At 64.3% G+C, this 57546-nt stretch carries 51 protein-coding genes, 3 tRNA genes and 1 pseudogene (1 of these 55 only partly in view); 17 read left to right on the top strand and 38 right to left on the bottom strand.

Features of this window, described 5'->3' with window-relative positions; translation table 11 throughout:
• The 8 genes from rplU to FZI91_RS11545 form a co-directional block, all read right to left on the bottom strand.
• Window positions 1-227, bottom strand: the 5' portion of a protein-coding gene (rplU, locus tag FZI91_RS11580) for a 50S ribosomal protein L21 (RefSeq protein WP_155939178.1). It extends 85 nt beyond the left edge of the window; 227 of the gene's 312 nt are visible here — the first part of the coding sequence; it begins with the start codon at window positions 225-227; its stop codon lies off the left edge, out of view.
• A 176-nt stretch (window positions 228-403) separates the two neighbouring features.
• Window positions 404-3040 (bottom strand): Rne/Rng family ribonuclease, encoded by a 2637-nt coding sequence (locus FZI91_RS11575; RefSeq protein ID WP_309224063.1) that lies wholly within the window; start codon window positions 3038-3040, stop codon window positions 404-406.
• A 569-nt stretch (window positions 3041-3609) separates the two neighbouring features.
• Complete coding sequence (ndk, locus tag FZI91_RS11570) at window positions 3610-4020, bottom strand: nucleoside-diphosphate kinase (protein WP_162525623.1); 411 nt, start codon at window positions 4018-4020, stop codon at window positions 3610-3612.
• Window positions 4021-4030: 10 nt separating this feature from the next.
• Window positions 4031-4405, bottom strand: coding sequence for a DUF4233 domain-containing protein (locus FZI91_RS11565; protein ID WP_155939497.1), 375 nt, complete (start codon window positions 4403-4405; stop codon window positions 4031-4033).
• A 56-nt stretch (window positions 4406-4461) separates the two neighbouring features.
• Entirely contained in the window at window positions 4462-5901 is a 1440-nt protein-coding gene (locus FZI91_RS11560) for a folylpolyglutamate synthase/dihydrofolate synthase family protein (protein ID WP_155939176.1), read from the bottom strand.
• Entirely contained in the window at window positions 5898-8537 is a 2640-nt protein-coding gene (locus tag FZI91_RS11555; protein ID WP_162525624.1) for a valine--tRNA ligase, read from the bottom strand. The genes FZI91_RS11560 and FZI91_RS11555 overlap by 4 nt, the downstream gene beginning before the upstream one ends.
• A 23-nt stretch (window positions 8538-8560) precedes the next feature.
• A complete protein-coding gene (locus tag FZI91_RS11550) occupies window positions 8561-8827 on the bottom strand; it encodes a hypothetical protein (RefSeq protein ID WP_155939175.1) in 267 nt (88 codons plus the stop codon).
• Between the two features lie 231 nt (window positions 8828-9058).
• Entirely contained in the window at window positions 9059-9631 is a 573-nt protein-coding gene (locus tag FZI91_RS11545) for a DUF937 domain-containing protein (protein ID WP_155939174.1), read from the bottom strand.
• A 128-nt stretch (window positions 9632-9759) separates the two neighbouring features.
• On the opposite strand from FZI91_RS11545, the gene FZI91_RS11540 reads away from it, so the two are divergent.
• Together FZI91_RS11540 and FZI91_RS11535 are read left to right on the top strand one after the other, a co-directional pair.
• Window positions 9760-10944: an FAD-dependent oxidoreductase gene (locus FZI91_RS11540; protein ID WP_155939173.1), complete on the top strand. Its 1185-nt coding sequence runs from the start codon at window positions 9760-9762 to the stop codon at window positions 10942-10944.
• A 9-nt stretch (window positions 10945-10953) separates the two neighbouring features.
• Window positions 10954-11622 carry a VOC family protein gene (locus tag FZI91_RS11535; protein WP_155939172.1) on the top strand — a complete coding sequence of 223 codons (669 nt, stop codon included), beginning with the start codon at window positions 10954-10956 and terminating at the stop codon, window positions 11620-11622.
• Here FZI91_RS11535 and FZI91_RS11530 read toward each other — a convergent pair.
• The 5 genes from FZI91_RS11530 to FZI91_RS11510 all read right to left on the bottom strand — a co-directional run bounded on the left by FZI91_RS11530 (window position 11619) and on the right by FZI91_RS11510 (window position 17680).
• Complete coding sequence (locus tag FZI91_RS11530) at window positions 11619-12854, bottom strand: YibE/F family protein (RefSeq protein ID WP_309224056.1); 1236 nt, start codon at window positions 12852-12854, stop codon at window positions 11619-11621. The two genes, FZI91_RS11535 and FZI91_RS11530, sit on opposite strands and share 4 nt — an antisense overlap.
• A gap of 5 nt (window positions 12855-12859) precedes the next feature.
• The gene (gene mobA, locus FZI91_RS11525; protein WP_155939171.1) at window positions 12860-13426 is read right to left on the bottom strand and encodes a molybdenum cofactor guanylyltransferase; all 567 of its coding nucleotides are present in this window, start codon (window positions 13424-13426) and stop codon (window positions 12860-12862) included.
• Between the two features lie 78 nt (window positions 13427-13504).
• Window positions 13505-13825, bottom strand: coding sequence for a transglycosylase family protein (locus tag FZI91_RS11520; RefSeq protein WP_155939170.1), 321 nt, complete (start codon window positions 13823-13825; stop codon window positions 13505-13507).
• A 799-nt stretch (window positions 13826-14624) separates the two neighbouring features.
• Entirely contained in the window at window positions 14625-15722 is a 1098-nt protein-coding gene (locus tag FZI91_RS11515; protein WP_155939169.1) for a 2-oxoacid:ferredoxin oxidoreductase subunit beta, read from the bottom strand.
• A complete protein-coding gene (locus tag FZI91_RS11510; RefSeq protein WP_155939168.1) occupies window positions 15719-17680 on the bottom strand; it encodes a 2-oxoacid:acceptor oxidoreductase subunit alpha in 1962 nt (653 codons plus the stop codon). The genes FZI91_RS11515 and FZI91_RS11510 overlap by 4 nt, the downstream gene beginning before the upstream one ends.
• Window positions 17681-17954: 274 nt before the next feature.
• On the opposite strand from FZI91_RS11510, the gene FZI91_RS11505 reads away from it, so the two are divergent.
• On the top strand, window positions 17955-20294 hold the full coding sequence (locus FZI91_RS11505) for an FdhF/YdeP family oxidoreductase (RefSeq protein WP_375234344.1): 2340 nt from the start codon (window positions 17955-17957) through the stop codon (window positions 20292-20294).
• Window positions 20287-21111, top strand: a complete 825-nt coding sequence (fdhD, locus tag FZI91_RS11500; RefSeq protein ID WP_162525626.1) for a formate dehydrogenase accessory sulfurtransferase FdhD — start codon at window positions 20287-20289, stop codon at window positions 21109-21111. The genes FZI91_RS11505 and fdhD overlap by 8 nt, the downstream gene beginning before the upstream one ends.
• 51 nt (window positions 21112-21162) lie before the next feature.
• Here the strand turns inward: fdhD and FZI91_RS11495 are convergent, their stop codons facing one another.
• Complete coding sequence (locus tag FZI91_RS11495) at window positions 21163-21858, bottom strand: guanylate cyclase (RefSeq protein WP_155939165.1); 696 nt, start codon at window positions 21856-21858, stop codon at window positions 21163-21165.
• Window positions 21859-21880: 22 nt separating this feature from the next.
• Between FZI91_RS11495 and FZI91_RS11490 the strand changes: the two genes are divergently transcribed.
• Complete coding sequence (locus tag FZI91_RS11490) at window positions 21881-22042, top strand: hypothetical protein (protein ID WP_155939164.1); 162 nt, start codon at window positions 21881-21883, stop codon at window positions 22040-22042.
• Between the two features lie 12 nt (window positions 22043-22054).
• Here FZI91_RS11490 and FZI91_RS11485 read toward each other — a convergent pair whose 3' ends face one another.
• A complete protein-coding gene (locus tag FZI91_RS11485) occupies window positions 22055-22717 on the bottom strand; it encodes a TetR family transcriptional regulator (RefSeq protein WP_155939163.1) in 663 nt (220 codons plus the stop codon).
• Window positions 22718-22829: 112 nt separating this feature from the next.
• Here FZI91_RS11485 and FZI91_RS11480 point away from each other — a divergent pair.
• Together FZI91_RS11480 and FZI91_RS11475 are read left to right on the top strand one after the other, a co-directional pair.
• Window positions 22830-23636 (top strand): annotated as a pseudogene (locus tag FZI91_RS11480) (ferredoxin reductase); the annotation flags it as partial.
• 58 nt (window positions 23637-23694) lie between these two features.
• On the top strand, window positions 23695-23925 hold the full coding sequence (locus FZI91_RS11475) for a hypothetical protein (RefSeq protein WP_162525627.1): 231 nt from the start codon (window positions 23695-23697) through the stop codon (window positions 23923-23925).
• Window positions 23926-23949: 24 nt separating this feature from the next.
• On the opposite strand, the gene FZI91_RS11470 is transcribed toward FZI91_RS11475, so the two are convergent.
• The gene (locus tag FZI91_RS11470) at window positions 23950-24492 is read right to left on the bottom strand and encodes a GNAT family N-acetyltransferase (protein ID WP_155939162.1); all 543 of its coding nucleotides are present in this window, start codon (window positions 24490-24492) and stop codon (window positions 23950-23952) included.
• Between the two features lie 19 nt (window positions 24493-24511).
• The gene (locus tag FZI91_RS11465; RefSeq protein WP_155939494.1) at window positions 24512-25123 is read right to left on the bottom strand and encodes a maleylpyruvate isomerase family mycothiol-dependent enzyme; all 612 of its coding nucleotides are present in this window, start codon (window positions 25121-25123) and stop codon (window positions 24512-24514) included.
• Window positions 25124-25171: 48 nt separating this feature from the next.
• Here FZI91_RS11465 and FZI91_RS11460 point away from each other — a divergent pair, with 48 nt between their 5' ends.
• On the top strand, window positions 25172-25837 hold the full coding sequence (locus FZI91_RS11460) for a hypothetical protein (protein ID WP_155939161.1): 666 nt from the start codon (window positions 25172-25174) through the stop codon (window positions 25835-25837).
• A gap of 20 nt (window positions 25838-25857) precedes the next feature.
• On the opposite strand, the gene clpX is transcribed toward FZI91_RS11460, so the two are convergent.
• The 5 genes from clpX to FZI91_RS11435 all read right to left on the bottom strand — a co-directional run bounded on the left by clpX (window position 25858) and on the right by FZI91_RS11435 (window position 30267).
• Window positions 25858-27138 carry an ATP-dependent Clp protease ATP-binding subunit ClpX gene (gene clpX, locus FZI91_RS11455; protein WP_155939160.1) on the bottom strand — a complete coding sequence of 427 codons (1281 nt, stop codon included), beginning with the start codon at window positions 27136-27138 and terminating at the stop codon, window positions 25858-25860.
• 242 nt (window positions 27139-27380) lie between these two features.
• Window positions 27381-28034, bottom strand: coding sequence for an ATP-dependent Clp protease proteolytic subunit (locus tag FZI91_RS11450; RefSeq protein ID WP_162525628.1), 654 nt, complete (start codon window positions 28032-28034; stop codon window positions 27381-27383).
• Window positions 28031-28624 carry an ATP-dependent Clp protease proteolytic subunit gene (locus tag FZI91_RS11445; RefSeq protein WP_155939159.1) on the bottom strand — a complete coding sequence of 198 codons (594 nt, stop codon included), beginning with the start codon at window positions 28622-28624 and terminating at the stop codon, window positions 28031-28033. The genes FZI91_RS11450 and FZI91_RS11445 overlap by 4 nt, the downstream gene beginning before the upstream one ends.
• A 130-nt stretch (window positions 28625-28754) precedes the next feature.
• Window positions 28755-30128 carry a trigger factor gene (gene tig, locus FZI91_RS11440; RefSeq protein ID WP_162525629.1) on the bottom strand — a complete coding sequence of 458 codons (1374 nt, stop codon included), beginning with the start codon at window positions 30126-30128 and terminating at the stop codon, window positions 28755-28757.
• Window positions 30129-30193: 65 nt separating this feature from the next.
• Window positions 30194-30267 (bottom strand) — tRNA-Pro (locus FZI91_RS11435).
• Between the two features lie 142 nt (window positions 30268-30409).
• Here FZI91_RS11435 and FZI91_RS11430 point away from each other — a divergent pair.
• Together FZI91_RS11430 and FZI91_RS11425 are read left to right on the top strand one after the other, a co-directional pair.
• Window positions 30410-30483 (top strand) — tRNA-Gly (locus FZI91_RS11430).
• A 144-nt stretch (window positions 30484-30627) separates the two neighbouring features.
• Window positions 30628-31698, top strand: coding sequence for a hypothetical protein (locus tag FZI91_RS11425; RefSeq protein WP_155939157.1), 1071 nt, complete (start codon window positions 30628-30630; stop codon window positions 31696-31698).
• Between the two features lie 147 nt (window positions 31699-31845).
• Here the strand turns inward: FZI91_RS11425 and FZI91_RS11420 are convergent, their stop codons facing one another.
• Together FZI91_RS11420 and FZI91_RS11415 are read right to left on the bottom strand one after the other, a co-directional pair.
• Window positions 31846-32418, bottom strand: coding sequence for a hypothetical protein (locus FZI91_RS11420; protein ID WP_155939156.1), 573 nt, complete (start codon window positions 32416-32418; stop codon window positions 31846-31848).
• Window positions 32408-33262 carry a hypothetical protein gene (locus FZI91_RS11415; protein WP_155939155.1) on the bottom strand — a complete coding sequence of 285 codons (855 nt, stop codon included), beginning with the start codon at window positions 33260-33262 and terminating at the stop codon, window positions 32408-32410. The genes FZI91_RS11420 and FZI91_RS11415 overlap by 11 nt, the downstream gene beginning before the upstream one ends.
• A 144-nt stretch (window positions 33263-33406) precedes the next feature.
• On the opposite strand from FZI91_RS11415, the gene FZI91_RS11410 reads away from it, so the two are divergent.
• Window positions 33407-34246 carry a DUF1542 domain-containing protein gene (locus tag FZI91_RS11410; protein ID WP_155939154.1) on the top strand — a complete coding sequence of 280 codons (840 nt, stop codon included), beginning with the start codon at window positions 33407-33409 and terminating at the stop codon, window positions 34244-34246.
• On the opposite strand, the gene FZI91_RS11405 is transcribed toward FZI91_RS11410, so the two are convergent.
• From FZI91_RS11405 to FZI91_RS11395, 3 genes are all read right to left on the bottom strand, one after another.
• Complete coding sequence (locus tag FZI91_RS11405) at window positions 34243-34914, bottom strand: TetR/AcrR family transcriptional regulator (RefSeq protein ID WP_155939153.1); 672 nt, start codon at window positions 34912-34914, stop codon at window positions 34243-34245. The two genes, FZI91_RS11410 and FZI91_RS11405, sit on opposite strands and share 4 nt — an antisense overlap.
• Before the next feature lie 78 nt (window positions 34915-34992).
• Window positions 34993-35790 (bottom strand): Fpg/Nei family DNA glycosylase, encoded by a 798-nt coding sequence (locus tag FZI91_RS11400; RefSeq protein ID WP_162525630.1) that lies wholly within the window; start codon window positions 35788-35790, stop codon window positions 34993-34995.
• 5 nt (window positions 35791-35795) lie between these two features.
• Window positions 35796-36275, bottom strand: a complete 480-nt coding sequence (locus FZI91_RS11395) for a ribose-5-phosphate isomerase (RefSeq protein WP_155939151.1) — start codon at window positions 36273-36275, stop codon at window positions 35796-35798.
• A gap of 47 nt (window positions 36276-36322) precedes the next feature.
• Here FZI91_RS11395 and FZI91_RS11390 point away from each other — a divergent pair, with 47 nt between their 5' ends.
• The gene (locus tag FZI91_RS11390; protein ID WP_155939150.1) at window positions 36323-37279 is read left to right on the top strand and encodes a M48 family metallopeptidase; all 957 of its coding nucleotides are present in this window, start codon (window positions 36323-36325) and stop codon (window positions 37277-37279) included.
• On the opposite strand, the gene FZI91_RS11385 is transcribed toward FZI91_RS11390, so the two are convergent.
• Window positions 37276-37893 carry a DsbA family protein gene (locus FZI91_RS11385; RefSeq protein WP_155939149.1) on the bottom strand — a complete coding sequence of 206 codons (618 nt, stop codon included), beginning with the start codon at window positions 37891-37893 and terminating at the stop codon, window positions 37276-37278. The genes FZI91_RS11390 and FZI91_RS11385 overlap by 4 nt on opposite strands.
• A gap of 93 nt (window positions 37894-37986) precedes the next feature.
• On the opposite strand from FZI91_RS11385, the gene pepN reads away from it, so the two are divergent.
• Window positions 37987-40551 (top strand): aminopeptidase N, encoded by a 2565-nt coding sequence (pepN, locus tag FZI91_RS11380; protein WP_162525631.1) that lies wholly within the window; start codon window positions 37987-37989, stop codon window positions 40549-40551.
• A 56-nt stretch (window positions 40552-40607) separates the two neighbouring features.
• On the opposite strand, the gene FZI91_RS11375 is transcribed toward pepN, so the two are convergent.
• The 4 genes from FZI91_RS11375 to FZI91_RS11360 all read right to left on the bottom strand — a co-directional run bounded on the left by FZI91_RS11375 (window position 40608) and on the right by FZI91_RS11360 (window position 42890).
• The gene (locus FZI91_RS11375) at window positions 40608-41447 is read right to left on the bottom strand and encodes an endonuclease domain-containing protein (protein WP_155939148.1); all 840 of its coding nucleotides are present in this window, start codon (window positions 41445-41447) and stop codon (window positions 40608-40610) included.
• Between the two features lie 100 nt (window positions 41448-41547).
• A complete protein-coding gene (locus FZI91_RS11370) occupies window positions 41548-42015 on the bottom strand; it encodes a DUF5130 domain-containing protein (protein ID WP_162525632.1) in 468 nt (155 codons plus the stop codon).
• Complete coding sequence (locus FZI91_RS11365) at window positions 42002-42274, bottom strand: hypothetical protein (protein WP_162525633.1); 273 nt, start codon at window positions 42272-42274, stop codon at window positions 42002-42004. The genes FZI91_RS11370 and FZI91_RS11365 overlap by 14 nt, the downstream gene beginning before the upstream one ends.
• Window positions 42275-42338: 64 nt before the next feature.
• Window positions 42339-42890 carry an HNH endonuclease gene (locus FZI91_RS11360; protein ID WP_155939147.1) on the bottom strand — a complete coding sequence of 184 codons (552 nt, stop codon included), beginning with the start codon at window positions 42888-42890 and terminating at the stop codon, window positions 42339-42341.
• Between the two features lie 246 nt (window positions 42891-43136).
• On the opposite strand from FZI91_RS11360, the gene FZI91_RS11355 reads away from it, so the two are divergent.
• Together FZI91_RS11355 and FZI91_RS11350 are read left to right on the top strand one after the other, a co-directional pair.
• Window positions 43137-43544 carry a globin gene (locus tag FZI91_RS11355; RefSeq protein ID WP_155939146.1) on the top strand — a complete coding sequence of 136 codons (408 nt, stop codon included), beginning with the start codon at window positions 43137-43139 and terminating at the stop codon, window positions 43542-43544.
• 51 nt (window positions 43545-43595) lie between these two features.
• Complete coding sequence (locus tag FZI91_RS11350; RefSeq protein ID WP_162525634.1) at window positions 43596-45185, top strand: glycoside hydrolase family 13 protein; 1590 nt, start codon at window positions 43596-43598, stop codon at window positions 45183-45185.
• Here the strand turns inward: FZI91_RS11350 and FZI91_RS11345 are convergent.
• From FZI91_RS11345 to ssb, 5 genes are all read right to left on the bottom strand, one after another.
• Window positions 45182-45829 carry a hypothetical protein gene (locus FZI91_RS11345; protein ID WP_155939145.1) on the bottom strand — a complete coding sequence of 216 codons (648 nt, stop codon included), beginning with the start codon at window positions 45827-45829 and terminating at the stop codon, window positions 45182-45184. The genes FZI91_RS11350 and FZI91_RS11345 overlap by 4 nt on opposite strands.
• Window positions 45826-46251, bottom strand: a complete 426-nt coding sequence (locus tag FZI91_RS11340; RefSeq protein WP_155939144.1) for a thioesterase family protein — start codon at window positions 46249-46251, stop codon at window positions 45826-45828. The genes FZI91_RS11345 and FZI91_RS11340 overlap by 4 nt, the downstream gene beginning before the upstream one ends.
• A 7-nt stretch (window positions 46252-46258) precedes the next feature.
• Window positions 46259-50932 carry an NAD-glutamate dehydrogenase gene (locus FZI91_RS11335; RefSeq protein ID WP_162525683.1) on the bottom strand — a complete coding sequence of 1558 codons (4674 nt, stop codon included), beginning with the start codon at window positions 50930-50932 and terminating at the stop codon, window positions 46259-46261.
• Window positions 50933-51160: 228 nt separating this feature from the next.
• Window positions 51161-52834, bottom strand: coding sequence for an energy-dependent translational throttle protein EttA (gene ettA / locus FZI91_RS11330; RefSeq protein ID WP_155939143.1), 1674 nt, complete (start codon window positions 52832-52834; stop codon window positions 51161-51163).
• Window positions 52835-52952: 118 nt separating this feature from the next.
• Window positions 52953-53435, bottom strand: a complete 483-nt coding sequence (gene ssb / locus FZI91_RS11325) for a single-stranded DNA-binding protein (RefSeq protein ID WP_155939142.1) — start codon at window positions 53433-53435, stop codon at window positions 52953-52955.
• A 177-nt stretch (window positions 53436-53612) separates the two neighbouring features.
• Here ssb and atzF point away from each other — a divergent pair, with 177 nt between their 5' ends.
• Window positions 53613-55223, top strand: coding sequence for an allophanate hydrolase (atzF, locus tag FZI91_RS11320; RefSeq protein ID WP_155939141.1), 1611 nt, complete (start codon window positions 53613-53615; stop codon window positions 55221-55223).
• A gap of 29 nt (window positions 55224-55252) precedes the next feature.
• Here atzF and FZI91_RS11315 read toward each other — a convergent pair whose 3' ends face one another.
• Window positions 55253-57262 carry a cytochrome c oxidase assembly protein gene (locus FZI91_RS11315; RefSeq protein ID WP_162525635.1) on the bottom strand — a complete coding sequence of 670 codons (2010 nt, stop codon included), beginning with the start codon at window positions 57260-57262 and terminating at the stop codon, window positions 55253-55255.
• 73 nt (window positions 57263-57335) lie between these two features.
• On the opposite strand from FZI91_RS11315, the gene FZI91_RS11310 reads away from it, so the two are divergent.
• A tRNA-Arg gene (locus tag FZI91_RS11310) sits at window positions 57336-57409 on the top strand.
• Window positions 57410-57546 lie beyond the last annotated feature (137 nt).

Genomic DNA, 57546 nt, shown 5'->3' with positions numbered 1-57546 from the left:
TGGATGCGGATCTTCGGACCCTTGGTGTGCTCGAGGATCTCACCGGTCACCGCGATCTTGGCCAGCTTGTCTGCCTCGGCGGTGACGGTTGCGCCATCCACGACCAGGGCGACGGGCAGCTTGACCGAGGAGCCAGGCTCCGATTCGATCTTCTCGACCTTCACCACGTCACCGACGGCAACCTTGTACTGCTTGCCACCGGTCTTGACGATTGCGTACGTCGCCATCGTTGCGTCTACCTCTGCTCTGCTGTTCGGACGCGCGCAACCAGGTCGGCTGACGCATCTGGATCGTGGGTGGGCCCGCTCAGTTATTCCACTGGGCCGCATGCCGCTGGCCGGAAGCCTCGCGACAACTGCTCAAGGCTACGTGACCAGCGGGCTAAGGGTCAAACCGGCTCGCCTCAGTTCTCGACCGGAGGTCCCGCGGCGCGCGCTGCCGAACGCCTCCGCCGGGGTCGCTTGGGCGCCTCAGCGGCGGGTTCAGGTGCAGCACCTGCCACCTCGGGTTCGTCAGCAGTAACCTCGGGCACACTTTCTGCCTCGGTTTCCGGCGTGGCATCGCTGTCGGCGACCGCCGGCTCTGAGGTCTCGGCGACCTCGTCGCTAGCCTGCGACACGTCCTTGGCGACGACGTCCGCCGAAACGACCTCATCCGCCTCGTCGACGTCGAATTCGTCCTCGGGACCGTTGGCCGCCGCCATCGCCTTGAACATCGGATGCTCACCCTGCGGGTGGGGCGGTGTACGGGCGACCACCACTTCCGGTTCTTCTGCCTTGCCCTTGCGCGAGCGCTTGGCGCGCCGCGCAGTTTCGGGCTTCTTGGAACCCGCAGGCGCGGCGCCGGCGTTATCGACCGGATCGGCGTGCAGCATGATGCCGCGCCCCGCACAGTGGGCGCAGGTTGACGAGAATGCCTCGATCAGGCCGGTGCCCAGCTTCTTCCGGGTCAGCTGTATCAGGCCCAGCGAGGTCACCTCGGACACCTGGTGCCGGGTGCGATCGCGTCCCAGCGCCTCGGTGAGACGTCGCAGCACCAGGTCGCGATTGGATTCGAGCACCATGTCGATGAAGTCGATGACGATGATTCCGCCAACATCGCGCAGCCGCAGCTGCCGCACGGTTTCTTCGGCCGCTTCCAGGTTGTTGCGGGTGACGGTCTCTTCCAGGTTTCCGCCGGCACCGGTGAACTTTCCGGTGTTGACGTCGACAACCGTCATGGCCTCGGTGCGGTCAATCACGAGCGTGCCGCCCGAGGGCAGCCACACCTTACGGTCAAGGGCCTTGGCCAGCTGCTCGTCGATGCGGTGCACCGCGAACACGTCGGGGCCAGTGGCACCCTCATACCGTTCGATACGGGGAAGCAGGTCGGGAGCAACGGCCTTCACATAATCGTCAATGGTGCTCCAGGCGTCTTCACCCTCGATGATGAGCTTGCCGAAGTCCTCGTTGAACAGGTCACGGACCACCTTGACCAGCACGTCGGGCTCTTCGTAAAGCGCCATGGCGGCACCGGAGGCCTTTGCCGAAAGGTCCGCCTTGCTGAGTTCGATGCCCTGCCACTGCTCCTGCAGCCGCTGCACATCGGCCCGAATTTCCTCTTCCCGCACACCTTCCGACGCGGTGCGGATGATGACACCGGCATCCGACGGGACGATGTCGCGCAAAATCTCCTTGAGGCGCTGACGTTCGGTGTCGGGGAGCTTTCGGCTGATACCAGTCGATGACGCACCCGGCACGTACACCAGGTAGCGACCGGCCAGCGAGATCTGGGTGGTCAGCCGGGCGCCCTTATGTCCCACCGGATCCTTGCTGACCTGGACCAAGACGTAGTCGCCGGATTTGAGAGCCTGCTCGATCTTGCGGTTCGAGCCGCCGAGACCGGCGGCATCCCAGTTGACCTCACCGGCGTACAGCACACCGTTGCGACCGCGCCCGATGTCAACGAAGGCGGCCTCCATGGAGGGCAACACGTTCTGCACGACGCCGAGGTAAATGTTCCCTACCAGGGAGGCCGAGGCCGCCGAGGTCACGAAATGCTCGACGAGCACCCCGTCCTCCAGGACGGCGATCTGGGTGTACCGAGCACCTTCATGTGGCGGCTCGGTGCGGGTCTTGTCCCGCACCACCATCACGCGGTCGACTGCCTCACGCCGGGCCAGAAACTCTGCCTCGGTCAGGATCGGTGGGCGGCGCCGACCGGCGTCGCGTCCGTCGCGGCGGCGCTGGCGCTTGGCCTCCAGACGGGTCGACCCGGAGATGCCCTGAATTTCGTCACTCTTGGCGGCACGCGGTTTGCGCTCGTGCACGACGGTGTTCGGCGGATCGTCCTCCGACGCCACGTCACCGTCATCACCGCTTCCGGCCTTGCGACGGCGACGACGGCGGCGACGGCGGCTAGCGCCCTCGGGCGTGTCGCCATCCTCGTCGCTTGACTCGTCGCCGTCGGATGACGCGGCGTCAGCATCGGTCTTCTCGGCCGAGTCGTCACCGTCGGAAGATTCGGCGCCCTCGACTGCGGCTTCATCAGATTCCTCTGACCCGTCGGCACCGCCTTGCTCGCCGCGACCGCGACCACGGCCACGGCGTCCCCGCCGCCTGCGGCGGGTCGGACGGTCATCGTCGCCATCAGCGTCGGAATCGTCCCCGTCTGCGTCGGCGGCGTCCTCGTCGGTGTTTTCGTTACTGTCCTCGCGAAGCTCTTCACGGATAGGCGCGGGGCGTTCCTGCGGCTCGGGAGCCTGCGGCGCCACGAAGAGCGGACCGTAGTCGTATGCGGCTGGTCCTGCCGTTACCGGTGCCGGCACCGCCGCGGCGTCGATGGTCGTCGACTCTGCAACAAGGATCGGCGCGGTGGGTGGGTTGTCGGGGTCTTCGGCCACGATCTGGGCCGGTTCCGCGGTCGCTGCCGGGGCCAATTCCAGTGGGGCTTGTTCCGCCTCATCGGCGAGCGCCTCACGCACCTTGGCGGCGTCCTGCTTGTCGACGTTCGAATGGGGGCTGCGGGCGCGCCCATCCAGCTTGGACAGCGCGTCGAGCACGCGGCGGGTGGATGTCCCGAGAACGCGCGCGAGGGAGTGCACCCTCAGCTTCTCGGGCAGTTCTCCCTGCTCAGCAGGAACTGGCGGGGTATCCGGTGCAAGCGCGGCGTGGTCCGCTTCGGGAGTGCTGGTGTTGGGGTCTTCTGGTAGCTCATGGTTGGCCACTTATTCTCCTAAGCCCCCGGGCGCGTCATTCGACGCGGCCACGCGAGGGCTTTCTCTCTATGTACCCGGGCTAGGTCCGGGTTTGTGTGGTCTCGCTCCAAGCGATCCGCAACTGCGAACCCACTCAGTGCCTGGCTGGAATGATGGCTTGACGTGCTGCAATGCCGATTATGCTGGCAGTCGCGCTCGCCGTGCCGTCATTCGGGCTTCCGGCCAGCCCCTAGTGGGGTTGAAGTGCCGTGGCCCACACTCAGTATCCCATACGAATCAGACGACGGGCACCAGGCCGTCAACCCGCGCGATCCGCATGGTCACAAACCCAAACGAGTGTGCGATTTACGTCGAGATTTCGTGGGAAACCGACGCAAACCGCACACTCGCGGATTCAGTTCAGAGGGATTGGGTCAGAGGGCGGGAAACCAGAGCGCGATCTCCCGCGCTGCCGACTCGGGCGAGTCGGATCCGTGCACCAGGTTTTCCTGGGTCTCCAAAGCGAAGTCGCCACGGATGCTGCCGGTCGCAGCCTTCTCCACCGGGTCGGTGCCGCCGGCGATCTGGCGGAACGCGGGGATGGCACGCGGCCCCTCCAGTACGGCCGCCACCACAGGTCCGGAGGTGATGAAGTCGAGCAGCGAGCCGAAGAACGGCTTGTCCTCATGCTCCGCGTAATGCGCCCGGGCCAGCGACTCGCTGACGTTCTTAAGCTCGAGGGCGACCAACGTCAGGCCCTTGCGCTCAATCCGGTTCAGCACCTCACCGACAAGTCCCCGCCGCACACCATCGGGCTTGATCAAAACCAGCGTCCGCTCAGTCACGGGCGACAGCCTACTGGTCGGTAGGGGGTGTCTGCTGACCCGGCTTGGATGTCGCCGGCCCCGCGGCTCCAGGCAGCTCGCCCCGCCGTTGACGGTCGCGGACCTGGTTGCGCATGTACCAAATCAACAGCCAGACGCCAAGGAAAAGTAGCCCGACGAAGCCGATGGCGGCGTGGACGAAGAATCCCGCGACCAGGACCACCTGCAGCGCCAAGTTGGCCTGCAGCGCCCAGGGCCGACCCTGCATACCGCACAGCAGGATCATGGCCACGGCGACCGCGACGAGGTAGGTCAGCGAAAACGGTGTCAGCCCGCCGCCGACCATCTTGACCACCGGGACGGCCAGGAGCACCACAATCGACTCCAGGATCAGCGTGCCCGCCATTACCCCGCGGAAACTGCGCCACGGATCAGGCGGTGGCGTTCCACCCTCTGGATTGCTCACTGTGGATCCTTTCCGAACAGCGTCCGCGCGGCGCCCGCGGTGACAACCGATCCGGTGATGACAATGCCGGTACCCGAAAAGCCGTCCGCTCCCCCATCTTCGGCCGCTTCCTCCACCATCGCGGTGGCGGTTTCCACGGCGTCAAGCAATGTGGGTGCGACGACAACGCGGTCTTCGCCAAAGATTTCAATCGACAGCGCAGCCAGTTCTTCCACATCCATGGCGCGCCGAGAACCGTTGTGCGTCACCACGATCTGGTCGAAGGCCGGTTCGAGCGCGGCAAGAATTCCGGTGACGTCCTTATCGGCCATCACACTGATGACGCCGACCAGACTCCGGAAGTCGAATTCCGATTGCAGAGTGTCGGCCAAGGCCGCCGCACCGTGCGGATTGTGGGCGGCGTCCAGAAAGACCGCGGGCGCGCTGCGCACGCGCTCCAACCGTCCCGGCACGATCACCGATGCGAAACCCGCTCGCACGGCATCGATATCGAGCTGACGCTCGGCGCCCGCGCCGAAGAACGCCTCCACCGCCGCCAACGCGACCGCCGCGTTATGCGCCTGATGCTCGCCGTGCAGGGGCAGGAAGATATCCGAGTACACCCCGCCAAGACCCTGCAGTTCGAGCATCTGTCCACCGACGGCCACCTGCCGGGACACCACCGAGAACTCCGAGCCTTCCCGGGCCACCGCAGCATCCGCTTCCACGGTCTGGCGCAGCAGCACCTCCATGGCCTCGGGGGTCTGCTGCGCAATCACGGCCACCGTGTCGGCACCGGCTTCGCCGGTCATAGCGTCGAGCTTGTGCCGCTTGATGATTCCGGCCTTTTCCGAGGCGATCGTCGCTACGTCCGATCCCAGGAATTCGACGTGGTCGATACCGATCGGGGTGATGACGGCAACCGGAGCGTCGATGATGTTCGTGGCGTCCCAGCGCCCACCGAGCCCGACCTCCACCACGGCGATATCAACAGGGGCGTCCGCGAACGCGACGAAGGTCATGGCGGTGAGCACCTCAAACTTGCTCATCGCCGGCCCGCCCTGCTCCTGCGACTGCCTGTCGACCATTTCCACGAACGGTTCCATCTCGGCGTACGTCTCCACGTACTGCGCCGGTGAGATCGGTTGTCCGTCAATGGCAATGCGCTCGACCGCGGACTGCAGGTGCGGGCTGGTAGCGCGGCCCGTGCGCCGGTGCATCGCGACCAAGAGCGCATCAATCATCCGCGTCACCGAGGTCTTGCCGTTGGTCCCGGCAACGTGGATCGATGGATAGGCGAGCTGCGGTGAACCCAGTAGCTCCATCAGCGCGACAATGCGGTCGGTCGACGGCTCGATCTTGGTTTCCGGCCACCGCTGGTCAAGCAGGTACTCGACCTGCAGCAGGGCCGCAATCTCGTCGGGTGAGGGTTCGGAGAACTCGGGCAGCTCCGTCATCGCAGCCCCGCCAAACGGGCGGTGATCCGCTCGACCTCTTCGGAAGCCACCTGCTGGCGGGCGCGGATCTTGTCGACGACCGCGTCGGGCGCCTTGGCCAGGAACGCGTCATTGCCCAGTTTGCTTGTGGTGCCGTCGAGTTCCTTGCGAGCCGCGGCCAGATCCTTCTCCAGTCGGCGGCGCTCGGCTTCGACGTCAACGGTGCCGGAGGTATCCACCTCGACAGTGACGGTGGAGCCGGACAGCCGCACCTCGACCGATGCCGTCGGGCTGAACCCGTCCTCGGCCGGCGTCAGCCAGGCCAGCGAGGTCACCGCGGCCAGCTGCCCGTCCAATCCGGCCTCCGAGACTCCGGCAAGACGCGCCGCAACCTTCTGCCGGTCACCAAGCCCCTGGTCGCTGCGGAACCGCCGAACCTCGGTCACCAGCTTCTGCATATCGGCAATGCGCTGTGTGGCAACGCTATCCAGCTCCACGCCGGAGTCTGTCGGCCATGCCGCGATTACCACTGACTCCTGGCCAGTGACGGTCTTCCAGAGCACCTCGGTGACAAAGGGGATCACCGGGTGCAGCAGCCGCAACAGCGTGTCCAGCACCGTCGCGAGCACCACGCGGGTGCCGTCGGGGCGGTCGGCCATTTGGACCTTCGCCAATTCCAGGTACCAGTCACAGAACTCGTCCCACGCGAAGTGGTACAGCGCCTCGCAGGCCACACTGAACTCGTAGCGATCCAGCGCCCTGTCCACCTCGACCCGCACCTGTTCCAGGCGCCCCAGGATCCACCGATCGGCATCGGTGAGCTCGTCTGCGGCGGGCAGCGCCCCCAGCGCGGCACCGTTCATCAGCGCAAAACGCGTGGCGTTGAACAACTTCGTGGTGAAGTTGCGTGAAGCGCGCGCGGCGTCCTCCCCGACGGACAGATCACCGCCGGGGCTGGCACCCCGGGCCAGGGTGAAGCGCAGCGCGTCGGCGCCGAAACCTTCCACCCAATCCAGCGGGTCAATACCGTTGCCCTTGGACTTGCTCATCTTCTGACCGAATTGATCGCGGATCAGGCCGTGTAGGAAGACGTTCTGGAATGGGACGCGGGCATCGCCCAGTGCCGGATCCCCGGCCACAAAGGTGCCGAACATCATCATGCGCGCCACCCAGAAGAACAGGATGTCGTATCCGGTGACGAGAACGCTTGTGGGATAGAACTTCTCCAGCTCCGGGCTGGCCTCGGGCCAACCCATGGTGGAGAACGGCCACAGCGCCGAGGAGAACCAGGTGTCCAGCACATCCGGGTCCTGCTCGTAGCCCTCGGGTGCGGTCTCGTCGGGCCCCAAACAGACGATCTCGCCGTTCGGACCATGCCAGATCGGGATGCGATGGCCCCACCACAGCTGACGGGAAATACACCAGTCATGCATATCGTCCACCCAGGCGAACCAGCGCGGTTCCAGGCTGGCCGGGTGAATCACGGTGTCACCGCTGCGAACCGCATCACCGGCGGCCTTGGCCAACGACTCGACCTTGACCCACCACTGCAGGGACAGACGCGGCTCGATGGCCTCCCCGGAGCGCTCCGAGTGTCCGACGCTGTGCAGGTACGGGCGCTTCTCGGCGACGATGCGGCCCTGTTCGGCCAGCGCCTCGCGGACCTTGACCCGCGCCTCGAACCGGTCCATACCGTCGAATTGCGTTCCGCTGTCGCAGATCCGGCCGTGGATGTCCATGATCGTCGGCATCGACAGGCCGTGCCGCAGTCCGATCTCGAAGTCGTTGGGATCGTGTGCGGGGGTGACCTTGACGGCACCGGTGCCGAATTCGGGGTCGACGTGGGTGTCGGCGACGATAGGGATGCTGCGGTCCTGGAATGGATGCGGCAGCTCGGTGCCAATCAGATGCCGGTACCGCTCATCGTCGGGGTGCACCGCGATGGCGGTGTCCCCCAGCATCGTCTCCAGCCGCGTGGTGGCCACCACCAGGTGCGGCTCGCTGTCGTTGAGGGAGCCGTACCGGAAGGAGACCAGTTCGCCCTCGACCTCTTCGTATTTCACCTCCAGGTCGGAGATGGCGGTCTTCAGCTCGGGTGACCAGTTGACCAGCCGTTCGGCGCGGTAGATCAGTCCGGCGTCAAACAGCTTCTTGAAGATGGTGCGCACCGCACGGGACAGGCCCTCGTCCATGGTGAACCGGTCGCGGCTCCAGTCGACACCGTCGCCGAGCCGCCGCATCTGGCCGCCGATGGTGCCGCCGGACTCACGCTTCCAGTCCCACACCTTCTCGATGAACAGCTCACGGCCGAAGTCCTCTTTGGTCTTGCCGTCGGCGGCGAGCTGCTTCTCCACCACGGACTGGGTGGCAATGCCTGCGTGGTCCATACCCGGCAGCCACAGCACCTCATAGCCCTGCATGCGTTTGCGGCGGGTCAGCGCGTCCATGAGCGTGTGGTCGAGCGCGTGCCCCATGTGCAGGCTGCCGGTGACGTTGGGGGGTGGCAACACGATCGAGTAGCCGGGCTTGTCACTGGTGGGGTCGGCCGTGAAATATCCGGCATCGACCCAGCCCTGGTAGAGGTCCGCCTCTACCGCTCCCGGGTCCCACGAGGTGGGCAGGGAGCTGGCGGCGTTCGTGTCAGGGCTTTGGGTCACCCATCAGATTCTAGGGTTGCCGGTCACGCCCTTTTCCCACGGGCATTTTCGCGCGCCGAGCGGCTCAGAACATATCGGCGCTGAATACGTGCCAGCTGCCGACGAGTGGGCGTACCCACGCCCTCGTTGATGGCCCTAACGACACCCTCGAAGTCGCCGCGCGCCTGTTCAAAGCGCACACGCATCGGAACCTCGAAACCGACAACCAGCATCGTGATCGCCATGACGATGGGGACCGCCACCACCCGACGCCATGCGGTCGTATCGAGCCCATGACCGGATGCCCGCATGGCGTAGGTGGGAAAACGTGCGCAGTACCCACACGATCGCGATCGCCGCCACCAGGTAGCCCACCAGTATCAAGAGCAGGAAGTCACCACCCGGATAGGAGGCTCCCCACAGAGCGGCACCGCACACCAACACGGCGGCCCCCAGCAGAATCCATCCGGGTGGACGGGCCATCACACGACGGAACCACCCGGGCCGTAAGGCTCCGGGTGGTTCCGTGTGCTGTTGCGTGGTTACTTCTTGCCGCCGAGCAGCCCGCCGAGGATGCTGCCGAGCGCGTCGCTTCCGCCCTTGCTGCCGAGCACGCTGCCCAGGATGCTGCCGAGCGGGTTGTTGCCTCCCTGGGCCGCTCCGCCGCCAACGGCACTGCCGAGGATGTTGCCCAGGATGTCGCCGATGCCGCCGCCGCTGGCCGCGGGCGCCTCAGCGGGTGCGGCCTGTGCACCGCCGCCGGTGAGCTTCTTGGCGACGAAGGCCAGCACGATGGGAGCCAGGATCGGCAGCAGCTGCTTGATCAGGTCGCTGTTGCCGGCTCCGGCGCCGGACAGCTTGACTGCCACGTCATCGGCGGTGTTGTCGCCGAACAGCGATGCCACCACGGCGTCACCGGAGACCTGGTCGGCTCCATTGACGTTGGCCTGCACATCGGCGGCCTTGTCCGGGTCGTCGGCGTTGGCCTGCAGGCCGCCTACCAGCAGCGGAACCACGGATTTGATCGCCTTGTCGGCGGTCTCGTTGTCCACACCGAGCTGCGCGGCGATCTGATCGGTCGGAATCTCGCTGAGTAGCTCATCGAGAGTGGCCATGGGTCTCCTCCTAGAGATGTCTGGTTTGGTGAACCTTAGCCAAGCAGATCAGTCCCGAGTAAACGAATGCCGAACATCACAGACCCAGACCCTTTACCCCTGTGGGGTCCACCCATACCGTTCGAGCTATGAGCGACCACATCGTCGTGGTTGGCGCCGGGATCGCCGGCCTTGCCACCGCAGTCGCGTTACAGCAGTCCGGTCGGGACGTCGTGGTACTCGATGATCGAGACGGCACTTCCGCTGGCTATGCGATTACCTTGTGGCCCAACGCTTTAGCGGCCTGCGATGCCCTAGGCGTCGGCGCCGACGTGCGTGATGCGAGTGCGCGAGTGGAGGCCGGCATGCTGCGCTGGCAGGACGGTCGAATCCTGCGAGAGCCTCCCCGCGGCGAGCTCACCAGGGCGATCGGCGAGCCCGTCGCCGTGACCGAACGCAATCAACTCCTCGCGATTCTGGCGAGCCGACTCAGGCCGGGAACCGTCCGCTACGGGGCCCGAGTGACCAGCGTTCGAGACGGGCTGCATGGGACTTCCGTGGAGCTGGCCGACGGCGAGTCACTCACCGCATCCGCGGTCATCGGTGCGGACGGGATCGGATCACTCGCGGCGCAGTATCTCAACGGGCCGCTCGCGTTCCGGTACTCCGGATACACCGCCTGGCGGGGAATCGCCGATATCGAGGTACCCGCGGAGCTGGCGGGACTCACCGTGGGACCGGGTCTCGAGTTCGGACACTTGCCGATGTCCGGCGGTCGCACCTACTGGTTCGCCGGTGAGCGATCGCTTGAGGCACAACGTGCCGCCGACGGCGAAATCGCCTACCTGGCACGGAAATTCAGCTCATGGGCCGACCCCATCCCCCACCTGCTGAGCCAGAGCGACGAGTCGCTGGTGCTGCGCGGCGACATCTTCGACCGGGGACGTCTGCGCCGGGTCACCGGCGGGCGAGTGGTCCTGGTGGGCGATGCGGCGCACCCCATGCGCCCACACCTAGGCCAGGGCGGGTGCCAATCCCTTGAAGACGCCGCGGTACTCGGCGCGGCGGTATCTCAGATCTCTGGGCGGTCTTCTCTACCAAGCGCTTTCCGCGAGTATGCGCGCCGGCGAAGGTCCCGCACCCGCGCGGTGGTCAACCGAAGCCGCCAGATCGGTCACGCGACGTACGCGCGGCCCGCGGGGTTGAGCGGCCTGCTGCTGAAGGCATCGGGGCGGATCCCCGCATCGTTGTTCTGGCGGCAATTACAGGGCATCGCCGGATATGACGCATGCACAACAGTCGAGAAATCGGCGAGGCCCTTCGGCCGCCCATAGGATTCGCCTATGCCCAGCGCCAGCCTCAAGGACTTCTGCATCGACGCGACGCTGCCCGTGCCCGTCGCCAAGTTCTGGGCCGCCGCCATCGGCGGGGAGGTCGATATCGACGAGGCCGGCGAGGCGCTGATCCGGCGCGGCAAAGACGTGGACATCTGGATCAATCGCGTCCCGGAGCCCAAGGCCGTCAAGAACCGCGTGCATTTCGATGTGTATGCACGCGCCGTCGAGGACCTCACCGCGCTGGGCGCAACGGCGCTCGCAGACGAACCGGAATGGGTCCTGATGGCCGATGTCGAAGGCAACGAGTTCTGCGCATTTCTCGATCCGGACCTTGAAAGCGATACGCCCGCACGCCTCTTCGCAGTATGCACCGATAGCGACAAACCCGTCGAGATCGCCCAATGGTGGCATGGTCTCGTTGGCGGCACGCTGACACCCGGCTCCAATGGGGAGCTGCGGTGGCTGCATGGTGGCGCCGGATGGGGCGATCTGATCTGGAAGTTCGTGCCCGTTCCCGACCAACGCGTGGTGAAGAACCGCTGGCATTGGGATGTGCGGGCCGACGCCGCCGAGCTGGTGCATGACGGAGCCCGTGCACTGCGCGGCCCCGACACCGATATCCGCTGGACCGTGCTCGTCGACCCAGACGGAAACGAGTTCTGCGCGTTCGGTTAGGCCGCCTTGCCCGGCGTCGCCAAGGCTGCCGCGATCGCAGTCGTCAACGGAACCGACAGCACCAGGGCAATGCCACCGACCGCTGATCTGGCGATCTCGATCGCCACGCCCTCGCTCGTCAGCACATCGCCCAGGGAGCGATTCGCGACGCTGAACAGCAGCAGCAGCGGCAGGGAGTTCCCGGCATACGCCAGCACCAGCGTGTAGACGGTGCTGGCGATGTGATCACGTCCGACCCGCATAGCGCCAAGGAACACGTCCCGACGGGTGGAACCATCGCCGAGCTCTGCCAGTTCAAAGACCGTCGAGGCCTGGGTGACGGTCACGTCGTTGAGCACGCCAAGCGAACCGATGATGAACCCGGCGAGTAGCAACCCAGAGATGGACACCCCACCCATGTAGGCGGCGACTTCATTGTTCTGCTCGTCGGACAGGCCGGTCAGATGCGTCAATTCGATGACGGCCCAGGAAAGTCCCGCCGCGAACAACATCGCCGCGAGGGTGCCCAGCAGTGCCGCGCTGGTGCGCATGCTCACTCCGTGCGCGAGGTAGATGACGACGAACAGGATCAGCCCCGACGCCACCAGGGCCAGCGGTAACGCGGGACCGCCGTCACGCAACGCGGGAAGCAGGAACACGGCCAGCACCAGGAATGCCACCACGATGCCCACCAACGCTCGCAATCCACGCCAGCGCGCCACTAGGCAGATGACGATCGCAAAGGCCGCGGCAACGGCAGCCAGCGGCCAGGTGCGTTCGTAGTCGTAGAAGCTGTAGGTGGTGGCGCCTTGCGCGTCAACCTGCCGAGTGATCCGGATATGTTCTCCGGCAGTGAGAGTCGGCTGCCCACCACCTGCGGTGAACTCCAGCTGAGTCTTGGCACCCGAGTTCGGTCCGGAGCTGATGGCTATGACGTCGAGGGCACAGCTCGACTCCGGCGTCTGCCCCGGAACGGGGTCCGCAGTGAGCACCTGCCCGGTGGACAGGCTGCCGCACTCGCCGATACGCGTCGACATCACCTGGCCCGACTCGGTGGTGACGGCGCCGCCGTGGGAATTCTGATAGGGCAACGGAATGTCCACGGTGCGATGCTCAGGCCACAATGCCACGAGCCCGACAAGGACCGCGATCCCCATCGCGGCGAGCAGTCCAACCACGAGCCGTGCGGCGGTGGAACCGAAGGGAGCGGGCCCCGTCGGCATCACGTGGGAATGGGTATGCGAATGCGACACGCCTGTCAGGGTAGAGGTGGCAGCGCGGCCAGGTCCGCTTCCGTGTTCACGTTGACGACCCAGTTGGGGTTGGATATCGAAATTCGTTGCACATCAACGCTGTCGAGAAGCACGCCGAGCCGGCGTTCCCCGGAAGCGGTTAACTCATCAATGATGTCGCATAGGCCTACGTCATAGATGGCCGCCAGGTAATGATCCCGGCCGCCGGCCGCGGCAAGCGTGATCCGACCGCCACCAGTTGCGAGTTCATCGATGAGCGCCGGGGCGAGCAAGGGCATGTCGACGGCACAGACAAAGGCCCTGCGCGCTCCCCGTTCCGCGGCGACCCGCAAGCCCTGCCCCATCGCGACCAGCGGCCCCTGCCCCGGCTGCGGGTCCTCGATGGCGACCACTTCCAGATCTCCGATGTCCTGGTGCGGGGCGCGCACCACGATCACCGGTGCACAGCGTGAGCCCACCGTCCGCACGGTGCGTTGGGCCAGGGTGGCCCCACCCCAGCGGATGGTCGCCTTGTCGCGACCCATGCGGCGTGAGCCTCCCCCGGTGAGCACCACGGCCGCGAGTTGATCCATAGACAGAAAGGTACGCACAGACGCCAACAGCCGCGGACACCTTGATTGGTGTCCGCGGCTGTTGAGGTGGTTCTGCGGCTAGCCGCGCCGTCCGCAGACGGGCCACGCGCCGATTCCCTGACGGTTCAGCACGTTCTCGGCAACCCGGATCTGCTCCTCGCGCGAGGCGAGGTGCGGGGAGCCGGCGCCGCCGTTGGCACGCCAGGTGCCCATGTTGAACTGCAGGCCGCCGTAATAGCCGTTTCCGGTGTTGATACCCCAGTTGCCACCGGACTCGCAGTTGGCGATGGCATCCCAGTTGACCGGATCCGCACTCGCTGTTCCAGCCAGTGCCATCGGAGCCGCGACGAGCGCGCCGGTGATGGCCGCTGTGGTGAGCGTTTTGCGGATGTAATTCATGTCTTTCCTCTCGCCGGGTACGCACCGAACACCACCCGCTTGCGGATACCGCGGCGGGTTTGGACACACCTCGTGAGAGGTGGACACAGTTGGTCGGATCGCGCCGTCTCGGTCGGGCGCGACAAGGGAGGCGGCTGCTGCCCCACCGGCTCGTACTCTCGCCGGCTGCCAAGGACTGCCTAGCGGCCTTCCTGGTCCCATTTACACACGGGGTTCACGGTGCGGAGTTTTGCTCCGCTTTGTTGACCTGAGGGACGGTACGGAAGGCCCCAGCGAAAGTCACCCTGCGACACGCAGATACCAAACCAATCACGAAACAATCACGGAGTGAATCTCCAGCGACTAACCCCAGGTCACTTACGAAATTCTCAGGATCTCTTAGAGTGCCGTCTACCTGGCACTAGTGAGTCAGATCACGGCAATATTGTGACCCACACCACGAATCAGCAAATCACACTGGTCACGGTAGAAACTTCAACAACATGCGGCGTGGCTAATTGACAAATTAACTCTAATCACATTGGCATCACAAGCATCAGAGTTTGCCAATTGCCACAGAATGGAATGAAAAGGAAAGGAGAATTGAATACCAGCGCTTCGAATGCGCGATGGGGTCACCCGAAAGGCATGGGGTGTCAACGAATTCGGATTCACGGCGAACCGCACCACACGCCGAGTGTGCGCACCGGCGCTCACACTCGAGACTTTTCACGCCCCATCGCTCACACTCGACGCATGAGCAAAGCGACTAAGCACCACGCGGCGGAAAACCCAGCCGCCGAACGGATTTACCGTCGAACTAGCCGACAGTCCAGGTGTCGCGACCAGTCAACAGCGCCTGCAATGCGGCCGTGTCGCCAGGCTTGGCAGCCTTGGCGGCGGCCACCTGCTCGCGTGCGAGGTCGTCATAGCTCGGCCGCTGCACGCTGCGGAACACGCCCATGACGGTGTGCTCAAGGTTCTGCTCGGACAACCGGGACAAGGCGAAGGCGTAGGCCGGATCATCCGTATGCGCGTCGTGCACCACGATGTCCTCGGCCTTCACGTCGGCGGTCTTGGCCACCTCAAGGCCGAAACCGGAACGGATGACGCAGAGTTCACCCTCGGCGCCGAAGGTGATCGGCTCGCCGTGGTGCACATTGATAACGCGCTGCTCGGCCCCGTCCTTGCGCAACAGATCAAATGATCCGTCGTTGAAGATCGGGCAGTCCTGCAGGATCTCGACAAGCGCCGAACCACGGTGCGCTGCCGCGGCACGCAACACCTCCGACAGACCCTTCTTGTCCGAGTCCAGGGCGCGTCCGATGAACGTCGCCTCGGCGCCGAGCGCCAGCGACACCGGGTTGAACGGGTAGTCCAGCGATCCCATCGGCGTCGACTTAGTGACCTTGCCGGTCTCCGAAGTCGGCGAGTACTGCCCCTTGGTGAGGCCGTAGATCCGGTTATTGAACAGCAGGATCGTCAGGTTCACGTTGCGGCGCAGCGTGTGGATCAAGTGGTTGCCGCCGATGGACAGCGCGTCACCGTCACCGGTCACCACCCATACCGACAGGTCCTCGCGGGCCAGCGCCAGGCCTGTCGCAATGGCCGGAGCACGCCCGTGAATCGAGTGCATGCCGTAGGTGTCCAGGTAGTACGGGAAACGGCTGGAGCAGCCGATACCGCTGATGAACACGATGTTCTCGCGCTTGAGGCCGAGCTCGGGCAGGAAGCCGCGGATGGTGTTGAGGATGACGTAGTCACCGCAACCGGGGCACCAGCGCACCTCTTGGTCGGAGGTGAAGTCCTTCGACTTCTGCTCCTGATCGGTGGTGGGCACCAATGCATTCGCAGTCAGCCCCAGATCGGTACCGGCCAGACCACTGACCTCGCTGGTTTCGTTCAAAACGTCGGTCATGCTCGATCCCCTATGGCCACCGCAGACTCGCGTGCGAGAACGGCCTTCTGGCTTTCCTTTTCGGCGAGCGACCCGTCCAGGGCCGCATCGATGATTTCTTCGACCTCGTCGGCGAGGAAGGCCATGCCCTGCACCTTCGTCACCGATTGCACGTCCACCAGGAACTTGCCACGCAGTAGCAGTGACAGCTGACCCAGGTTCATTTCCGGCGCAACGACCTTCGGGTACTTACGCAGCACCTCGCCCAGGTTGTTCGGGAACGGATTGAGATGACGCAGATGGGCGTGAGCCACCTTGAGGCCCTTGCGGCGAGCACGCCGGCATGCCTCACCGATGGGGCCGTACGAGCTGCCCCATCCGATCATCAGCAATTGGGCGTCACCGGATGGATCGTCAACCTCCAAGTCCGGCACCGTGATTCCGTCAATCTTGAGCTGACGCAGCCGCACCATGAGGTCGTGGTTGGCCGGATCGTAGGAGATGTTGCCCGAGCCGTTGGCCTTCTCTAGACCGCCGATACGGTGCTCTAGCCCGGGGGTACCGGGCACGGCGAACTGGCGTGCCAGCGTCTCCGGGTCGCGGTTATAGGGCGCGAAGTCCTCATCCGGTGTGGCGAACGTGTGCTCGATCGCCGGATAGCTCGCAATATCCGGGATGGCCCATGGCTCAGAACCGTTGGCGATCGCTCCGTCGGACAGGATCATCACCGGGGTCCGGTACGTGAGCGCGATGCGCACCGCCTCGACGGCGATGTCGAAGCAGTCCGAAGGCGAACGCGGGGCCAGCACCGCGATGGGTGATTCGCCGTTGCGGCCGTAGAGGGCCTGCAACAGGTCGGCCTGCTCGGTCTTGGTGGGCAGTCCCGTGGACGGGCCACCACGCTGCACGTCGATCACCAACAGTGGCAGTTCGGTCATGACCGCCAGACCCACGGCCTCGCTCTTGAGCGCAACGCCGGGACCGGAGGTGCTGGTGACACCGAGGGCGCCACCGAACGAGGCACCAAGGGCCGCACCGATTCCGGCAATTTCGTCCTCGGCCTGGAACGACAGCACACCGAAGTTCTTGAGCTTGCTCAGCTCGTGCAGGATGTCCGATGCGGGGGTGATCGGGTACGTACCGAGTACCACCTGGGTCTTCGCAAGCTGGCCCGCGGCCACGACGCCGTACGCCAGCGCCGTGTTACCCGAGACCTGCCGGTACTGACCAGCCGGCAGCGCTGCCTTGGCCACCTCGTAGGTGGTTCCGAAGGCTTCGGTGGTCTCGCCGTAGTTCCAGCCGGCCCGGAAGGCCAGGATGTTGGCCTCGGCCACATCAGGCTTCTTCGCGAACTTCTCGCGCAGGAACTGCTCGGTGCCCTCCAACGGACGGTGGTACATCCAGGACAGCAGCCCGAGCGCGAACATGTTCTTGGTGCGCGCACCGTCTTTCTTCGAGACTCCGGCGGACTCGACGGCACCGAGCGCCAAGGTGGTCATCGGTACTTGATAAATCACGTAGTCCGACATGTCGTCGTGCTCCAGCGGATCAGACTGGTAGTCGACCTTGGCCAGGTTCCGCTTGGTGAACTCGTCGGAGTTCGCGATCACCATGCCGCCGCGCGGCAGGTCGCCGATATTGGCCTTGAGCGCCGCCGGGTTCATCGCCACCAGCACGTCGGGCCGGTCGCCCGCCGTGAGGATGTCGTAGTCGGCAATCTGGATCTGGAAGGAAGAAACGCCGGGCAGCGTGCCCTGTGGAGCACGGATCTCGGCGGGATAGTTCGGCTGCGTGGCGAGGTCATTGCCGAAGACGGCGGCCTCGGAGGTAAATCGGTCTCCGGTGAGCTGCATACCGTCACCTGAGTCTCCAGCAAACCGGATGACGACCTTTTCCAGCTTCTCCGACACGGCTCCGTCGCCCACCGGTGACCTACCTTTCACGACGAACTCTGGCGGTGACGGTACGTACGCCACCATTCAGCAGAGTTTTCTGTCACTCTCGGTACCGATTATTGCACTTTCACACCGCTGACCTTGACGGGGGCATACCTGCGCGCCCGAAACTTGACACCCGTCAAGACCATGCTTGCCGCCTGGCCAGTGCCGTTGCGTCACTACCGACGAGTAGACGTGAGGCAAATCACAAAGATCAGCCAAGCATCTGCTTGGTTGCCCGTTGGCGCTCCTGAACCTGACGACCAATCGGGGGTTGGAACACCGGGACGCCCGCAGCGGGTCCAGAATGAGAACCATGACCGGGCACCGGATACCGAGGGTTGGTGACGGCTTTGGCCAGGGCAGCGCACCCCAACCCGACGAGGCAGGGGAACCCCATATCGCAGTCACCGGGGCGAAGGACGTCGCCGCGGGGATGACCGCGGTGGGAGTTTCCCTGCAACGCGGCATCGAACAAATGGGACCACTGCGTACCGTCGCCACTCTGGCCAGGGTGAATCAGCGTCACGGCTTCGACTGCCCGGGATGTGCCTGGCCCGAAACTCCGGGGCACCGCAAACTCGCGGAGTTCTGCGAGAACGGGGCCAAAGCGGTTGCCGAAGAGGCGACCACGCGCACCGTCACCCCAGAATTCTTCGCCCAGCACTCCGTCGAGGACCTGCGTAAGCAACCCGAATATTGGCTCAGCCAACAAGGTCGCCTCACCCACCCGATGGTGCTGCGTCCGGGCGAATCGCACTACCGGCCCATCGAGTGGGACGACGCGTATGCACTCATCGCCAGCGAGATCACCGCGGCGGCCGACCCGGACCGACTGGCGTTCTACACCTCGGGACGTACCAGTAATGAGGCAGCATTCTGCTACCAGTTGATGGTCCGCAGCCTGGGAACCAACAACCTGCCCGACTGCTCGAACATGTGCCACGAGTCGTCGGGCACCGCGCTGACCGACTCCATCGGCATCGGCAAGGGCTCGGTCTCGGTACCCGACATCGAGCATGCCGACGTCATCCTCATCGCTGGCCAGAACCCCGGCACCAACCATCCCCGCATGCTGTCGGTTCTGGAGAAGGCGAAAGCCAACGGCGCCAAGATCATTGCCGTCAACCCCCTCCCCGAAGCCGGGCTGCTCCGGTTCAAGGACCCGCAGAAGGTCAACGGGGTGGTCGGTCACGGCGTGGCCATCGCCGACGAGTTCGTGCAGATCCGCCTCGGCGGCGATATGGCGCTCTTCGCCGGCTTGGGCAGGCTGCTGTTGGAGGCCGAAGACGCCAACCCGGGCACCATCGTCGACCGACAGTTCATCGAAGAGCACTGCGCTGGATACGAGGAATGGGCCGCACGGACGCGGACGGTCGACTGGGAAACCGTCACCCAGGCAACGGGTATCGACATGCCCCAGCTGCGGACCGTCGCCGATATGCTCGCCAAATCACAGCGCACCATCTTCTGCTGGGCGATGGGACTTACCCAGCACCGGCATGCGGTGGCCACCATCGGCGAAGCGACCAACCTGCTGTTGATGCGCGGCATGATCGGCAAGCCGGGCGCCGGGGTGTGCCCCGTGCGGGGCCACTCCAACGTTCAGGGCGACCGCACCATGGGCATCTGGGAACAGATGCCCGAAGAATTCCTGGCCGCACTGGATTCCGAGTTCGGCATCACCTCCCCCCGAAAGCACGGGTTGGACACGGTCGATGCGATCCGGGCCATGCGGGACGGCAGGGTGTCGGTATTCATCGGCATGGGCGGCAATTTCGCCTCGGCAACCCCCGACACCGCCGTCACGGAGGCGGCGCTGAGCAATTGTGCCCTGACGGTGCAGATTTCCACCAAGCTCAACCGCAGTCACCTGGTGAACGGCGGCACCTCACTCATCCTGCCGACCCTCGGGCGCACCGACAGGGACATCCAGAAAACCGGGAAACAGCTTGTTTCTGTGGAGGATTCGATGTCCATAGTGCACCTGTCACGGGGCAGTCTGCATCCACCGAGCACGCTGCTGCGCAGCGAGGTCGCCATCGTCTGCGAGCTGGCACGGACCGTCCTGGGGCCCGAGCACCCGGTGCCGTGGGAGCGGTTCAGCGACGACTACGACACCATCCGCGATGCCATCTCACGGGTCGTACCCGGGTGTACCGATTACAACACCAGGGTCCGCCAACCGGATGGATTCGCGTTGCCGCACCCGCCACGTGACGAACGCCAATTCCCCACCCACACAGGTAAGGCCAACTTCTCAGTGGCGCCGGTGGAGTGGGTGCCGGTGCCCGCGGGCCGGCTGGTGCTGCAAACGCTACGCAGCCATGACCAGTACAACACCACCATCTACGGCCTTGACGATCGTTACCGCGGTGTCAAGGGCGGCCGGCGGGTGGTCTTCGTCAACCCGGAAGATCTTGCGGCATTCGGGTTGTCCGAGGGTTCGCGGGTAGACCTGGTATCCGAGTGGGAGGGACAAGAACGGCGAGCCGACGACTTTCTGGTGGTGCCATACTCCACTCCGCGCGGTAACGCCGCCGCGTACTACCCGGAGACCAATTCGCTTGTGCCCCTGGATCACGTCGCAGAGCGGTCCAACACCCCGGTGTCCAAGGCAGTCGTGATTCGGCTTGAGGCCCGCGACGGTGGGTAGGGTCACCGATAGGCGCAAGATCACGCGCATCGAGGGTGCCGGAAGCAACGACCGTAGCGAGACGCTCGTCGTTGAAGAACCCTTGGAGATTCGGGTCAACGGGCGGGCGGTGGCGGTCACCATGCGCACCCCGGGGTCGGATGTCGAACTCACCCAAGGATTCCTACTCACCGAGGGCGTCATCGCAGGCCGCGACGATCTGTTGACGGTGCGGTACTGCCAGGGCGAGGGCCCCGACGGCCTGAACACGTACAACGTCCTGGATGTCACGTTGGCTCCCGGAGTTCCCGCACCTGACCCGGCGGTGACGAGAAACTTCTACACCACCTCGTCCTGCGGCGTCTGCGGCAAGGGCTCACTGGACGCGGTGCGCACCATTAGCCGCTTCTCCCCCGGCGACGACCCGTCCACAATCCAGACGGACACGATGGTTGGCCTACCCGACAAACTTCGTTCGGCACAAAAGGTTTTCGCGTCCACAGGCGGGCTACATGCGGCGGCGCTGTTCACCACGGACGGCACCATGATGGTGGTGCGCGAGGACATCGGCCGGCATAACGCGGTAGACAAGGTCATTGGGTGGGCACTTGAGAACACCAGGCTGCCGCTGACCGGAACGGTGCTGCTGGTGAGCGGCCGGGCGTCCTTCGAGCTCGCACAGAAAGCCACCATGGCCGGGGTCCCGATCCTGGCCGCGGTCTCGGCACCGTCATCGCTCGCCGTTGATCTCGCGGCACAGTCCGGGATGACCCTCGTCGCGTTCCTGCGAGAGGACAGCATGAACGTCTACACGCGAGCGGACCGGGTGCGGACATGATCCGCGGCCACGCCACACCCGAAGTCGGTATGTGAAGCCGGCGAACGCAGATCAGACCTCGACGGCGATCTCCCTGCCCAGTGCATAACCGGGCGCTAGCGGCAGGGCGTCCCCACTCCAGAACGATCCCGGGTCGAAGTAGTTCGACCGCTTCTCGGTAATCAGGAGACCCATCTCCTCGTAGGTGATCGCCACCGTCTCGGCGCAGAACGCGGTCTCCAACCCCGCCTGGCGGTGTTCCATCTTGTCGCGCTCGGCCACCTCACGAACCTTCTTGTGCACGAAGGGAATTCCGCGTGTCCAGTCGCTCACGGTGGGGAGCCGGCCCCTCATCCAGCGACCCGTCAACCGTGCGGTAGCAGGAAACGGCGTGCCATCCATCCGGGCCACCACACGCAGCGCCGCGTCCTCCTGCTCGCGGCTCACCCGCGGGCTCAACTGCCGAAGCCAGCACCGCTGCCCGTATACCTGCGCCCAACGCTCGATCGCCTCGCGCGCATCGTGCAATTGCACACCCCGGTGGTTATCCCCGGTCCATACATCGGTGAGTTTGTTGCCGAGTTCGGCGTGCCACATGAGCGGCGGTAGGTCGTCGATCGTCAGCGTCATGCCAACATGGTTGACCGGACTGTTCGACAGCGTCTGGATCAGACGATCTGGGCCCGACCGTCCGCGGAACACCCAAATGTCGCCGGTCCGTGTCGCATCAAGCGCTTCCTCAATCGACGCACTCCTGCGCTCGGTCATGTTGGCACCGTAGCCTGGACCGATGGCCAACATGTGGAAGTGGCTCGGGCTCGCAGGGGCCGTCGGGGTGGCGGCGGGAGGCGTGCTGGTCGTCCGCGATCAACGCCGACGTCAGGCGTACACCGTCGAGGAAATCCGCGACCGGCTACATCAGCGCCTGGGCGAATCGGAGCGTCGCGACTAGCGAAGCCACCAGCTAGCTGGACCGCCAGTTCTGTAGACCGACGAACACCATCGTCAGCGCGCTGGTAGCGCCGTCAACCACCTCACCGGTGTCGGTGTCGGGCTGCACCAGTTCCGCTACCGCGTTGGCGGCGATCGACAAAAGGAGATTCGCCGCGGTGGTGAGGTCGGCCGAATCCCACAGGCGCATCTGATCGCGACGTGCCAGATCGATGGCCAACTCTCCAGCCAACAACCGCATCTCGATACTCACCGCACGCCGCACCTCGGTGGGTGCGGTGTAGCGCTCGGTGACGACGAATCGAAGCTGATCAGGGTTTTCCCGCACCTGTTCAGCGAGGATGTTCATGGCCTCGGACACCGTCGCCGGTTCACGCCGACGTACTTCCCTAGCGATCCCCCGGGCGATGCGCATGCCTTCTTCGGCCAGCGCCACGCCCAGATCATCGAGCGAAGAGAAATGCCGGTAGAACGCGGTCGGCGAAATTCCCGCACCGCGGGCCACATCACGCAGGCTCAATCCCGAGAACCCCTGTGTGCGCGAGAGTTCGAGAGCCGCCTCCATCAACGAGGTGCGGGTGCGCAGCTTCTGCTCGCCCCGGACCGAGTCACGCCGCACCGAGGCACCACGCACCGAGACGGCAACGTGAGGTCCCTGCCCATGACGACTGGCCATAGCGGCCACCTTAACGCTGCGATAACCGACACGGCGATTGCGGCTTGACTTAACGGGGGCGTCATCGTTCACAATTTGAGTGTACATTCGTTAACTTAAGGAGGGAGTTCGAATGACATTTATAACTAAAGTCACCCGACGCATCCTGACCCCGGAGTCCTCATTGGGCCGGCTAGTCTCGTCCGCCCTCACCCCACACTCCGTCGACCGGCACCTCGACCTGGTTGACCCGAAGATCACCGGGGAAGAGGCCAGTGCCCGGGTCATCCGGGTACAGCGTCGCACCACCGGCTCGGTCACCCTGACCCTGCGTACCACTCGCCAGTTCCAGGGCTTCCACGCAGGTCAGTTCGTACAATTGAGCGTCGCGATCGACGGCATCCCGCATGTCCGACGCTTCTCGCCGTCCTGCGCCGATACCGGCCGCGAGATCATCGAGCTCACCATCGCGCGCCGCCCCGACGGGTTGGTGTCCAACTACCTGTACAAGCACGCCGCGGTTGGCGACCTCTACACCCTCACTCAGGCCGCAGGGACGTTCACGCTCCCCGCGCCGCGTCCCATTCGGACCGTGCTGATCGCCGCCGGAAGCGGGATTACACCCGTTCTCTCAATGGCGAGAACGCTCGTCGGGGACGGGTACCCCGGCCAGCTCGCGGTGCTCTACTACGCCCCGACACCCGCGGACAACGCGTATGCCGGTGAACTGGCCGCATTGGGCGAGGTTCCGTCGGTGACGGCGCACATCGAGTACACCCGCGCCGGGGGCAGCCACTTCAGCGCCGGTCAGCTCGAGGCCATCGCGCCCTGGTACGCGGACGCGCAGACCTTCTTGTGCGGACCGCCGGCACTGCATAAGGCGGTCACCGAGCTCTACACCGGGCGCGGCCTGGCCGACCGGCTGCACACCGAGGAGTTCGACCCCGTGATCGTCGTCGACGAGCGCGAAAGCTCGGTCGAAGCGTAAGTTAGGCGACGTGGTGAGCAAGTTCGAACGCAATAAGGACCTCGCGCAGGAGGTTGTGTCCTCGACCGCCGAGCACATCGGGGAGATCGCCAAGATCATCACGGGGGCGGTCGGTGACGTCACGAGGCAGATCGGCGAGATCGCCACCGATGCCTTCGAGATGCGCGAGGCAGCCAAACGGGCCGAGCAGGACGAGTTTCGTACGACGTCCGAGGTCGACGAGGACCCGGCTCCGCGCTGACCCAGGCAACGATGAGCGCGGCGCTCAGTCGGACGCTTCGCGCCAGTCAGCGGCGGTGATGGTGAAGTACACGTAGTCCTCCGGCACGTCGTTGCTGCCTACCCGCTTTTGCCGATGATGCTCGTGAGCACCGATCTTGGCGAGCGCCTTCTGAGACCGAAGGTTGGTTGCACCCACGTGGAACCACACCAGGTCGGCGTTGATGAACGCGTAATCCAGCATGAGGGTCTTCAGTTCGGCGTTGACCGTGCCACCCCAGTACTCGCGGGTGATAAAGGTATAGCCGATCGCGACCTCACGCTTGTTCGGATCCCACTCGTAGAAACGGGAAGACCCGATCATCTCCCCCGTCGAGTGATCGATGATGACAAGGGATTTCGCCGCCAGAGCTTCCGCGAACCACTTCTCGAACACCGTCCGCTCGTGACGGTCTGAGCTCGGGTGTTGCGCCCAGATCAGCGGGTCGCTGGCGGCGCGGTGCAGCGGCTCAAGGTCGTCTTCTTCCAACGGACGGAGGGTGAGCGTTGGCCCCTCGAGTGTCGGTTGGCTCATGAACTCGGTAGACATCTCTTCCAGCTTACTGGGGTTACGAAATATGTTGCGCCAGGGTCGATTTACCTGGACCATCGAGATCCTTAAGCGCGTCGGCGCGTGCGCCCATGGCCATCAGCACCGCCTCCGCCGGCCCGGTCACCTCCGACCCCCGTCCGAACGTCCAGTCCATATCGGAGGCCACCAACCGCACTCCCCGGCCACGCCAGAAACCCCGAACCAACGGCGCCCACGTCGCGAAGTCCATGGCCACCCGCAGCCTGTCCTCGGGAATTACACGTGGGATTCCCAGCGGACGCCGCACGTCCTGCTGGTGGATCATGCTGTCCAGCAAAGCAATCCGACCGTCGAACCCTGCGGTGAGCCCGCGCGGAGTCTCGCTGGCACGCACCCGTTCCACAAGTTGCTCAGGGCTCAGCCCGGACAGTTCGGCGAGCCGGGTGGCGTTTATACGATTCGGGTTGAACCCACCCTTAATGAAACGCGGCACCATCGCCGCGCGGCTGAGATCCTCGAAACCGACAAAATGCGCCACCACATCGCGCACCCGCCACTGGGTGCAGAGCGATGGGGCATCCCACTGCTCGGGAGTCAGTTCCTCCAGCAGGTTCGTAAAGTCACGCCGCTCGGCACGGGCCAGTTCCATCGTGCTCACGCATAGAGGCTACCGCCGTTGCCCAACTAGGATCCCGTCATGATCGGGACAAAGTTCGGGATTGCGGGCGCGGTCGCCGTCCTCGTCGTCGCCATTACCCCGGCGCTGGTCCACGCGGATCCGACGGCGCAGACGTGCTCGGGGCCCTATGGCCGCGGGCAATGGATGATCACGATGAGCACCCCCAAGGACACGAAGTCCATCGAGCTGAAAGATGCCGGCGATCTTGCACTTGTACTGCGCACCGCAGATGGTTGGCAGCCAGCGGAGATTCCATCCAATCCGTTGGTTGCTCTTTCTCAGTCACGCGTTGCCGCAACTGCCTCTAGCCATCTGGTTGTTTACATCGCGAAGTCGTCGACCAACGCCGACATCACTCCCGATCTCCGCGAAAACTGGTCACGGAACAGTCAACGACGATCCGGTACGGTCGACAGCTCGCAGGCGGATTATCAGGGCTACCCGTCTTGGTATCAGCGAGTACGCGGCGCCAATCAACTCGACGATGGCACGGTCTGCTGCATCGACGAGGAGGCGCACCGCGAGATCGCCGTCCGCACTGCAACAAACTCGTATCTGATCACCGTCCACTCATTCACGAGATCACCCGATCAAAACAGCGGGTGCAACCCCATTCCGTCCCAAGACGACTTTGATTCGGGCGCTGCTCAAACGCGTAACGGCCTGACGTTCAATAACCTGTAGGGCCCCGCCGGCCCGGTGAGCTAGGCGCTCTTGTCGCGACGCTCGGCACGCGAAGGCTTGCGGGGCACGATGGTCGGCAACACGTTGTCGATGACGGTCTCCCTGGTCACCACAACCTTGGCGACGTCATCGCGGCTCGGGATGTCATACATCACCGGCTGCAGCACTTCCTCCATGATGGCGCGCAGCCCGCGGGCCCCGGTGCCACGGTGGATGGCCTGATCGGCGATAGCCTCCAGCGCATCCTGCTCGAACTCCAGCTCCACGCCGTCCATGTCGAAGAGGCGCGTGTACTGCTTGACCAGCGCGTTCTTCGGCTCCGACAGGATCGTGATGAGCGATTCCCTGTCCAGGTTGGTCACCGAGGCGACGATCGGCAGGCGGCCGATGAACTCGGGGATGAGACCAAACTTGATCAGGTCCTCGGGCATGACGTCGGCGAAGTGGTCGGCGGTGTCGATATCGGCCTTCGACTTGACCTCGGCACCAAAACCTAAGCCGCGCTTGCCAACACGGTCCGACACGATCTTTTCCAGGCCCGCGAAGGCACCCGCCACGATGAACAGCACGTTGGTGGTGTCGATCTGGATGAACTCCTGGTGCGGGTGCTTGCGCCCGCCCTGCGGGGGCACCGAGGCCTGGGTTCCTTCCAGGATCTTCAGCAGCGCCTGCTGCACACCCTCACCGGAGACGTCGCGCGTGATCGACGGGTTCTCGCTCTTGCGGGCAATCTTGTCGACCTCGTCGATGTAGATGATGCCGGTCTCGGCGCGCTTCACGTCATAGTCGGCGGCCTGAATCAGCTTGAGGAGAATGTTCTCGACATCCTCGCCGACATACCCGGCCTCGGTAAGTGCGGTGGCGTCAGCGATGGCGAACGGCACATTCAGCATCTTGGCCAATGTCTGCGCCAGGTAGGTCTTGCCGCAGCCGGTGGGACCCAGCATCAAGATGTTGGATTTGGCCAGTTCCACGGTCTCGCCACGGGCGTCGCGGGCCTTGTCGCCGGCCTGGATGCGCTTGTAGTGGTTGTAGACGGCGACTGCCAGCGTCTTCTTCGCGTTGTCCTGGCCGATGACGTAGTTCTCCAGGAAGTCGCGGATCTCGGCCGGCTTGGGCAGCTCATCGAGCTTGACGTCGTCGGCGTCGGCCAATTCCTCTTCGATGATCTCATTGCAGAGGTCGATGCATTCATCGCAGATGTACACGCCGGGGCCGGCGATGAGCTTCTTGACCTGCTTCTGGCTCTTTCCGCAGAACGAGCATTTCAGCAGGTCGCCGCCGTCTCCGATACGTGCCATGGGGGCCAGTCCTACTTCCTGTCACGCGGTGGTGGATCGTGTTGTCAGCACGTCCTCTGACCTGTTGGTCCCGACGCTACCCGCTACCTCTGCCGCACCGCGACCGATAAAGCGAATCGCACCGACGGCATTTACGCGCTGCCGTGCTGGAGAACATATCGCCTCACACCGACCGGAGCCGCGGATGACGCGCGCCGAGGACCGGTGTGTTGCAACTGTTATCCGAGCTCACCACCCGGCAGTTACGACGCTGCCTGAGCGGAGAGCTTGCGGTACTCCAGGACGACGTCGATCATCCCGTATTCCTTGGCCTCTTCAGCGGTGAAGATCTTGTCGCGGTCGGTGTCCTTGCGGATGTCCGCCGCGGCCTTACCGGTGTGCCGGGACAGGGTTGTCTCCTGCAGCACCCGCATGCGCTCGATCTCCTTGGCCTGGATCTCCAGGTCGGTGAACTGCCCCTGGATGACACCCGAGAGTGACGGCTGGTGGATCAACACGCGAGCGTTGGGCAGCGCCATCCGCTTGCCGGGCGTACCGGCCGCGAGCAGCACCGCAGCGGCCGACGCGGCCTGGCCCAGCACCACGGTGCGGATGTCTGAGCGCACGTACTGCATGGTGTCGTAGATCGCCATCAACGAGGTGAAGGAGCCACCCGGGGAGTTGATGTACATGGTGATTTCGCGGTCGGGATCCTGTGATTCCAGCACCAGCAGCTGGGCCATGATGTCGTTGGATGACACGTCATCTACCTGGTTGCCCAGGAAGATGATGCGCTCCTCGAACAGCTTGTTGTACGGGTCCGAGGTCTTCACGCCGAAACTCGACTGCTCGACGAACTGCGGCAGGATGTAGCGCGCCTGCGGAGCCAATTCCGGGTTGAGGTGCTTCGAGATCACTTGGACGCTCCCTTGCTGCCGTTGAGACCGCCACGGCTGATGATCTTGTCGACGAACCCGTATTCCAGGGCTTCGGGTGCGGTGAACCAGCGGTCACGGTCCGAGTCGGCCTCGATCTGCTCGACGCTCTTGCCGGTGAATTCGGCGTTGAGGCGGAACATTTCCTTCTTGATGACCTGGAACTGCTCGGCCTGGATCGCGATATCGGAGGCGCTACCGGTCACACCACCCAACGGCTGGTGCATCAGGATGCGGGCGTGCGCCAGGGCGTGCCGCTTGCCCTTCGTGCCCGCTGCCAGCAGGAACTCGCCCATCGATGCCGCCATGCCCATCGCGTAGGTGGCGATATCGCACTCGGACAGCTCCATGGTGTCGAAGATCGCCATGCCGGCGCTGATCGACCCACCCGGGGAGTTGATGTACAGGTGGATGTCCTTGGTGGGGTCCTCCGCCGTCAGCAGCAGGATCTGCGCGCACAGCTTGTTGGCGATATCGTCGTCCACCTGCTGGCCCAGGAAAATGATGCGCTCGGAGAGCAGGCGCTCATACACCGAGTCGATGAGGTTGAGCCCGGCTGTCGCCGAACGCATTTCAGTCACTGTGCAACCTGCCTTCGTATAGCGCTTCGGAGTTTCGCTTGAGAACCATTCTGCGTACTGCCGACATTAACCAACATCGGCCGCTGCGCACTCCCCACCACGGGCGAGTTCGCTCAGAGCGTTATTCGGTGTCGCCCTCGGCGTCGGCTGCATCCGCCTCGGCCGCGACCTCGCGACGCGGTCCCAGCACGGCCTCGACGTCCACGTCGGCACCGGTGGAATCGGTGACCTTGGCCTGACGAACGACCTCCGCGATGGCCTTGCCGCGACGCACGTCGACGTACAGACCGGGCAGCTGCTGCTGCTGGGTGAGGTACTGGATCAGCTGCTGCGGCTCGATGCCGTACTGGCGCGACATGAGCACCAGACGCTCGGTCAGGTCCTGCTGGTCGACGTTGATCTCGAACTTGTCGGCGATCGAGTCGAGCAACAGTTCGCTCTTGATGGACTTGGTCGCGGACTCGCGGATGTCCTTGTCGAACTCCTCACGCGAGGTGCCCTGCTCTTCGAGCATTTCGTTGAGCTTGTCCTCGTTGTGGTCCAGACCGTGGACGGCCTCATGCAGGCTGTTGCTGATCTGCTCCTCGAGGATCTTCTCGGGCACCGGGATCTCGATCGTGTCGAGCAGCACGGTGATGGCCTCGTTGCGGATCTCATCGGCCTGGGCGATGCGCTTGCGACCCTTCACCTGCTCGGTGAGGCTCTCCTTGAGCTCGGCGATGGTGTCGAATTCGCTTGCCAGCTGGGCGAAATCATCGTCGGCGGCGGGCAGCTCGCGTTCCTTGATCGACCCGACCTTGACGGTCACCTCGGCGTCCTGCCCGGCGAACTCGCCGGCGGCCAACTTGGTGGTGAACACCTTCTCCTCATCGGCCTTGAGGCCGATGATTGCCTCGTCCAGGCCGTCGATCAGCTGTCCGGAGCCGATCTCGTGGGACAGACCGGTGGTCGCGGCGTCTGCGACCTCCTTGCCGTCGACGGTGGCCGAAAGGTCGATCGACACGAAGTCGCCGTTCTCGGCGGCACGCTCGACGCCCTTGAGGGTTCCGAACCGTGCACGCAGCGCCTCAAGCTCGGACTCGATCTCGGAGTCTTCGACGATGACCGGCTCGACGGTGACGGCGACCGTGCTCAGGTCGGGCAGCTCGATCTCGGGGCGCACGTCGACCTCGGCGGTGAAGGTCAGCTCTTCGCCGTCCTCAAGCTTGGTGACCTCGATCTCCGGCTGGCCGAGCGGCTTCACGTCGGAGGCGGTGACGGCCTCGCTGTACCGGCCGGGAAGCGCGGAATTGACGACCTGCTCCAGTACCGCGGCGCGGCCCACGCGGGCCTCGAGCAGCTTCGCGGGTGCCTTACCGGGACGGAATCCGGGCAGGCGGACCTGCTGGGCCAGCTCCTTGTAGGCCTTCGAGAAATCTGGTTCAAGCTCTGCGAAGGGAACCTCGACGTTGATGCGAACCCGGGTCGGGCTCAGCTTTTCGACGGTGCTCTTCACGTGCAGTGCTCCTTTATAGTTCGCGGCAGATCGTCCTGACCTGCGGTTCTCGTGCTGTCGTGCTGTCGGGGTGACAGGATTTGAACCTGCGACCCTCCGCTCCCAAAGCGGATGCGCTACCAAGCTGCGCTACACCCCGGTGGACCTGCGTCCGTCGTTCGTCCAATCCTCCGTACGAGACCCAGCGATCTTACGGCCTCGACATGCAACGGTATGAATTGGATTTGATCCGCCCCAGCGCTGTACATTCGTCAGCGCGTGCGGGACAACCTCGCAAGCATGCGGGTGTAGCTCAATGGTAGAGCCCTAGTCTTCCAAACTAGCTACGCGGGTTCGATTCCCGTCACCCGCTCCACCAGGACTGCTCGGCGGACAGGCGAGTTTTTCGATTTCGAACGCCCATTCGAGGCGGCGAGCCTGTGCCGCGCCCGTGCTGCCTGAGCTGTTATCTGGCGGTCCCACAAGCCGGTGTCCGCTCACGATGAAAGAATGACCGACCGTGAAGGCCGATCCGCCCCAGCAGCTCAATCGCAGCGACCACTACAACCTGGTGATCTCTGTGCGAGACGCTATGGATCCGATGCGCGGAGACGACCAGTCACTGCTCCTTGTCCACTTCGGATTCAGCGCCCTGGGCTTCAACTTCGAGGGTCCGTCAATCGGCGAAGTCCTCATGCAAGGTCGCCAAGATGACCTTGTGGCCCTGGCTCAACACCTGAACATCGAAGTTCCCGGACCGCCGGCAGACCCAGGGATACCGACGGCCTATGTAGTCGACATCTACTCACAGCTCGTCGCCGCAGAAACCGCTTTCCGAGAGATCGTCCGGGCGACCATCGGACCGACATGGATCGATGACTTCACCGCTGACAAGGTCGAAGGGCTAGAAGCCAAACGCACAGAGGAGGACAAGCGGCGAGACGGAGTCTCGGTCAGCCAGGACCTGCTCGACTACACCGAGGCGTTTCACCTCAAGTCGTTGGTCCTTAAGCACTGGGACAAGACGGGTCCGATTCTTGACGACAAGAAGCGCACCGAGGTCTACCTGAATGCGATGCTCGACGTGCGCAATACGATCGCGCATGCCCGTCCGGTTGTGCCACACGAGCGACAATTACTTGCCGGAATCGCAGGGCAAATTCAGAACTTGATCTCCGTTTACCGCAGTGGCTCCGAGACCGCTGATGCGTACTACGCCAGCATCAACTACGCACGTGACTCATTCGGCGTCGAGGGCCGCAGAGATGGCGTCGGAAGCGGCGACAGGAAGCGGCTGAAGATCGGGCAAGTTATCGAGTTTGACTTCTCTGCGACCGATCCTCACGACCGCGAAATCGAGTGGACTTTCAGCATCTACGACAACGGGAGGTCCAGGTCGGGTCATCTCGGTATTGCACTTGGCCCCAGCGCCACCTTCCTGTGGACGGTGGGGGAAGAAGAAGTGGGCGAGCAGATCGATCTTTGGGTCTCAATAGCGAACGAAAGCCCGTATCAACGCAACGGTACGTGTGACGACAGGGTGTGCTTTGGCTACTCCGTGAGCCCGCCGGTGCCGCCCCGGTCACGCTGAGTTCACCCATGTAGCGACACGATATTCGCGGGCATAGTCGGCGTTGCCGCCGTGCCAAGTGAGTCCTGGGAGTCGTGCTGCGTCACCGACGAAAACACTGGTAGAGACATTTTCCCATTCGACAGGTCTCGTATTGGTCCCGTACAGCTACCTCCACTGCAGCCATGACCCGCTCAGGATGTTGTTGACGAGGCTCTCGACGAAGATCACGGCCTGCTCGCGACCCGGCCGATACTGGGTTGGATGACCGCACAGGTTTCTCAACGTCAGACTCTCGGCCAACGTACGGCGCGCGTTCCGATTAATCATCCCTGCGTCTTCGGAGAGCTGGATGAATTGGTCCTCACTGAGATACAGCAAATCATTCTTCTTCTTCACTTCTCGGTATTTGCCGTGCTGCCCGTAGCGGGCAAAATTAGCGGCCTGGATCTTCCCAACACCTCCACGATGACTAGCGACGACACCGTACATGTGCTCTATTGTCGCAGCCCACACCATGAGAATCGCCGCGCGGTAGAGCTGCCTCTCGTAGCACTCAACGGCCTCCGCGAGGTAGTCGGCGTACTCAGGAGGGGCGTTATTTGCAGCCTCCCGCAGCGAAGATAACGCCGCTGCTGGCGCCTGGGTAGAGGTATCCTCTACTGGAATAGCGTAGGCCTCTTGGAAATCACGCAGGCCTGCCAGCCATGAAAGCGGCGGTCCTGCTCGGTTACTCGCCATCTTCTGGAAGCGCGGCGTTCAACACGTACCTTCGCATGTTCTTGAAAATCTCCTCAACGGTCGCGGCATTGGCATCAGCTGCAATGTGAATCTCGATATTCACATGGACAGCGGGACTCGTCTGCAGGTTTACGGCTGGTGGCGGCGTTGGCGTTGGATCCGGTCCGGCGCCTCCTCCTGAGCCCGAGGCTGCGCCCCCGCCGTTATTCGGCGTCGGTGTGTCGGCGAGCTTCTCTGGTGTTGTCGTGGCCGCGCGCTCGATCGCCGAGGCATCGCCCTTCAAGTACGTCTCGGGCCTGCCATTGCCGGCACCGATGTACTTTCCGAGGCCAGCAGACCCAGCCAGCCTCAAGAAGAAGACGACCGCGTCGGTGAGTCCATCTCCTTGCGCTCCACCGAGTTTGTCGCCGTGATGGTCGTGCCAGTAGACGCCGATAGCCGTCTTCGTCGGATCGGTCTGCGGATTGAAGTGCATCCAGTGCACCGTCGCCGAATAGAGACCGTCTGAAAGGAGCATCTCGAGCATGGCTTGCGCCTTGACGGATGCCTCCGTCGCATTCGCATACGTGCGCCCAAGATCAGTTAGACGTAGATTCTCTCCATCGCGTTGCAAGAATCCGATGTGCGTTGCTGCATCGAGCTTCCGCTTGTCAGCATGCTTCGGGTCGATCGTCGCCTTGACTTTGCCTACAGAAACCCAGCTGACTTGGGTCTTGAGATAACCCCCGAGTGCATCGAAGTCATCAATCGTTGTTTTGAGCGGTAGCAACTCGTTCCTCCCCTTTAGGTGCACCCATTGTGCCCAACTCGGCGCCCCGATTGGGGAAGTCTGGCGAAATGTCATGCGCGTCTATTAACCCAGGGCACAATATTTCCGCCGTAGCGAGTCGTTCTATCCAGGCAACGAATCGACGCCGGAAGCCACGCGTCGTTTCGCTGAGGGGTGAGCTGGCGCTCACCCGCTCCACCAGTCAGTACCGTGGGTGCCATGGAAATCATCCTGGGCCTGCTTCTCGTCGGCGTGATCGTCGGCGGCGCGATCGTCTACACACAGGGATCGAACCGCCGCCGCGGCGACCAACTCGAAGACGCGAAGGCCGACGCCCGTCGCCTCACCGAGCGCCTCGGCGGGCAGGTGCTCGGTTTGACCGGGACCGATGACGCCTCACGTCAGGCACTCGCCGATGCCTCCGAGCGCTACACCGCGGCGTCCTCGGGTATCGAGCTGGCCAAGACCCCCTCCCAGGCGGCGCTGGCGAAGGAAAGCGCCATCGAGGGGCTGTATTACGTCCGCGCCGCCCGCGTCGCGATGGGCATGGATCCCGGGCCCGAGCTGCCCTCGACCACCGGCCAGAACCGGGCGGGATCGGTCAGCGAGGAACGGCAGATCGAATTCGAAGGTCGCCAGGTCGAGGCCTCCCCACAGCCGTCCAGCCGCACACCCAACTACTACCCCGGCGGCAACGTCGCGGGGCGTCCGGTGCCCGCCGGCTGGTACTCCGAGCCGTGGTGGAAGCCCGCCCTCGTTGCCGGGGCCTGGGGCGTGGGTTCGGCGCTGCTGTTCAACTCGCTGTTCTCCGGCATGCACGGTGTGGGTTACGGCGCATCGGGGTTCGAAAGCGGTTTCGGCCAAGGGTATTCAGACGGATACGACGCCGGAATGGCTGCCGACCAAGGCGGCGGGTCCGACCAGGGCGGTTGGGATCAGGGCGACCAGGGCTCCGGTTGGGACCAAGGTGGCGGCTGGGATCAGGGCGGCGGTAGCGGCTGGGATGGCGGCGGCTGGGACGGCGGAGGAGATTTCGGCGGCGACTTCGGGGACTTCTAGGGAACCGACGGCGCCGCGACAGGCACGTTGGGCGTGAGCAGAATGGGCGCGAATGTCTCGCGCGCCAACGCGCGCACCTCCTCGGTATTGCCGAGGTCGATGGTTGTGCCGGGCGCGGCAAGATATCCCAGCACCAAGTGAATCAGGACGTCGACCTGCCGACCGGAATCGCCGGGAGGGATGCGCCCCTCCTCTCGCATCTGGTCGATCTGGGAGGTGAGGTAGTGCCGCGCCAGTTCGATCGGAGCGGGATCTCCCTGAGTGATCGCTTCTATCGCCGTCATCCTCGCGACGAGTGAATCACCGCTCAGGAGAGGGTGATTCACAATCTCGATACAGACCGCGAACCCCTCGGCGACCCGCTCACCAATATCGTCGAATCCACCCGCACGTTCCTGCAGCTCATCCAGGAACTTTCGCATCTCTTGGGCAAGCGCGCGCTCGAACAACTCGTCTTTACTCGAGAAGCGTCGAAACACCGTGGCGCGGCCCACTTTCGCCCGCCGTGCCACCTCATCGATAGTGGCCGTCTGAGTACCCCGCTCGGCCAGCACCTCGATAGCTGCGTCCAGTAAGCGGGTCTCGATATCGTCCGGCTCCGGATGCGAACCCAATCCGCGCACCGCGCGGGCCATGAGCTTTCCCAGTGGCGCGCCAGGTCGCGTCATGAACCCACCTTTCGGGTTATTGGTACTCGCGGTCCCATTCAGCGCAGTTTACCGCCGGAAACGTCATCACGGCTGACATCAGCGAATTTGACATGAGGGGCACCAGAACAGGTTTCGCGCATCCAACGCTGCGGTGAGCACGGGCGTCCCGCACACCCGACACGGCGAACCCGCACGCCGGTACACATAGGTACGGGGGCGGTTTGGCGCGTATGACGGGTCCCCATGGTCGTATTCGGGATCGACTGTGACGATCTTGCCGACCCGCAACCCGATGCGCATGCGATCGACGAGATCGCCCCAGAGCGCGGTGAGTTCATCGGAATCGAGGTGGCCCCCCTGCCGGTACGGGTCAATGCGCAGCCGGAACAACACCTCACTGCGGTACACATTGCCCACCCCAGCGATGACCTTCTGATCCATCAGTAGTGCGCCGATTGGCCTGTGCGACTTCGCGATCCGCTCAAAGGCCGTCGACGGGTCGGATCGTGGACGCAACGGGTCGGGGCCGAGCCGGGCCAAGATCGCGTCGACCCGCGGGCCGTCGATGAGCTCACACACCGTCGCCCCGCGTAGATCGGTACCGGACTCGCGCCCTTCGATCCGCATCCGCACCTGACCGACGGGCACCCCCATGGGCGTCGGCAGCTCGGTGAAGGCGCCGTACAACCCCAAATGCACGTGCACGACGCCGACCGGGCCGTAGTCGTGGAAAAGGTGCTTGCCCCAGGCATGGGCCTTGACGAAGGTCCGACCGTTAACGGCAGCGGCACCCTCGGTGAACCGCCCTTGCGGGCTGCTCACGGAAACCGGCGATCCGGCGAACCGGCGCTGATGCAACCGGGCAAGCCGGTGCAGGGTATGCCCCTCCGGCACGAGCGCTAGGAGGTAGCGCCCGGTACCGGCGGGGCCTCGCCCGTTGCCTCGTACTCGGCGAGGATGTCGATGCGACGCTGATGCCGCGGTTCCTCCGACCATTTGGCCGACAGGAACGCGTCCACGATGGCCAGCGCCTCGGGCACGGTGTGCATGCGCCCGCCGATGCCGATCAGCTGAGCGTTGTTGTGCTCGCGGGCCAGCACCGCGGTTTCCAGGCTCCATGCCAGCGCGCAGCGTGCACCCTTGACCTTGTTAGCCGCGATCTGCTCACCGTTACCCGAACCCCCGAGGACGATGCCGAGGCTGCCCGGGTCGGCCACAGTGCGCCGCGCGGCGTCGATGCAGAACGCCGGGTAGTCGTCCTGCGGATCCACCTCGTAGGCACCGCAGTCCACCGGCTCGTGGCCGCGACCCCGAAGGTGCTCGATGATCTTCTGCTTCAACTCGTAGCCGGCGTGATCCGCTCCCACATAGACGCGCATGGCGCTGATTGTGTCAGGTTGCCCCGCGGTCGGTTACCGTGGCGCGCATGTACCCGGTCGGATTGCCTCAGTACACCTATCCCCCGCGCCGGCATCCGTGGGAGATCGGGCTGCTCGTCGCCGTTGTCTTGTTCACGGTTCTGCTCTACATCGGCGCGATACTCGCCATCATCGGGTACGTAGCCGATCCCGAGCATGTCCAGTTGAACATCATCGTCGTCGCGCTGGCCGCCACTCCCCTGACCCTGTTCCTGGGTCGAGGCATCCTCTACGGGCAACAGCGGGTGAACGGCGTAAAAATGTCGCCCACCCAGTTCCCCGAGGGCTACGCCATGGTGGTCGAGGCCGCGCAGCGCTTCGGACTGCACGAGTTGCCCGACGCCTACGTCGTGCTGGGCAACGGCCAGATCAACGCCTTCGCGAGCGGGCACGGCTTCCGCCGCTTCGTCGTCGTCTACAGCGACCTGTTCGAGATCGGCGGCGAGGCACGCGATCCGCACGCACTGGCCTTCATCATCGGCCACGAGGTCGGCCACATCGCCGCCGGGCACGCGTCGTATTGGCGTCAGTTCGCCCAGACCGCGATGAACTTCGTCCCGTTCCTCGGCACGTCACTGTCGCGATCCATGGAATACACCGCCGACAACCACGGATACTCCATGCGCCCCACTGGAATTCAGGGCGCCATTGGCGTCATGGCGGCCGGTAAGTACCTGCTCAAGCGGGTCGAGTTCGACACTCTGGCCAACCGTGCCACCTTGGAGACCGGATTCTTCGTCTGGCTGGTCAACATGCTGTCCAGCCATCCCGTACACACGTGGCGCGCGGCGGCGCTGCGGAATCGGCAGCAGGCCGGGTCGTTGTTCTTCCGACCCAAGCTGCTGCCGCCGACTCCCATTCCTCCGGTGCCGCCGCTGCTACCGCCCGCACCGCCTCCGATACCGCACGGATACGCGCCGCCTCAGCAGTCGTACATGTTCGACAATCCGCCTCCGCGGTACTAGTCGAACGTCGGCGGCTCGGTGCGGGTGCGCTTGAGCTCGTAGAAGTGCGGGTAGGACGCGAAGATCACCGAGGCGTCCCACAGCTTCCCGGCCTCCTCGCCGCGCGGAGTCTTCGAGATCACCGGACCGAAGAAGGCGACGCCGTTGACGTGGATGGTCGGGGTGCCCACATCGGGTCCCACCTTGTCCATCCCGGCGTGGTGGCTGACGCGCAGCGCATCGTCGTAGTCGGTGGACTCGGCCGCGTCCGCGAGCTCGGCGGGCAGGCCCACTTCGGCCAGCGATTCGGCGATCACCGCGGGTAGGTCCTTGTTGTCCTGGTTGTGGATCCGGGTGCCCATTGCGGTGTATAGCGGCTCCAGGATCTCGGGGCCCTTCACCTGTTCGGCGGCGATGGCCACCCGCACGGGGCCCCAGGCGGTCTTCATGAGTTCGACGTAGCGCTCCGGCAGGTCGTCGCGGCCCTCGTTGAGGACGGCCAGGCTCATCACCCGGAACTTGACGTCGATATCGCGAACCTTCTGGACCTCCAGGATCCACCGCGAGGTGATCCAGCACCACGGACACAGCGGATCGAACCAGAACTCGGCGAGGTCCTTCTTGCCTGCAGACATTGCGCGCCTTTCGAATGTGGTTTGGCCAACACGTAACGCAACTCCCGATCCTGCCGCCGTGTTCCCGCCACCGCCACCCGCTACGTTGGGTACGTGGCACTTCCTAACCTCACCCGTGACCAGGCCGCGGCCCGAGCCGCAGCGATCGACGTCGAGCACTATGCGATCACCCTCGACCTCACCGACGCCGACGGCGGCCCCAGCGAAGAAACCTTCCACTCGTCGACCACCGTCACCTTCACTGCGCAACCGGGGGCGTCGACGGTCATCGATATCGCCGCCCGCACTGTGCTCCGCGTCGAGCTCAACGGCGCCGAGGTGGACGTCAGTGGGTACGACGAGGAGAACGGCATCACACTGCCCGAGCTCGCGGCCACAAACACCGTGGTGGTGGAGGCCGACTTTGAGTACTCGCACACCGGCGAGGGCCTGCACCGTTTCGTCGATCCCGTAGACGATGAGGTGTACCTCTATTCGCAGTTCGAGACCGCCGACGCCAAGCGGATGTTCGCCTGCTTCGATCAGCCCGATCTGAAGGCCACGTTCGACGTCACGGTGACTGCCCCCACGCACTGGCAGGTGATTTCCAACGGCGCGCCGCTGTCGGTGGCCGACAGCGTGCACACCTTCGCGACCACCCCGAAGATGAGCACCTACCTGGTGGCGCTGATCGCCGGTCCGTACGCGCGCTGGAACGACGAGTACTCCGATGATCACGGCAGCATCGACCTGGGCATCTACTGCCGCGCTTCACTGTCCGAGTTCATGGATGCCGAACGGCTGTTCACCGAGACCAAGCAGGGATTTGGCTTTTACCACAAGAACTTTGGCATCCCGTACGCGTTCGGCAAGTACGACCAGCTGTTCGTCCCCGAGTTCAACGCCGGCGCGATGGAGAACGCCGGTGCGGTGACATTCCTGGAGGACTACGTCTTCCGCAGCAAGGTCACCAAGTACTCCTACGAGCGTCGCGCCGAGACCGTGCTGCACGAGATGGCGCACATGTGGTTCGGCGATCTGGTCACCATGCGCTGGTGGGATGACCTGTGGCTCAACGAGTCCTTCGCGACCTTCGCTTCGGTGCTGTGCCAGGCCGAGGCCACCGAATACACCGAGGCCTGGACCACTTTCGCCAATGTCGAGAAGTCCTGGGCGTATCGGCAAGACCAGCTGCCGTCGACCCACCCAGTGGCCGCCGACATTCCCGATCTTGCCGCAGTCGAGGTGAACTTCGACGGCATCACCTACGCCAAGGGCGCCAGTGTGCTCAAACAGCTTGTGGCGTATGTCGGCTTGGAGAACTTCCTGTCTGGCCTGCGCGCGTACTTCCAGGCGCACGCGTTCGGCAATGCGACGTTTGACGACCTGTTGGGGGCGCTTGAGGAGGCCTCGGGGCGCAACCTGTCGGACTGGGGCACACAGTGGCTCAAGACAACCGGGTTGAACACCCTCTCCCCCGAATTCGAGGTGGACGACGACGGGAAGTTCACCCGGTTCGCGGTCAAGCAATCCGGCGCGACGCCGGGCGCCGGTGAGACGCGGGTACACCGCCTGGCCGTTGGGGTCTACGACGACGACGGCTCCGGCAAGCTGGTACGCACTCATCGCGAGGAACTGGACGTCGAAGGTTCGTTGACGGATGTGCCTGCGCTGGTTGGCGTTTCCCGCGGCAAACTGATCTTGGTGAACGACGATGACCTGACGTACTGCTCGTTGCGGCTTGACGAGGAGTCGCTTCAGACCGTGTTGTCACGAATCGCCGACATCGCCGACCCGTTGCCGCGCACGATGGCATGGTCGGCCGCCTGGGAGATGACCCGTGAGGCCGAGCTGAAGGCGCGGGATTTCGTCGAGCTGGTATCCACCGGCGTGCATGCCGAGTCGGAAGTCGGTGTGGCGCAACGTCTGCTGCTGCAGGCGCAGACGGCGTTGAGCTCGTATGCGGAACCCGAATGGGCGCGCGAGCACGGTTGGCCGGCATTCGCCGACCGGCTACTGGAACTGGCCCGCGGCGCCGAGGCGGGTTCGGATCATCAACTCGCGTTCGTCAACGCCTTCACCACATCGGTGTTGTCGGCGGGACACACCGTGGTTCTGCAGGCGCTGCTGGACGCCGATCCGGCGGCACTGGATCTGCCGGGGTTGGCAGTGGACACCGACCTGCGGTGGCGAATCGTGAACGCACTGGCGGCATCCGGAGCCTTGGAGCCGGATGCTTCGGTGTTCATCGACGCGGAGCTGGAGCGCGATCAGACCGCGGCCGGTAAGCGCCAGGCTGCGCAAGCACGGGCGGCGCGTCCGGTGGCCGAGGTCAAGGAGGCCGCGTGGAAGCAGGTCATCGAGGATGACACGCTCCCCAACATCACCGCGCGATCGGTGATCGCGGGAATCGTCCAGCCCGGGCAGGCGAAGCTGCTGGCGCCGTTCGCGGGTCGCTACTTCGACGTCATCGAAGATGTGTGGGCGCGGCGTTCCAGCGAAGTGGCTCAGACCGTGGTGATTGGCCTGTATCCGTCTTGGGATATTTCAACAGAGGCTATTCAGCAGTCGGACGGCTTCCTGGCCAAGGAGATCCCTGCATCGCTCTACCGGCTGGTGTCCGAGGGGCGCGCCGGTATCGTCAGGTCGCTCAAGGCCCGCGAGTTCGACGCCCAGTAACTCTTTCGCCGACAGTGAAGCTATTGCGGGATTTCGACCAATTTCCCGCAATAGCTTCACTGTCGGCGGGCTAACGCTTCGCGCACTCGGCGGATGACGTCGTCGGGATGGTCCTCGGCGACCACCCGGACGATCAGCCAACCCAGGCGCTCGAGCATCTCCAGCCGCTTGATGTCCTTGACGTACTGCCTGCGGTCGCTGCGATGTTGGTCGCCGTCGTACTCGACGCCGACCATGACGTCTTCCCAGCCCATGTCGATGTACGCGAGTGGGACGAAGTCCCCGTCGTGCACCAGGATCTGCGTACTTGGGCGAGGCAACCCAGCGCGGACCAGCAGGAGCCGTAGCCAGGTCTCCTTTGGCGACTGTGCCCCCGCGTCGACCAGTTCCAGTGCAGTCCTTGCTCGTCGGATCCCACGCCGACCCCCGTAGCGTTCTGCCAGCTTCAGCACTTCGGACTTCTTGAGCTCCGTCGCCCTACTCAGCGCGTCAATCGCAGCCACCGCGTGCGCCGATGGATACCGACAGGCCAGATCGAGTGCGGTACGCGCAGGCGTCGTGACTCGCATGCCCTCAACGAGACAGATCTCGCCACCTGCGATCTCAGAGGACCACACGGTGATCCCCGCCTGCCGATGCCGGTTGTCATGGATCACCTCAGCGTTGCGGACGGGATCGACCCACCGAGCACCGTGCAGCGCGGACGCTGAGTGGCCGGCCAGGACCCCACTCCGGTCCGTCCACAACCAACACGCTCTGGCGCGTTCAACAGCCGTAAGCTCCGCGCCCCTCGGTATGTACACGTCGCGGTGGATGGCAACAAACCGGGTACGCAATGCATGGAGGCTCAGCCGACCAGATCTGACGGCTTCACTGCCGATAAAAGACTCCCCCATAGGCGGAGTCTGCACCTACCCCCTGACACGCATCGAGCGTGAAGTTAGTGCGGGAAATCCACGAAAATCCCGCACTAGCTTCACGCTCGGCGAAGAGGGTTCAGGGACGGGCGATGGCGGCGCTCATGACGCGCACCGCGCTGATGATCCCGTCGAGCAAGTTGCCTTCCTTGAACGACGCCATCGCGGCGGCGACACCCAGGTCGGCCGCCGACTCGGCACCCCGACCCTTAAGAGCCGCGCCGTAGACGACCTCGACGACGTGCTGGTTGGGCGACACGGCGATAAGCACGGCCTCTTCGGGGGTCGGCACCTTCAGGAAGACGTCACGCGCACCCACGTTGGTGTCGGACCCAAGGTCGCCGATGTACACGGCGAACCGCGCCTCAGACGAGCGGCTGCCGTACGTAAGGGCATCATCCAGCGTCGCCAGCTCGTAGTTGGGGAACGGGTAGTCGACCGACAGTGCACCCGGCTCGGTGACGCCCGATAGACGTCCGTTGATGGTCTCGGCCCAGCCGCGAGGTAGCGCCCCTGCTGGATTGGTTGCGACTTCACCACTTGCCACGTGCGGACCCTCCAATCGACTGCGCCGCTCCATGCGCGTGCCCGTCATCGTGGCCATGCCCATGGGCATCACCAATGTTCTCGTCAACGGCTGCCCACAGGATGGGGGCATGCGACCAGCCGTCGTTCATGTTGAACGTGGCAGGGTGCGGGCCCTTCTTGCGCATGGTCCACAGACCGACGAGCACGAAGAAGATCGGTGTGATCAGGGCTACCCAGACCGGCATCCCGATATACGTGGGGCTGTTGAGGAAGCTCACGATGCAAACCGTAGCCGAGCACTCTGGTCTTCGCGCAAGCGGCTCATCCGACCGCACGCCAAAGTCACGCCGCGCCCTCTCCTAGGTATCGCACCCACGCCGGGTCGAGTTCCTTGACCGACGACAACAGCCGCCAGTGCTGTCCCTTGGGCGGCATCGGCGTGGTGTGCAATACCCAGCCCAGGTCTGCCAGCAGCCGGTCGGCCTTGCGGTGGTTACAGCTGGAACAGCAGGCCACGCAGTTCTCCCACGAGTGCGGCCCGCCCTTGCTGCGGGGGATCACATGATCGATGGTGTCGGCCCGGCCGCCGCAATACGCGCAGCGGAACCGGTCGCGATGCATCAGCGCCGCGCGCGTCATCGGAACACGAGCCCGATACGGCACCCGCACGAACGCACGGAGTCTGATCACCGAGGGAACCGCGACCGAGGTCGTCGCGGAGTGAATGACGGGAGCACCCGGATCGTCGTGCACGACGTCTGCCTTGCCGCACAGCAGCATGATCACGGCGCGGCGCATCGGCAGCGCGGTGAGCGGCTCGTATGTGGAGTTCAGCAATAACACGCGACGCCGGCCCCATAGGGAACCGGCGTCGTTGGATTGTTGGGTGGGCATCGCCCCAGGAATCCTGTTACCAGGGATCCCCGGGACACTGTGCAGTATTCGGGCCGTCCCGTTCTGGGTCGGCCCTGCGCTGGCACTGCTATGCCGGTGCCCACGGCTTTTCTTGTGTTGAGGCATTGTCACCAGTGCACCACGATTCCCCGGTCTTCGCACGACAATTTACGACGTGTTCGCAGGTCAATCCAATGAACATCGAGTGACGAACCCGGCTGAGCCCACGATGTACCTACCGGCACAATGGCTTATGTGAGCGCGCCAGCACCTGAAACCTTCTACGACGCCGTCGGTGGCGCTGCGACGTTCCACGCCATTGTGGCCCGGTTTTACGAGCTCGTGGCCGATGACGAGGTGCTGCGCCCGCTTTATCCCGAGGAGGACCTGACCGGCGCCGAGAATCGCCTTCGGATGTTCCTTGAGCAGTACTGGGGCGGCCCCCGAACCTACTCGGACCAGCGCGGCCATCCACGCCTCCGGATGCGTCATGCGCCGTATCGGATCGGCCCCATCGAACGCGACGCGTGGCTACGGTGCATGCGGACCGCGGTCGATTCCATCGACCGGAACACGCTCGACGATGACCACCGGACCCAGCTCTGGAGCTACCTGGAGATGGCGGCGCAATCGATGATGAACTCGCCATTCTGACAGTCGATCGCGATTCGTGGCAGGAGCCACCGTGGTGCAGAATGATCAACCGTGACCGCCGCCTACTTGGGCCAACATGACGACCCCTGGTGGTCGCGAGCCGTCTTTTATCAGATCTACCCGCGGTCGTTCGGCGACAGCGACGGTGACGGCGTCGGGGATCTCGACGGCATATCAGCAAAGCTCGGCTACCTTGATCTCCTCGGCATCGAGGGAATCTGGCTAAATCCTGTTACCAGATCCCCGATGGCCGACCACGGCTACGACGTGTCCAATCCGCGGGAGATCGATCCGTTGTTCGGCGGGCTGACCGCGATGCACCGGCTCATCGCCTCCGCCCACCGGCACGACATCAAGGTCATCATGGACCTGGTCCCCAACCACACCAGTTCCGAGCATCGTTGGTTTATCGAGGCTCTCGCCGCCAAGCCGGATAGTGATGCCCGCGCACGCTACATCTTCCGTGACGGCAAGGGCGTCAATGGTGAACTGCCGCCCAACAATTGGCCATCGGTGTTCGGTGGGCCGGCCTGGACACGGGTGACCGAGCCCGACGGCACCCCCGGCCAGTGGTACCTGCATCTATTCGCCCCCGAACAGCCGGACGTCAACTGGGACAACCCCGAGGTGTTCGACGACTTCGCCGACACCCTGCGCTTCTGGCTCGACCGGGGCATCGACGGGTTCCGCCTTGACGTCGCCCACGGCATGGCCAAGCCACCCGGGCTGCCCGATATCGAGAACACCGACACCTCGATGCTGCATATCGCCGACGACGACCCGCGATTCAACAACGAGGGCGTGCACGAGCACCACCGCAAGATCCGCAAGGTGCTCGACCAGTTCCGCGATGTCGTTGCGGTGGGCGAGATCTGGGTGAACGACAACGCGCGCTTCGCCGAGTACGTCAGGCCCGACGAGCTGCATCTCGGATTCAATTTCAAACTGGTGGAGGCCGATTTCGAGGCCGACAAGATCCGCGCCGCCATCGAAAACTCGCTTGCGGCAGTGGACTCCGTGGGGGCCACGCCTACCTGGACATTGTCCAACCACGATGTGGAACGCGAGGTAACGCGCTACGGCGATGGATCGATTGGGCAGTGGCGGGCCCGCGCCATGGCCCTGGTGATGCTGGCGTTGCCGGGAACTGTCTTCATCTACAACGGTTCAGAACTCGGACTTCCCAACGTCGATCTGCCCGACGAGGCCCTGCAGGATCCGGTGTGGGAGCGCTCCGGCCACACCGAACGTGGTCGCGACGGCTGCCGGGTGCCGATCCCCTGGGAGGGTACCGATCCGCCTTACGGCTTCTCCATCAACGACCAGACCTGGCTGCCGATGCCGCACGGCTGGGCCGATTTCACCGTGGAACGCCAGTTGGAGCGCACCGATTCCATGCTGTCGCTGTACCGACGTGCCATCGAATTGCGCAGAAGCCGAACAGAATTCGGCGGCACCAGCCTGGAGTGGTACGGCAGCCCCGAAAATGCGCTCGCCTTCCGCGTCAAGGGCGGCGGGTTGACCTGCGCCCTGAACGTAAGCAGCGACCTGGTGGACTTGCCCGACGGCGAGGTGATCTTGAGTAGCGGACCGCTCGTCAACGGCAAGCTGCCGCGCAACACCGCGGCCTGGATCGTCTAGCGCACCGTCAGCGACAGATCGGTCCGCCGGCGATACACCGAACCGAACCGGGCGTCCAGCCGCAACCACGCGGGCAACGCCCGCACCCGCACAGGTTCGTCGTCGGCGGGGCTCGTCGGAATGAATCCCATTGCCGTCAAGGCGAACACACAACGCATTGGGACATCAATCTGTTGGCCGTTGGCGCCCTCTATGGCTACCACCGATTGATCAAGCAGCGACACGGGCGGACCGTGGGCGCTGCCGTGTTCGCGGGCCAGCTCTCCCCCACGCTGCGCCAGCTCGAGCACCGACCGTGCAGGAATGTCATCGAGATACTCGAAGCCGTTGTCGGCGGGCAGCGCACCGCGCCACACCGAATCCATGGGGAACCCCGGGTTCACATACCCATCCGGATCCGGCGCCTGCAGGCCGCGCAACAGCTCGTCGGCAGCGGCGGTGATATCGGGGTTACTGAGCTCACCGCGTACCGCGCGGCAGACCAGGACATCGAATTGTGTTGCGGCCCAGATAACCACCCGTCCGTCCTCGCGCGCACGCAGCCGCACCACGGCCGAATCGTCGATCCGCAGCGTGCGGGTGAGGAAGGTCATCAGGTCGTTGCGGTCAACAGCGTCGCGTACCCGCAGCGGGGCCTCGCTCATGGCCGAGACCATTTCTGCAGATACTCGCGGTGAGCGTCGGTGAGTCGCAGCAGAGTTTGGCTGTCGAGGTGGAAGGTCACCAGCTGGGTGTCCGCGATCACCGCGGGTTTGGAGTCAGGCGCCGCGTCCACCCCGCGCACTTCATAGTTGATCGTGAAGTCCACTGCCCGGATCTTCGATACCCACATGGTCACTTGCAGTGGCGAGTCCGCGAGCCGCACCTGCCCCTTGTACTTGACGTGAACATCGGCGATGAGCAGGCCCGTCGTGGTGATCTCGGCCCCAAAAACGTCCCGTAGGAAGGGCACTCGCGCCTCTTCCAGGATTGTCACCATCGTCGCGTGGTTGACGTGCTGGTACATGTCGATATCGGACCAGCGGACCGGCACCGCCGCGACATAGCCGGGCTTCTCAGAACTCATGGCTCCATCATGCAGGACCGGTGATGCTGCTCCTGATCATCCCTCTGATCTGACGCGCTGCCACCGAGAGCGTCGCCAGGTCCGGTTCGCCCGAGGCGAAGATCTCCGCGAGCGTGCTACGCGCCCGCTCCAGCCGCGAGGCGTTGGTGAACTCCCACTCGGCGATCTTCTGCTCGCCGGTCTCGTCGGGTTCGCCGACGGAGAGCACGTCCATCGTGAGCGCCCGCAGTGAGGCGTAGATGTCGTCGCGGATCGCCAACCGGGCCAAGGCATGCCACCGGTCATTGCGCTCCAGCTGAGACACCGCGGTCAGCAGATCGTCCACCCGTAGGTCATCCATCAGGGTGAAGTACAGATCGGCGACCTCCTCGCCATCCCGGTCCGCAATATCGGCGATGTCGATGATGTCCAGCAGGCTGAATCCGTAGAGGCAGCCGGCGACGTCACTGGCCAGATCGGCCGGAACGCCCAGTGCCATCAAGTCTTCGGCCTGTTTGGTGACGATCTCCAGGTCATGGCCGCGCAGCCAGGTGGTGAGCTTTGGGGTCAGCTCCGCGATGCCTTGCGCAAAGCGGTTGATCTCGGCACCGACCGCCAGCGGCTGAGGCCGGTAACTGATCAGCCACCGCGACGCCCGGTCCAGCAGACGTCGCATATCTAGGGTCAGCCGGTCCGACACTGCCACCGGGACATCGGCATGCCGGATGCGGTCCCACAACGAGCGCAGCCCAAAGATGGCCTCCACCGCCACATACGTCTTGAGTCCGTCCACCGAACCAGTTCCGGCGTCTTCGAACAGCCGGTACACGTACGTGATTCCGCCACAGTCGACCACCGAGTTCACCAGCATGGTGGCATAGATCTCTTTGCGCAAAGGATGCTTGCGGATCTCCGCATCGAATCGTGTCCGCAGCGCGTCGGGGAAGTAATGCACCATGCGCCGCAGGGTGACCTCTTGTTCGGGGGCATCACTGGCCAACAGGTCGGCCTTAAGCGCAAGCTTCACGTGCGCCATCAGCGTCGATAACTCCGGTGACGTCAAACCGATTCCGAGCGCGACGCGGCGCTCGATCTCCTTCTCCGACGGCAACGCCTCCAGCTCGCGGTCCAGTCCCCGATCGGCAACAAAGTGAGCGATCTGGCGTGCATGTACGGTCAGCAGCGAGGCCGCGTTGGCACGGCTGGTGCCCATCAGGTTGTTCTGGGATTCGTTATCGGCCAACACAAGTGCGGCGACATCGTCGGTCATGGACTCCAGCAGCGCCGTGCGCTCGGAGGCCTCGATTTTGCCGGCGCTCACCAAGGAGTCGATCAGAATCTTGATGTTGACCTCATGGTCGGAGCAATCCACCCCGGCCGAGTTGTCCAGCGCGTCGGTGTTGACCCGACCGCCATTGAGCTCGAATTCGATGCGCCCCCGCGAGGTCAGGCCGAGGTTTCCGCCCTCCCCGATCACCTTGGCGCGCACCTGGCTTCCGTTGACACGGACCGCATCGTTGGCCTTGTCTCCCACCTCGGCCTGCGATTCGCTCTCGGCCTTGATGTAGGTGCCGATCCCGCCGTTGAAGAACAGGTCGACCGGGGCGAGCAGAATGGCCCGCACGAGCTGTGGCGGCGTCATTTCGCTGACGTCGCTGTCGATTCCGAGCGCCTCGCGAACCTCGGGGCTGATCGGAACCGACTTCTGTTCCTTGCTGTACACGCCGCCGCCGGCGCTGATAAGGGAAGCGTTGTAGTCGGCCCAACTGGAGCGCTCCAACGCGAACATGCGTTTACGTTCTGCCCAGGAGGAGGCCGGATCCGGGTTGGGATCCAGGAAGATGTGCCGGTGGTCGAATGCGGCAACCAGCTTGATGTGCTGCGACAGCAGCATGCCGTTGCCGAACACGTCGCCGCTCATGTCGCCGACCCCAGCGACGGTGAAATCCTCTGTCTGGGTGTCGATCCCGATTTCCAGGAAGTGCCGTTTGACGCTCTCCCAGGCGCCACGGGCGGTGATGCCCATGGCCTTGTGGTCGTAGCCCACGGAGCCACCCGAGGCGAAGGCGTCGCCCAGCCAGAAGCCATAGGACTTGGCGACATCGTTGGCGATGTCGGAGAACGTCGCGGTGCCCTTGTCCGCCGCTACCACCAGATAGGTGTCATCGCCGTCGCGCCGGCGCACCCCGGGCGGCGGGATGACTGCGTTGGTGGCGCTGTCCAGATTGTCGGTCAGATCGAGGAGTCCGCCGATGAATCGCCGATAGCATTCGACGCCCTCGGCCCGGAACGCATCCCGATCGACCGCCGCGTCGCCGGTGGACTGCGGCGGTTGTTTGACGACGAACCCGCCCTTGGCGCCGACAGGAACGATGACGGCGTTCTTTACGGCCTGGGCCTTGACCAGTCCCAGGATTTCAGTCCGGAAGTCCTCGCGGCGGTCCGACCATCGCAGCCCGCCGCGGGCGACGGGGCCGAAGCGCAGGTGCACACCCTCGACGCGGGGTGAGTACACGAAGATCTCGAACCGTGGCCGAGGCTCGGGCAGCTCCTCGATCTCACGCGGGTTGAGCTTGAATGCGAGTACTCCCTTGGCACGCGCCGAGTTCTCGTCCGTCACAAAATAGTTGGTGCGCAGGGTGGACTGGATCAGCGTAAAGAATGCGCGCAGCACCCGGTCGGTGTCGAGGCTGACGACCTTCTCGATCTCGGCCAGCACCTCCGCGGCCTTGGTGTCGGCGAGGGCGTCGTCGGTGACGGCGGGATCGAATCGAGCCTCGAACAGTTCCACGAAATCTCGCGCAGTGGTGGAGTTGTCGGCAAGCACCGTCTCAATATGTGCCTGGCTGTACGGGAAGCCGGCCTGCCGCAGGTATTTGGCATATCCGCGCAGGATGGTGATCTGGCCGGCGGTGAGCCCGGCGCGCAGCACCAGTTCGTTGAACCTGTCGGTCTCCACATAGCCATTCCAGACATCTTCGATCGCGTCCGTGAACAGGTGCGCGCGATGCTGTACACCATCGGCGTCGAAGGTTCGCGCGATCGCCGGGTGCACCACGATGCGGAATGCGTACAGCGAGACGGTAAGCCCGTCGGGGCGGGTGAAGTGATAGGGGCGCTCCTCGAGCACGTCGACACCCATGCTGTGCAGGACGGGCAGCACCTGACTCAGCGATGCCGAGCGCCCACCGAGGTACATGCTGAGCACACCGGTGGCCGGCTCTTCGGCGGCGTCGTAGGCCAGGTCCAGCGAGTTATCCTGGAGTCCTTCGATTCTCGCGATATCGTCGATCGCGTCCACGGGCGTGACGTTCTGTTTGAACACCTCGGGCAGGATGACCGAATACCGTTCCGCGCACGCCCGGTCGATCGGCGAGTCGGGACGTACCGCGCTGACGAGGCGGTCGCTCCAGGTCCGACTCGTCTGGGTGATCAGGCCCTGCAATCGAATCCTGTTGGCCTCGGACGTATCGACGCTCGTGGACAGATTGTCCTCGGGCATGCGGATCGTGAAATGAACCAAAGCCCAGGGTGATTCGCTGACCCGCGCGGTGTAGTCGATGCCGGTGCCGCCGAGTTCACGCACCAAGGTGTCTTGCATGGCCAGCCGCACCGTGGTGGTGTACCGGTCACGGGGCAGATACACCAATGCGGTCACGAAATTTCCGAGCTCGTCCGAACGGAGGAACAGCAGTGAACCCGGGTGCGCACCAATGTTTCTCACGGCGGTGACGATGTTCTGTAGTTGGTCCACGCCCACCGTGAACAGCTCCGCGCGCGGCAGGTTTTGCATGATGTCGATCAGCATGTGTCCGGCCAGCGAGTCCTGGTTGGCGTCCGAGCGCGCCAGCACCTGATGCACCCGATCGGAGATCACCGGGATATCCAGCACGTCGGCGTTCATGGCGGCGACGGTAAACACACCGACCAGGCGATGTTCGATGGCCGGACCATTGCCGTCGTCCTGCCGGATCACCACGATGTTCGGGTAAATGGCATACCGCAGGTAGGTCGGCACGGTCGCCTGCGCCAAAACCAGCAGCTCGTCGTTGTGGGTGAGCTGCGGAAGCACCTCTTCGCGCCGCTTGAGCAGGCCGAGCCGGCTTGATTCATCGACCGTGGCGCGTCCATCCTCGACGGTGCACCGCTGATAGCCCAGCACCGTGAAGTTGCCCTCCACGAGCCAACGCAGCAGGTTGGCGACCTCGGTCAACTCGGCAGACGAGAACCTGGTGGTACCCGCCGAGGCGTCCAGGTCGGCGGCCAACTCGATGACCGCCTCGCGCATGGCGGCGGTGTCCGCGGCGACATGACTGCCGTCTTCGAGGGTGTTCGGCAACTGCGTCTCGATGAAGGCCAGCCGCTCGGCGTCGATGGACGGCGGAAGCTGCAGGTGGATCCAGCATTCCGCGTCGGTGGCGTTGTCGCTGTGCGGATTGTCGACCGGTTCCGCCGAAAGCAGGGTGCCATCGGCGGAGCGTTGGACGGTGAATACCGGATCCATCAGATCCACGATGGCGACACCCAATCGTCGCAACAGCACGGTGATGGACTCGGTGAGCAGTGGCGTGTAGTCGGTGACCAACTGCAATGCGGTCCCTAGGCCAGCGTCGTCTCCATTGCGGTAGACGGCCATCGAAATCGCATGCGGTTCTCGGCGCGCCGCCAGCCGCAGCAGCGCACGCATGAGCGCCTCGCGCACGGGTGGCGCCGACGATGCAGCGTGGCCGTCGGCGTCGAGGGCATCGCCGGATTCCTGGTCGCCCAGGAACCGGGCGTGACTAAACGCAGCCGACAGCGCATCGATCGTCGGAACGCCAGATCCATTGGCAGATGGCGTGTTTTTGGGGGTCGTGGTCCCTGTGTTAACAGTCACGCAGAACGCTCCTGGCCGAGGTTGCGTGCCGGGGATTGGCACGCAACGCTCACCCTAGTCGCGCGTCAGGCGGCGGTGGGTAACTCTGTGAGGTCTGGCTGCATCGATACCCAACCGTTCCACCTTGTTCTCTTCGTACGCCTGGAAGTTACCTTCGAACCAGTACCAGGAAGCGGGGTTGTCGTCGCTTCCCTCCCACGCCAGGATGTGCGTGCAGGTGCGGTCCAGGAACCACCGGTCGTGCGAGATGACGACCGCGCAGCCGGGGAAGAGTTCGAGCGCGTTTTCCAGCGAGCTCAGGGTTTCGACGTCGAGGTCGTTGGTCGGCTCGTCGAGCAGGATCAGGTTTCCGCCCTGCTTAAGGGTGAGCGCCAGGTTAAGACGGTTGCGCTCACCACCGGAGAGCACACCGGCCGGCTTCTGCTGATCCGGCCCCTTGAACCCGAACGCGGAAACATAAGCCCGCGATGGCATTTCATTCTGGCCGACGACAATGTGGTCAAGGCCGTCGGAAACGACCTCCCACACGTTCTTCTTGGGGTCGATGCCGGCCCGGCTCTGGTCGACGTAGCTCAACTTGACGGTCTCGCCGACCTTGACCTCACCGCCGTCGGCCGTTTCCAACCCGACGATCGTCTTGAACAGGGTCGTCTTGCCGACACCGTTGGGCCCGATGACGCCGACGATGCCGTTTCGGGGCAGTGTGAACGACAGGTCCTTGATGAGGGTGCGTTCCTCGAACCCCTTTTCGAGGTTGGACACCTCGACCACCACATTGCCAAGCCGCGGGCCGGTGGGAATCTGGATCTCTTCGAAGTCGAGCTTGCGCGTCTTCTCCGCCTCGGCGGCCATCTCCTCGTACCGCCCGAGCCGCGCCTTGTTCTTGGCCTGGCGGGCCTTGGCACCCGAACGCACCCAGGCGAGTTCCTCCTGTAGGCGCTTGTGCAGCTTGGCGTCCTTACGGCCCTGCACGGCGATGCGCTCGGCCTTCTTCTCCAGGTACGTGGAGTAGTTGCCCTCGTAGGGGTATGCCCGGCCGCGGTCGAGTTCCAAAATCCATTCGGCCACGTTGTCCAGGAAGTACCGATCGTGGGTCACGGCCAGGATCGCACCCGGGTAGCTGGCCAGGTGCTGCTCAAGCCACAGCACGCTCTCGGCATCCAGGTGGTTGGTGGGTTCGTCGAGCAACAGCAGGTCCGGCTTGGACAGCAGCAGCTTGCACAGCGCGACCCGTCGACGCTCACCACCGGACAGATGCGTCACCATCTCCTCCGGCGGCGGGCAGCGCAACGCGTCCATCGCCTGCTCCAGCTGTGAGTCGATGTCCCAGGCGTCGGCGGCGTCCAGCTCTTCCTGGAGCTTGCCCATCTCTTCCATGAGCTCGTCGGTGTAATCGGTGGCCATCAATTCGGCGACCTCGTTGTACCGATTGAGCTTGCCCTTGAGGGCCACGCCGGCCTCGACGTTCTCACGAACCGTCTTCGTCTCATCCAGCTTCGGCTCCTGCATCAGGATCCCGACGCTGGCCCCGTTGGCCAGGAACGCCTCGCCGTTGTTCGGCGTGTCCAGCCCCGCCATGATCTTCAGAACACTGGATTTACCGGCACCGTTCGGGCCGACGACACCGATCTTGGCGCCCGGTAAGAAGCTCAGCGTGACATCGTCGAGGATGACCTTGTCGCCATGCGCCTTGCGGACTTTCATCATCGTGTAGATGTACTCAGCCATTGCCGCGCTGTCGCCTCTCCTCTAAGTTTCTTTCGCCGCAGCTCACGGTCGATCTGGTGAGCTGCCCGACCCATCCTAGGTGAGAGGCGACCGCGCGGTCGCCGGCGTCAGCTCAGGATCAAGCGCTCAACGCAAGGTTTACTGCCTCCTCCGCGATCTCCTCTGTCTCCACGGGCTCCGCCGCCGAATCCTCGGCACCGGGATCGGGTTGCTCCACCGCCCCCGAGTCGTCCTGCCTGCCGCTGTGCCCGGCCTTCTCGATCCGGGCCATGGTCCGTGACAGATCCTGCCCAACGGCGAGCGCCTTCATCTCGGTGACTTGGCGACGGTTACCTTCCTTGTCCTCGAACTCGCTGGTGTGCAGATAGCCATGCACGATCACCGGCGACCCTTTCCCCAGCGCGGCCCCCACGCCGGGGACCAACCTGCCCCAACAGCTGACGTTGAGGAACAGGGAATTCGAGTTCACCCAGCTGCCGTCGTCGCGCCGACGGCGGGCATTACTGGCGATGCGAAATCTGATCATCTCCTCGGAGCCGACTTGACGTCGCTTCAAATCGCCAACGATGGAACCGATCACGGTCACCGGTGTCTCAAACATGGTCATGCCTTCCTTGATCATCTGCGCACCGCTGAATCGGTGCCCGTCGTGGCTCCAGTAACCCGCTGTGCACCGACACCGCGGCGCGACAAGTGCGGGTGCGCAGCTGGTGACTGTGGATGAACATCGGATTGGGGATAACTGGCCGATCGGTCCCACCACCCGTACCTTGCTGACATGACGGTTTGGATCATGCACCGCCCCGAGGACGAAGTCGCCGCCGAATTGGGGGCCTCGACAGGCCCATTGGCGGGTCTGCGGCTCGCGGTCAAGGACAACGTGGACGTAGCCGGTGTGCCCACGACCGCGGCGTGCCCGGAGTACGCCTACATCCCCGACCGGGACGCCCCGGCGGTCGCGGCCCTGCGCACCGCGGGCGCCGTCGTCATCGGCAAGACAAACCTCGATCAATTCGCGACTGGGCTGGTGGGCGCGCGTTCGCCCTACGGCGCGGTATCCGACTCACGCCGTCCCGAATACATCAGCGGCGGTTCCAGTTCCGGATCGGCGGTGGCCGTCGCAACCGGCGAGGCCGACATCGCGATCGGGACCGACACCGCAGGGTCCGGACGGGTGCCCGCGGGGCTACAAGGCATCGTCGGGATCAAGCCGACCGTCGGCGTCATCTCCACCGAGGGTGTGGTGCCCGCCTGCGAATCCTATGACTGTGTCACGATTTTCGCCTCGACTCTGGCCACGGCCAACACAGCGATGGCCGCCATGAGCGCCGCGGCCGGGCCGCGGTCCTGGCCGGCCAACACCCGATACGCCGCTCCCCCGCAGCCCACCGTCGCCATTCCGCGCGAGCTTCCCGCATTGGATGAGTTGTGGCGCAATGCGTTTCATGCGACCGTCGAGCATCTTCGAGCAGCGGGAGCGACGATCATCGAGATCGATCTGGCGCCGTTCCTGGCCGCCGCGAAGCTGCTGTACGAGGGAGCGCTGGTCAGCGAACGCTACGCCGCCGTGGGTGAATTCATCGATAAAAACCCCGACGCCACACTGGATCCGACTGTCACAAAGATCATTTCAGGCGCGCGAGATATCCCAGCCCACCGCCTGGTGAGCGATCGCGCCGAGGTACAACGTCTACGCGAGGAAGCCCTGACCTCGCTGGCCGGCGCGGACGCGCTGCTGGTGCCCACCGCGCCGCTGCATCCGACGATCGAACAAGTGGCCGCCGACCCGATTGGCGTCAACGCGACCATGGGGACCTACACCAACTTCTGCAATCTGTTCGATATGTGCGGGGTGGCGGTGCCCGCAGGAACAGCGGGCGAGGCTCAATTCGGGGTGACTGTGCTCGCCCGCGCCTTCGACGACGCAGTGGCGTTCGACATTGCCGCGACGGTCACCGGAGATGCTGCGGGACCGGATATCTGGCCAACATCCAGCACGTTGTCGCACGAACTTGCGGTGTTCGGCGCCCACCTCAAAGGTGGACCGCTGGAGTTCCAGCTCACCGATCTGGGGGCGCGTTGGGTAGGCCCGATCCGAACCGCCCCGACATACCGGATGGCGGCCCTGCGCACCATCCCGCCCAAACCAGGTCTCACGCGCTCCGAAGAGGACGGGGTGAGCATCGGCGGCGAGATCTGGCGGCTCTCCCCCGCCGCATTGGGCACCTTCCTGGCGCAGCTGCCCGAGCCCATGCTGCTGGGCAAGGTCGAATGCGATGACGGCTTGTGGCGCACCGGATTCGGCTGTGACGGCGCCGCCGCGCAGGCCGGCACCGATATCAGCGAGCATGGAAGCTGGCCGGCGGCCATCGCCGCGGGCGCGGTGTAGAACGGTCTTCGCGCCAGCGGCTCATCGACTTAACTGCGCGATTTCTCGTCGTGCTGAGCCATTTTGGCCAGCATGGCGTTGTAGGCAGCCAGGTCGGCGTCGTCGTCACGCTCGGCAGCACGATCCTGACGGCGGGCCAGCCGCTCGTCCGAGCGTGACCACTGGATGACCAACGCGATCATCACCACCATCAGCGGCAGCTCGCCCGTGGCCCACGTGATGGCGCCGCCCATGTGTTGATCGGCGGCCAGGTCGATCCGCCACGGCAGACCAAGATTGCTGTAGAACTTCTCGCCGAGAATCGATTTGGTGCCCATCAGGATGACGCCGAAGAAGGCATGCAACGGCAGCGACACCAGCACGATGCCGAGTTTGGCGACCGGCGGCAGACGCCGCGGAGACGGATCGATGCCGATGACCACCCAATAGAACAGATAACCGCTCAGCAGGAAGTGCAGATTCATCGCCAAGTGCGCGGCATGCACATCGACGGCGGCGTCGTAGAGCCCGCTGAGATACAGACCGTAGAACCCGCCGATGAACAACGACGTCGCCACCAATGGATGCGTCAAGACACGAGAGAACGTGCTGTGCAATGCAATCTGCACCCACTCACGTAAACCTGGTGGACCGCCCTTGCCCGCGGCAGGCAGCACCCGCAGCAGCAAGGTCATGGGTCCGCCAAGCACAAGGAGCACAGGCACAAGCATCGAGAGCGTCATGTGCGCGACCATGTGGATGCTGAACATGGCGGGCATGTACCGACCAACCCCCGACGAGGTGGCGATCAACAGGAAGAAGCAGCCGAACAACCAGGAGATGGTGCGCCCCAGCGGCCATCCGTCGCCGCGTTGCTTCAGCCGTCGCACCCCAACCAGGTAGGCGACAGCGAAAACGATGGCGGCCGTTCCGAAGATAAGGTCGAAACGCCAGTCGAACATCAGTCGCTGCGGCGTCGGCGGCCCCGCCAGCGGGTAACCGATGGCGACCTCGACGGGTGACGGATTCAGATTCAGCGGTGGCGGTGGCGGGGTACGGCCCAGCCCCACCGCGATACCGAAGGTGACCGCGAAAATGGCGGCCTCACATCCCGCGAGCCGAATCAGCGGCCGACGATTCTGCGGCTCCTCGGTCAATGCCGTTATCGCCGAACGCCGTTGCAGGTAACCCAGCACACCCAGAACAAGCAACGCGGTCATCTTGCCCACTAATAGCCATCCGTAGCGGGTGGTGACCAGGTCCGAAAGCTGTACCCGAATAAGCGCGTTGATGATTCCGCTGAGCCCTATCGCGACGTAGCACCACAGCGCCAGTGTCGAGAATCTGCGCGCGGCCACATCGAGATGACCACCACCGCGCAGCGCGTGAATCAGCAGCGCGACCAGCCCGCCCGCCCACAGCGCGGCGGAGACCAGATGAATGATGAGGCTGTTCGTGCCCAGGTCATGGGCACCGCCGGCGGCCGAATGCCCCACCAACGCGAGCGGCATCAATGACGACACCGATCCGAGCACCAGCAACGGCGTCCAAGACCAGCGCAAAACCACCCGGCTCGCGATCGCGACACCGGCGGCGATGAAGGCCATCCAGCGCCAGGCGTTCACGGTGTCGATTTCTCCCGCGAGTGACCACAGCTCTCCGGGGCCGAAATCGCTGACCGGCTGACCGGACACATCTGACACCGACAGCGGCACCATGGCCGCCGAGAGCACTGCAAGCGCGGTCGAAGCCGCCGTGCCAACACGCAGAGAGCGGTACCCGTCTACGTCGAGCACACCGCTTGACTGCGGAGGGACGAAGAAGGCAGCCAAAACGAACGCACCGACGGCGACAACGGCCGCGATTTCCGCGGCGGCCCGCACGAACGGCAGACCATAGGAGGTGACCGGGCCCGGGTTCGGCAGACCGGTCGCGAGCAGGGCGTCGGTGAGCGACAGTGCGCCGATGGTGGCCGCAACCAGGCCTGCGACGACAGCCATGCCGACGACGATTGTCCAGATCGACGAATCGGTCTGTCGGGTGGTGGGGGTCGTCGTCACGAGTCAAGGGTATGGCGAGATGCGATCCGCATGGTCACCGGTTCGATAGACTCTGGTCCGGCTAGCGCCGCATGCCTCCGTAGCTCAGTCGGATAGAGCAAGGGCCTTCTAATCCCTAGGTCGCAGGTTCGATTCCTGCCGGGGGCGCTGACAGTGGTGTATGACGTCGGGTGATGCTTGACGTTTCGTCTTCGGGTGATGGGCGACAGTGTTTCGGCGGATGCTTTACATCTACTTCGGTTGATCCTTGACACTCCCTGAATGAGGGAGTTGAGCGTGGTCGA

Origin of the sequence: Mycobacteroides sp. CBMA 271 (assembly GCF_009729205.1) — a bacterium.
In the GTDB taxonomy this organism is placed as follows: Bacteria; Actinomycetota; Actinomycetes; order Mycobacteriales; family Mycobacteriaceae; genus Mycobacterium.
The sequence above is the reverse complement of the archived record's forward strand: the minus strand, read 5'-3'. Positions and strand labels throughout refer to the sequence as shown.

What these genes read in the sequence shown, in the direction of transcription:
- FZI91_RS11510 (WP_155939168.1), bottom strand. Translation starts at nt 17,680, where the DNA reads ATGGTGGCGTACGTACCGTCACCGCCAGAGTTCGTCGTGAAAGGTAGG.
- FZI91_RS11415 (WP_155939155.1), bottom strand. Translation starts at nt 33,262, where the DNA reads ATGACATTTCGCCAGACTTCCCCAATCGGGGCGCCGAGTTGGGCACAA.
- FZI91_RS11470 (WP_155939162.1), bottom strand. Translation starts at nt 24,492, where the DNA reads ATGTCTACCGAGTTCATGAGCCAACCGACACTCGAGGGGCCAACGCTC.
- FZI91_RS11420 (WP_155939156.1), bottom strand. Translation starts at nt 32,418, where the DNA reads ATGGCGAGTAACCGAGCAGGACCGCCGCTTTCATGGCTGGCAGGCCTG.
- FZI91_RS11505 (WP_375234344.1), top strand. Translation starts at nt 17,955, where the DNA reads ATGACCGGGCACCGGATACCGAGGGTTGGTGACGGCTTTGGCCAGGGC.
- atzF (WP_155939141.1), top strand. Translation starts at nt 53,613, where the DNA reads ATGACGGTTTGGATCATGCACCGCCCCGAGGACGAAGTCGCCGCCGAA.
- FZI91_RS11410 (WP_155939154.1), top strand. Translation starts at nt 33,407, where the DNA reads ATGGAAATCATCCTGGGCCTGCTTCTCGTCGGCGTGATCGTCGGCGGC.
- ssb (WP_155939142.1), bottom strand. Translation starts at nt 53,435, where the DNA reads ATGTTTGAGACACCGGTGACCGTGATCGGTTCCATCGTTGGCGATTTG.
- FZI91_RS11355 (WP_155939146.1), top strand. Translation starts at nt 43,137, where the DNA reads ATGGCTTATGTGAGCGCGCCAGCACCTGAAACCTTCTACGACGCCGTC.
- FZI91_RS11375 (WP_155939148.1), bottom strand. Translation starts at nt 41,447, where the DNA reads ATGGGGGAGTCTTTTATCGGCAGTGAAGCCGTCAGATCTGGTCGGCTG.
- FZI91_RS11490 (WP_155939164.1), top strand. Translation starts at nt 21,881, where the DNA reads ATGGCCAACATGTGGAAGTGGCTCGGGCTCGCAGGGGCCGTCGGGGTG.
- ettA (WP_155939143.1), bottom strand. Translation starts at nt 52,834, where the DNA reads ATGGCTGAGTACATCTACACGATGATGAAAGTCCGCAAGGCGCATGGC.
- FZI91_RS11385 (WP_155939149.1), bottom strand. Translation starts at nt 37,893, where the DNA reads ATGTCTGCAGGCAAGAAGGACCTCGCCGAGTTCTGGTTCGATCCGCTG.
- FZI91_RS11485 (WP_155939163.1), bottom strand. Translation starts at nt 22,717, where the DNA reads ATGGCCAGTCGTCATGGGCAGGGACCTCACGTTGCCGTCTCGGTGCGT.
- FZI91_RS11540 (WP_155939173.1), top strand. Translation starts at nt 9,760, where the DNA reads ATGAGCGACCACATCGTCGTGGTTGGCGCCGGGATCGCCGGCCTTGCC.
- FZI91_RS11535 (WP_155939172.1), top strand. Translation starts at nt 10,954, where the DNA reads ATGCCCAGCGCCAGCCTCAAGGACTTCTGCATCGACGCGACGCTGCCC.
- FZI91_RS11550 (WP_155939175.1), bottom strand. Translation starts at nt 8,827, where the DNA reads ATGCGGGCATCCGGTCATGGGCTCGATACGACCGCATGGCGTCGGGTG.
- FZI91_RS11405 (WP_155939153.1), bottom strand. Translation starts at nt 34,914, where the DNA reads ATGACGCGACCTGGCGCGCCACTGGGAAAGCTCATGGCCCGCGCGGTG.
- FZI91_RS11390 (WP_155939150.1), top strand. Translation starts at nt 36,323, where the DNA reads ATGTACCCGGTCGGATTGCCTCAGTACACCTATCCCCCGCGCCGGCAT.
- FZI91_RS11465 (WP_155939494.1), bottom strand. Translation starts at nt 25,123, where the DNA reads ATGGAACTGGCCCGTGCCGAGCGGCGTGACTTTACGAACCTGCTGGAG.
- FZI91_RS11395 (WP_155939151.1), bottom strand. Translation starts at nt 36,275, where the DNA reads ATGCGCGTCTATGTGGGAGCGGATCACGCCGGCTACGAGTTGAAGCAG.
- FZI91_RS11345 (WP_155939145.1), bottom strand. Translation starts at nt 45,829, where the DNA reads ATGAGCGAGGCCCCGCTGCGGGTACGCGACGCTGTTGACCGCAACGAC.
- FZI91_RS11445 (WP_155939159.1), bottom strand. Translation starts at nt 28,624, where the DNA reads ATGCGTTCGGCGACAGCCGGGCTCAACCTCATCGACTCGGTGTATGAG.
- FZI91_RS11560 (WP_155939176.1), bottom strand. Translation starts at nt 5,901, where the DNA reads ATGACGGAGCTGCCCGAGTTCTCCGAACCCTCACCCGACGAGATTGCG.
- FZI91_RS11360 (WP_155939147.1), bottom strand. Translation starts at nt 42,890, where the DNA reads ATGCCCACCCAACAATCCAACGACGCCGGTTCCCTATGGGGCCGGCGT.
- FZI91_RS11565 (WP_155939497.1), bottom strand. Translation starts at nt 4,405, where the DNA reads ATGGCGGGCACGCTGATCCTGGAGTCGATTGTGGTGCTCCTGGCCGTC.
- mobA (WP_155939171.1), bottom strand. Translation starts at nt 13,426, where the DNA reads ATGGATCAACTCGCGGCCGTGGTGCTCACCGGGGGAGGCTCACGCCGC.
- FZI91_RS11520 (WP_155939170.1), bottom strand. Translation starts at nt 13,825, where the DNA reads ATGAATTACATCCGCAAAACGCTCACCACAGCGGCCATCACCGGCGCG.
- FZI91_RS11515 (WP_155939169.1), bottom strand. Translation starts at nt 15,722, where the DNA reads ATGACCGACGTTTTGAACGAAACCAGCGAGGTCAGTGGTCTGGCCGGT.
- FZI91_RS11495 (WP_155939165.1), bottom strand. Translation starts at nt 21,858, where the DNA reads ATGACCGAGCGCAGGAGTGCGTCGATTGAGGAAGCGCTTGATGCGACA.
- clpX (WP_155939160.1), bottom strand. Translation starts at nt 27,138, where the DNA reads ATGGCACGTATCGGAGACGGCGGCGACCTGCTGAAATGCTCGTTCTGC.
- FZI91_RS11340 (WP_155939144.1), bottom strand. Translation starts at nt 46,251, where the DNA reads ATGAGTTCTGAGAAGCCCGGCTATGTCGCGGCGGTGCCGGTCCGCTGG.
- FZI91_RS11545 (WP_155939174.1), bottom strand. Translation starts at nt 9,631, where the DNA reads ATGGCCACTCTCGATGAGCTACTCAGCGAGATTCCGACCGATCAGATC.
- FZI91_RS11460 (WP_155939161.1), top strand. Translation starts at nt 25,172, where the DNA reads ATGATCGGGACAAAGTTCGGGATTGCGGGCGCGGTCGCCGTCCTCGTC.